Annotated in this window: 57 protein-coding genes and 2 pseudogenes (1 of these 59 only partly in view); 28 read left to right on the top strand and 31 right to left on the bottom strand. The window is 50.7% G+C overall.

Features of this window, described 5'->3' with window-relative positions; translation table 11 throughout:
• The 15 genes from ACSFXJ_RS08995 to ACSFXJ_RS09065 all read right to left on the bottom strand — a co-directional run.
• Positions 1-1158 carry the 5' portion of a terminase large subunit domain-containing protein gene (locus ACSFXJ_RS08995; RefSeq protein WP_435924823.1) on the bottom strand. 144 nt of this gene lie to the left of the window's left edge, so the window shows 1158 of its 1302 coding nt (coding positions 1-1158); it begins with the start codon at positions 1156-1158; its stop codon lies off the left edge, out of view.
• Positions 1155-1697, bottom strand: a complete 543-nt coding sequence (locus ACSFXJ_RS09000; protein WP_435924824.1) for a phage protein Gp27 family protein — start codon at positions 1695-1697, stop codon at positions 1155-1157. The genes ACSFXJ_RS08995 and ACSFXJ_RS09000 overlap by 4 nt, the downstream gene beginning before the upstream one ends.
• Positions 1697-1993, bottom strand: coding sequence for a hypothetical protein (locus ACSFXJ_RS09005; protein ID WP_435924825.1), 297 nt, complete (start codon positions 1991-1993; stop codon positions 1697-1699). Before ACSFXJ_RS09005 ends, ACSFXJ_RS09000 begins: the two co-directional genes overlap by 1 nt.
• Positions 1990-2352 carry a hypothetical protein gene (locus ACSFXJ_RS09010; protein ID WP_435924826.1) on the bottom strand — a complete coding sequence of 121 codons (363 nt, stop codon included), beginning with the start codon at positions 2350-2352 and terminating at the stop codon, positions 1990-1992. Before ACSFXJ_RS09010 ends, ACSFXJ_RS09005 begins: the two co-directional genes overlap by 4 nt.
• A 104-nt stretch (positions 2353-2456) precedes the next feature.
• A complete protein-coding gene (locus tag ACSFXJ_RS09015) occupies positions 2457-2789 on the bottom strand; it encodes a Mor transcription activator family protein (protein ID WP_435924827.1) in 333 nt (110 codons plus the stop codon).
• Positions 2790-3015: 226 nt separating this feature from the next.
• Positions 3016-3417: a regulatory protein GemA gene (locus ACSFXJ_RS09020; protein ID WP_435924828.1), complete on the bottom strand. Its 402-nt coding sequence runs from the start codon at positions 3415-3417 to the stop codon at positions 3016-3018.
• 7 nt (positions 3418-3424) lie between these two features.
• Complete coding sequence (locus ACSFXJ_RS09025; protein ID WP_435924829.1) at positions 3425-3589, bottom strand: hypothetical protein; 165 nt, start codon at positions 3587-3589, stop codon at positions 3425-3427.
• Positions 3558-4220 carry an ABC transporter permease gene (locus tag ACSFXJ_RS09030; RefSeq protein WP_435924830.1) on the bottom strand — a complete coding sequence of 221 codons (663 nt, stop codon included), beginning with the start codon at positions 4218-4220 and terminating at the stop codon, positions 3558-3560. Before ACSFXJ_RS09030 ends, ACSFXJ_RS09025 begins: the two co-directional genes overlap by 32 nt.
• On the bottom strand, positions 4217-4510 hold the full coding sequence (locus tag ACSFXJ_RS09035) for an AbrB/MazE/SpoVT family DNA-binding domain-containing protein (protein WP_435924831.1): 294 nt from the start codon (positions 4508-4510) through the stop codon (positions 4217-4219). The genes ACSFXJ_RS09030 and ACSFXJ_RS09035 overlap by 4 nt, the downstream gene beginning before the upstream one ends.
• Positions 4494-4745 carry a hypothetical protein gene (locus ACSFXJ_RS09040; protein ID WP_435924832.1) on the bottom strand — a complete coding sequence of 84 codons (252 nt, stop codon included), beginning with the start codon at positions 4743-4745 and terminating at the stop codon, positions 4494-4496. The genes ACSFXJ_RS09035 and ACSFXJ_RS09040 overlap by 17 nt, the downstream gene beginning before the upstream one ends.
• 14 nt (positions 4746-4759) lie before the next feature.
• Entirely contained in the window at positions 4760-4927 is a 168-nt protein-coding gene (locus tag ACSFXJ_RS09045) for a hypothetical protein (RefSeq protein ID WP_435924833.1), read from the bottom strand.
• 19 nt (positions 4928-4946) lie between these two features.
• Positions 4947-5900, bottom strand: a complete 954-nt coding sequence (zapE, locus tag ACSFXJ_RS09050; RefSeq protein ID WP_435924834.1) for an AFG1/ZapE family ATPase — start codon at positions 5898-5900, stop codon at positions 4947-4949.
• A complete protein-coding gene (locus ACSFXJ_RS09055) occupies positions 5900-6148 on the bottom strand; it encodes a hypothetical protein (protein WP_435924835.1) in 249 nt (82 codons plus the stop codon). The genes zapE and ACSFXJ_RS09055 overlap by 1 nt, the downstream gene beginning before the upstream one ends.
• The gene (locus ACSFXJ_RS09060; RefSeq protein WP_435924836.1) at positions 6087-6566 is read right to left on the bottom strand and encodes a hypothetical protein; all 480 of its coding nucleotides are present in this window, start codon (positions 6564-6566) and stop codon (positions 6087-6089) included. Before ACSFXJ_RS09060 ends, ACSFXJ_RS09055 begins: the two co-directional genes overlap by 62 nt.
• Positions 6567-6570: 4 nt before the next feature.
• The gene (locus ACSFXJ_RS09065; RefSeq protein ID WP_435924837.1) at positions 6571-7335 is read right to left on the bottom strand and encodes a hypothetical protein; all 765 of its coding nucleotides are present in this window, start codon (positions 7333-7335) and stop codon (positions 6571-6573) included.
• Positions 7336-7413: 78 nt separating this feature from the next.
• Here ACSFXJ_RS09065 and ACSFXJ_RS09070 point away from each other — a divergent pair, with 78 nt between their 5' ends.
• Entirely contained in the window at positions 7414-8100 is a 687-nt protein-coding gene (locus tag ACSFXJ_RS09070) for a hypothetical protein (RefSeq protein ID WP_435924838.1), read from the top strand.
• A 69-nt stretch (positions 8101-8169) separates the two neighbouring features.
• Here the strand turns inward: ACSFXJ_RS09070 and ACSFXJ_RS09075 are convergent, their stop codons facing one another.
• From ACSFXJ_RS09075 to ACSFXJ_RS09100, 6 genes are all read right to left on the bottom strand, one after another.
• A complete protein-coding gene (locus ACSFXJ_RS09075; RefSeq protein WP_435924839.1) occupies positions 8170-8652 on the bottom strand; it encodes a hypothetical protein in 483 nt (160 codons plus the stop codon).
• Between the two features lie 17 nt (positions 8653-8669).
• A complete protein-coding gene (locus tag ACSFXJ_RS09080; protein ID WP_435924840.1) occupies positions 8670-9059 on the bottom strand; it encodes a hypothetical protein in 390 nt (129 codons plus the stop codon).
• Entirely contained in the window at positions 9052-10062 is a 1011-nt protein-coding gene (locus ACSFXJ_RS09085; protein ID WP_435924841.1) for an AAA family ATPase, read from the bottom strand. The genes ACSFXJ_RS09080 and ACSFXJ_RS09085 overlap by 8 nt, the downstream gene beginning before the upstream one ends.
• Before the next feature lie 18 nt (positions 10063-10080).
• Complete coding sequence (locus tag ACSFXJ_RS09090) at positions 10081-12084, bottom strand: Mu transposase C-terminal domain-containing protein (RefSeq protein ID WP_435924842.1); 2004 nt, start codon at positions 12082-12084, stop codon at positions 10081-10083.
• A 30-nt stretch (positions 12085-12114) separates the two neighbouring features.
• Positions 12115-12402, bottom strand: a complete 288-nt coding sequence (locus ACSFXJ_RS09095) for a hypothetical protein (protein WP_435924843.1) — start codon at positions 12400-12402, stop codon at positions 12115-12117.
• Between the two features lie 97 nt (positions 12403-12499).
• The gene (locus tag ACSFXJ_RS09100; protein ID WP_435924844.1) at positions 12500-12712 is read right to left on the bottom strand and encodes an XRE family transcriptional regulator; all 213 of its coding nucleotides are present in this window, start codon (positions 12710-12712) and stop codon (positions 12500-12502) included.
• Between the two features lie 205 nt (positions 12713-12917).
• Here ACSFXJ_RS09100 and ACSFXJ_RS09105 point away from each other — a divergent pair, with 205 nt between their 5' ends.
• The 13 genes from ACSFXJ_RS09105 (at position 12918) to ACSFXJ_RS09165 (ending at position 31593) form a co-directional block, all read left to right on the top strand.
• Positions 12918-13796, top strand: a complete 879-nt coding sequence (locus tag ACSFXJ_RS09105; RefSeq protein ID WP_435924845.1) for a S24 family peptidase — start codon at positions 12918-12920, stop codon at positions 13794-13796.
• 476 nt (positions 13797-14272) lie between these two features.
• Complete coding sequence (locus tag ACSFXJ_RS09110) at positions 14273-16300, top strand: hypothetical protein (RefSeq protein ID WP_435924846.1); 2028 nt, start codon at positions 14273-14275, stop codon at positions 16298-16300.
• A gap of 150 nt (positions 16301-16450) precedes the next feature.
• Entirely contained in the window at positions 16451-17524 is a 1074-nt protein-coding gene (locus tag ACSFXJ_RS09115) for a LacI family DNA-binding transcriptional regulator (RefSeq protein ID WP_435924847.1), read from the top strand.
• A gap of 91 nt (positions 17525-17615) precedes the next feature.
• Complete coding sequence (gene lepA, locus ACSFXJ_RS09120; RefSeq protein ID WP_435924848.1) at positions 17616-19433, top strand: translation elongation factor 4; 1818 nt, start codon at positions 17616-17618, stop codon at positions 19431-19433.
• Positions 19434-19654: 221 nt separating this feature from the next.
• Positions 19655-20851, top strand: coding sequence for a radical SAM family heme chaperone HemW (gene hemW / locus ACSFXJ_RS09125; RefSeq protein WP_435925717.1), 1197 nt, complete (start codon positions 19655-19657; stop codon positions 20849-20851).
• A 117-nt stretch (positions 20852-20968) separates the two neighbouring features.
• Positions 20969-21436 (top strand): N-acetyltransferase, encoded by a 468-nt coding sequence (locus tag ACSFXJ_RS09130; protein ID WP_435924849.1) that lies wholly within the window; start codon positions 20969-20971, stop codon positions 21434-21436.
• Positions 21437-21540: 104 nt separating this feature from the next.
• Positions 21541-22572, top strand: a complete 1032-nt coding sequence (gene hrcA / locus ACSFXJ_RS09135; RefSeq protein WP_435924850.1) for a heat-inducible transcriptional repressor HrcA — start codon at positions 21541-21543, stop codon at positions 22570-22572.
• Positions 22573-22639: 67 nt separating this feature from the next.
• The gene (grpE, locus tag ACSFXJ_RS09140) at positions 22640-23224 is read left to right on the top strand and encodes a nucleotide exchange factor GrpE (RefSeq protein WP_435925718.1); all 585 of its coding nucleotides are present in this window, start codon (positions 22640-22642) and stop codon (positions 23222-23224) included.
• 74 nt (positions 23225-23298) lie between these two features.
• Positions 23299-25140: a molecular chaperone DnaK gene (gene dnaK / locus ACSFXJ_RS09145; RefSeq protein ID WP_435924851.1), complete on the top strand. Its 1842-nt coding sequence runs from the start codon at positions 23299-23301 to the stop codon at positions 25138-25140.
• Between the two features lie 156 nt (positions 25141-25296).
• The gene (dnaJ, locus tag ACSFXJ_RS09150; protein WP_435924852.1) at positions 25297-26415 is read left to right on the top strand and encodes a molecular chaperone DnaJ; all 1119 of its coding nucleotides are present in this window, start codon (positions 25297-25299) and stop codon (positions 26413-26415) included.
• Between the two features lie 417 nt (positions 26416-26832).
• Positions 26833-28302 (top strand): ABC transporter substrate-binding protein, encoded by a 1470-nt coding sequence (locus tag ACSFXJ_RS09155; RefSeq protein WP_435924853.1) that lies wholly within the window; start codon positions 26833-26835, stop codon positions 28300-28302.
• A 32-nt stretch (positions 28303-28334) separates the two neighbouring features.
• The gene (locus ACSFXJ_RS09160; protein ID WP_435924854.1) at positions 28335-29726 is read left to right on the top strand and encodes an ABC transporter substrate-binding protein; all 1392 of its coding nucleotides are present in this window, start codon (positions 28335-28337) and stop codon (positions 29724-29726) included.
• A gap of 52 nt (positions 29727-29778) precedes the next feature.
• On the top strand, positions 29779-31593 hold the full coding sequence (locus ACSFXJ_RS09165; protein ID WP_435924855.1) for an ABC transporter transmembrane domain-containing protein: 1815 nt from the start codon (positions 29779-29781) through the stop codon (positions 31591-31593).
• On the opposite strand, the gene istB is transcribed toward ACSFXJ_RS09165, so the two are convergent.
• Both istB and istA read right to left on the bottom strand, forming a co-directional pair.
• Positions 31518-32303 (bottom strand): IS21-like element helper ATPase IstB, encoded by a 786-nt coding sequence (gene istB, locus ACSFXJ_RS09170; protein WP_435921273.1) that lies wholly within the window; start codon positions 32301-32303, stop codon positions 31518-31520. The two genes, ACSFXJ_RS09165 and istB, sit on opposite strands and share 76 nt — an antisense overlap.
• Complete coding sequence (gene istA / locus ACSFXJ_RS09175) at positions 32300-33511, bottom strand: IS21 family transposase (protein WP_435921274.1); 1212 nt, start codon at positions 33509-33511, stop codon at positions 32300-32302. The genes istB and istA overlap by 4 nt, the downstream gene beginning before the upstream one ends.
• 191 nt (positions 33512-33702) lie before the next feature.
• Between istA and ACSFXJ_RS09180 the strand changes: the two are divergent.
• The 4 genes and pseudogenes from ACSFXJ_RS09180 to ACSFXJ_RS09195 all read left to right on the top strand — a co-directional run bounded on the left by ACSFXJ_RS09180 (position 33703) and on the right by ACSFXJ_RS09195 (position 37039).
• Positions 33703-34796: pseudogene (locus tag ACSFXJ_RS09180) on the top strand (IS256 family transposase).
• 214 nt (positions 34797-35010) lie between these two features.
• Positions 35011-35386: pseudogene (locus ACSFXJ_RS09185) on the top strand (YitT family protein).
• Between the two features lie 68 nt (positions 35387-35454).
• Positions 35455-35679, top strand: a complete 225-nt coding sequence (locus tag ACSFXJ_RS09190) for a DUF2179 domain-containing protein (RefSeq protein WP_435924856.1) — start codon at positions 35455-35457, stop codon at positions 35677-35679.
• Positions 35680-36097: 418 nt separating this feature from the next.
• The gene (locus tag ACSFXJ_RS09195; RefSeq protein WP_435924857.1) at positions 36098-37039 is read left to right on the top strand and encodes a family 43 glycosylhydrolase; all 942 of its coding nucleotides are present in this window, start codon (positions 36098-36100) and stop codon (positions 37037-37039) included.
• Between the two features lie 101 nt (positions 37040-37140).
• Here ACSFXJ_RS09195 and ACSFXJ_RS09200 read toward each other — a convergent pair whose 3' ends face one another.
• The 3 genes from ACSFXJ_RS09200 to ACSFXJ_RS09210 are packed head-to-tail and all read right to left on the bottom strand — an operon-like array spanning position 37141 to position 40814.
• Complete coding sequence (locus ACSFXJ_RS09200; protein WP_435924858.1) at positions 37141-38823, bottom strand: hypothetical protein; 1683 nt, start codon at positions 38821-38823, stop codon at positions 37141-37143.
• 45 nt (positions 38824-38868) lie between these two features.
• On the bottom strand, positions 38869-39738 hold the full coding sequence (locus ACSFXJ_RS09205; RefSeq protein ID WP_435924859.1) for a carbohydrate ABC transporter permease: 870 nt from the start codon (positions 39736-39738) through the stop codon (positions 38869-38871).
• Positions 39739-39752: 14 nt separating this feature from the next.
• Positions 39753-40814 carry an ABC transporter permease gene (locus tag ACSFXJ_RS09210; protein WP_435924860.1) on the bottom strand — a complete coding sequence of 354 codons (1062 nt, stop codon included), beginning with the start codon at positions 40812-40814 and terminating at the stop codon, positions 39753-39755.
• A 127-nt stretch (positions 40815-40941) separates the two neighbouring features.
• Between ACSFXJ_RS09210 and ACSFXJ_RS09215 the strand changes: the two genes are divergently transcribed.
• Together ACSFXJ_RS09215 and ACSFXJ_RS09220 are read left to right on the top strand one after the other, a co-directional pair.
• The gene (locus ACSFXJ_RS09215) at positions 40942-42630 is read left to right on the top strand and encodes a sensor histidine kinase (protein WP_435924861.1); all 1689 of its coding nucleotides are present in this window, start codon (positions 40942-40944) and stop codon (positions 42628-42630) included.
• A gap of 1 nt (position 42631) precedes the next feature.
• Positions 42632-44014 (top strand): response regulator transcription factor, encoded by a 1383-nt coding sequence (locus tag ACSFXJ_RS09220; protein ID WP_435924862.1) that lies wholly within the window; start codon positions 42632-42634, stop codon positions 44012-44014.
• Between the two features lie 715 nt (positions 44015-44729).
• Here ACSFXJ_RS09220 and ACSFXJ_RS09225 read toward each other — a convergent pair.
• Both ACSFXJ_RS09225 and ACSFXJ_RS09230 read right to left on the bottom strand, forming a co-directional pair.
• Positions 44730-45008: a DUF2653 family protein gene (locus ACSFXJ_RS09225; RefSeq protein ID WP_435924863.1), complete on the bottom strand. Its 279-nt coding sequence runs from the start codon at positions 45006-45008 to the stop codon at positions 44730-44732.
• A complete protein-coding gene (locus tag ACSFXJ_RS09230) occupies positions 45008-45451 on the bottom strand; it encodes a hypothetical protein (RefSeq protein ID WP_435924864.1) in 444 nt (147 codons plus the stop codon). The genes ACSFXJ_RS09225 and ACSFXJ_RS09230 overlap by 1 nt, the downstream gene beginning before the upstream one ends.
• 181 nt (positions 45452-45632) lie before the next feature.
• Here ACSFXJ_RS09230 and ACSFXJ_RS09235 point away from each other — a divergent pair, with 181 nt between their 5' ends.
• From ACSFXJ_RS09235 to ACSFXJ_RS09265, 7 genes are all read left to right on the top strand, one after another.
• Positions 45633-46001 (top strand): hypothetical protein, encoded by a 369-nt coding sequence (locus tag ACSFXJ_RS09235; RefSeq protein ID WP_435924865.1) that lies wholly within the window; start codon positions 45633-45635, stop codon positions 45999-46001.
• A 45-nt stretch (positions 46002-46046) separates the two neighbouring features.
• Positions 46047-46226 carry a YfhD family protein gene (locus ACSFXJ_RS09240; RefSeq protein ID WP_435924866.1) on the top strand — a complete coding sequence of 60 codons (180 nt, stop codon included), beginning with the start codon at positions 46047-46049 and terminating at the stop codon, positions 46224-46226.
• 118 nt (positions 46227-46344) lie between these two features.
• The gene (prmA, locus tag ACSFXJ_RS09245) at positions 46345-47313 is read left to right on the top strand and encodes a 50S ribosomal protein L11 methyltransferase (protein WP_435924867.1); all 969 of its coding nucleotides are present in this window, start codon (positions 46345-46347) and stop codon (positions 47311-47313) included.
• A 4-nt stretch (positions 47314-47317) separates the two neighbouring features.
• The gene (locus tag ACSFXJ_RS09250; RefSeq protein ID WP_435924868.1) at positions 47318-48007 is read left to right on the top strand and encodes a site-2 protease family protein; all 690 of its coding nucleotides are present in this window, start codon (positions 47318-47320) and stop codon (positions 48005-48007) included.
• Positions 48008-48113: 106 nt separating this feature from the next.
• A complete protein-coding gene (locus ACSFXJ_RS09255; protein WP_435924869.1) occupies positions 48114-48878 on the top strand; it encodes a 16S rRNA (uracil(1498)-N(3))-methyltransferase in 765 nt (254 codons plus the stop codon).
• A 2-nt stretch (positions 48879-48880) separates the two neighbouring features.
• Complete coding sequence (gene mtaB / locus ACSFXJ_RS09260; protein ID WP_435924870.1) at positions 48881-50221, top strand: tRNA (N(6)-L-threonylcarbamoyladenosine(37)-C(2))-methylthiotransferase MtaB; 1341 nt, start codon at positions 48881-48883, stop codon at positions 50219-50221.
• 120 nt (positions 50222-50341) lie between these two features.
• Positions 50342-50776, top strand: coding sequence for an NUDIX hydrolase (locus tag ACSFXJ_RS09265; RefSeq protein WP_435924871.1), 435 nt, complete (start codon positions 50342-50344; stop codon positions 50774-50776).
• On the opposite strand, the gene ACSFXJ_RS09270 is transcribed toward ACSFXJ_RS09265, so the two are convergent.
• The gene (locus tag ACSFXJ_RS09270) at positions 50773-51771 is read right to left on the bottom strand and encodes a Na/Pi cotransporter family protein (RefSeq protein WP_435924872.1); all 999 of its coding nucleotides are present in this window, start codon (positions 51769-51771) and stop codon (positions 50773-50775) included. The two genes, ACSFXJ_RS09265 and ACSFXJ_RS09270, sit on opposite strands and share 4 nt — an antisense overlap.
• A gap of 209 nt (positions 51772-51980) precedes the next feature.
• On the opposite strand from ACSFXJ_RS09270, the gene ACSFXJ_RS09275 reads away from it, so the two are divergent.
• Positions 51981-53354: a class I SAM-dependent rRNA methyltransferase gene (locus tag ACSFXJ_RS09275; RefSeq protein WP_435924873.1), complete on the top strand. Its 1374-nt coding sequence runs from the start codon at positions 51981-51983 to the stop codon at positions 53352-53354.
• 73 nt (positions 53355-53427) lie between these two features.
• On the opposite strand, the gene ACSFXJ_RS09280 is transcribed toward ACSFXJ_RS09275, so the two are convergent.
• Both ACSFXJ_RS09280 and ACSFXJ_RS09285 read right to left on the bottom strand, forming a co-directional pair.
• The gene (locus tag ACSFXJ_RS09280; protein ID WP_435924874.1) at positions 53428-54687 is read right to left on the bottom strand and encodes an anaerobic sulfatase maturase; all 1260 of its coding nucleotides are present in this window, start codon (positions 54685-54687) and stop codon (positions 53428-53430) included.
• Between the two features lie 23 nt (positions 54688-54710).
• Positions 54711-56906, bottom strand: a complete 2196-nt coding sequence (locus tag ACSFXJ_RS09285; protein ID WP_435924875.1) for a sulfatase-like hydrolase/transferase — start codon at positions 56904-56906, stop codon at positions 54711-54713.
• Between the last annotated feature and the right edge of the window lie 179 nt (positions 56907-57085).

A 57085-nucleotide genomic window follows, 5' to 3' on the forward strand; every position in this document is an offset into this window, starting at 1 on the left:
GGCGGCGTACCGGATGTTCCCGGCAGCCGTCGTGATCTTCTGAACCGAGTGCAGGTCGTTGCGCAGCACCCGGTCGATCGGGATGCGCACGGCCTTGTCCTCAAACGTCCGGCGCTGGGTGATCGCGAGCTCCTGCTTGACCGGGCCGGTAAACTCGACGGCCTCGGCCTTGGTGCCGAACGCTTCGACCGCCTCCTCGGCGAGCTGCATGCCGATGCCGGTAGCGTCGATACAAGCCCGGCGCATGCGCGGCATGGACAGGTAGGTGAACAGCTGCTCGCGCTGGACGCTGAACTTCTGCTTCTCCAGAACGTGGATCGCGCGCGTCCAGTACAGCGTGCCGGTGTATTCGAGCACCCACATGACGGTCAGGTCGCGCTTGCGTCCGATGTCCACGCCGAGCGTCAGATCGCCGACCGGCGTGAAGCCCTCCGGCAGGGCGAACGTCGCTTCGTCCGTCTCGCAAGGGGTGATGAGCTCGTAAGGGAGGAGCGATCCGGCCTCGTCGATGAACTCGCAGCAAAACTCTTGCAGCCAGTCATCCTCCGATTCGCAGCCCTTGCGCAGCTCGTCGATGTCGAGATTGAGCCCTTGCTCCTTCGCCATGTAGATGTCGATGAAATGCTTCGACCAGGTGCCCGTGTTGTCCATCCACAGGTCGTAAAACTTGCCCGACTTGCCGTTTGGCGTCGAGATGACGCGCAGCTTGTAGCCCCGCGTGATGGTTGGGTAGAGGGCCGTCCAGATTTTCCGGCTATCCGCATGGAAAGCAAACTCATCCAGAACGACGTTGCCGGAGAAGCCGCGCGCGGTATCCGGGTTGGCCGGAAGGCCGATGATCTTGCTGCCGTTCGGGAAGCGAACCTCCAGCTGGCGGATGTCCTGGTCGTCGATGCGGAAGGTCGTCTCCAGCTCCTCGCAGGCGACGCCGATCGCGCGGGTGTGCATGGCGACCTTCTCCATAAGCTCCTTGCTTTGCCGTTCCCCGCGTGAGAGGAGCACCCACGTCGTTCGGTGATCGAGACAGTCGAGGACGACTTCCAGCGAAACCGCGAACGAGAAGCCGGTCTGCCGGGCTTTCAGGGAGATTTTGAACCGGCTCTTGTCTTCGACCCATTTGCGCTGGTATTCGGTAAGCTGGATCGCGGGCTGCGTCATAGGATGCCGTAGACTTGCTCTTTGATGTAGGCCAGCGTCTCCGCGTCAAGCCCCTTTTGTCGCCCGGTTTCCTCGATCGCCTTGACGGCCTTCTCGGCCTTCTGCCGGAACTCCAGCTTCAGCTTCTCACGCTGCACCGAGCTGCGCTCCAGCTGGGCGAGTGCCTTCATGGTTTCGATCAAGCCCTTGTCGATCACGCCGCCCTCGTCCTGGGCGGCCATCAGTGTTTCCTGGATGAGCTGCACGGCCAGATTGGATGCCGCCTCGGTCATTTCCGTGGCCGGTCGATCCTTGTTGTCTTCGATGATCGCCTTGGCCTGCTCGCGGGCGATCCGCAGCTTCTCCAGCCGTCCGAGGAAGTCTTTGCCGTACCGATGTACTGTGACGTGACTGACTTCAACGCCTGTTTGTTCAGCCATTTGGTTAATCCAGTCCGCGATGTCGCGGTACGTTGCGCCGGTCGTCAGTTTTTTGTTGACCGCCTCGACGATTTCCGGCGGCAGCTGAAGCACTTTGCTGTGCTTGCGGCGGCTGCTCATCAGCGGATCACCAGCACACCAGGATCATCCGGGATGTTGCCGTCCAGCAGATCGATGCCCTTGGCGGTCAGGGCGGCCATCGTGCGCTGGATGCCGAGCTCGTTGCCTTCCTCGGTGCGGGCGTACCCTTTCTCTTCGAGGTAGTGCAGGTGCCTGCGGATTTGCGGCAGCGATCCGTCCAGCTGACTGTCGTTCAGCGTCAGCGAGATCAACCGGTCGCTGGCCGGACTTGGATATTGGACCTTGAGGATCGTCAGGATGAATCCCCGGATTTCTTTTGCTTCCTTGTTGTTCATTCGCCTTTCCCTCCAGCTCCCGTCAATTTGCTCACGCTCTGGAGCATTTCCCGCACGTCGCGGGTGAGCGTATCGACTTTATGCTCAAGCCCCGCGATCGCCCGCGTCTGATCGTCCTTCAGCTCCTTCAGGGCGCGGTTGAAGTCGTCCTTCAGAACGTACTTTTGCGGCAGCTCGGCCTTAAAATTGGAGATGTCCTTCTCGATCTCCTGGAGGTTTTTGTCCAGGGAGGACTGATTTTCTTTCACGCTGGCACGAATGTCTTTGAGAAAATAACCGATGATGCTGGCGAGCGTAAGGAGAAGGGAGCCCATAACCGAGATGATGGTGATGAGTGTGCCGGTCGGCAGTTGATTCAATGCGGGTTCCTCCTTCGGAAAAAATAAAAAAGCTATCAGCGTTTATGCTGATAGCTTATCGAACTCTATGAGAACTGTCGGACTAAGGCGCTTGGGGAAACCACTCACACTTCGCCATCGCCGAACAAGGATAGCTGATCCAAGTCTTCGTCGGGCGATTTACCCCGTACAATACTGCGAACCCAGTTTTCTGTCAAGTTGAATTTCTTGGCAAGCCCCCGGCAGTTGTAGCCGTTGTATTCCTTACGAATTTGCCGGTCGCGAGCGGTTTGCAATGACGTATCGTGCTTGGGAAGATAAATCTTGGCCCCGCCGAAGAGCTTGGCGATCTTGAGAGTAGGTTCGACGCCGATCTCCTTGGCGATCTGGTAGTAGGGCTCGGGGAGATCGTCGGGCTTTACGTCATTGATCCAGTTTTCCGCAGACATGATCGACATCCCTCCTTTCAATGATCATGGGCGGCAGCCGCGAGTTCCCATTCTTTGGCTTCGGTGTGCTGGGTGACGGCCTGGCAGGACGGGCACCACAGCGTTTTGATGTGGCCGGATTTCTTGAGCTTGCACCTTCGCCGCTGAATGGTCGAAATGTGGCGGCAGACGGGGCAGATGAGGTACGTCGCCGCCAGAAGGCGCGAGGCGGATCGTCGGCTCAAGCGGGCCGTCCTTACGGCGCGGCGCGCTGATAACCGCGATCGCGCATCTTCTTCAGCGCCTCGATCACCTTCATGCCTTGCTGCTTCGTCAGCCAGCCGATCCGGTCCACGCCGGTGAGCTTTTTGACGAAGCCCTGAAGGCGCTTGGGCTCGTCTGCCCAGCCGAGCTCCTTCTCCAGCTGACGGATTTTGCCGAGCATGGCATCCGTCGCCCGGTGCTCGCGCGGCTTCGGCGCTTCGCCGACGAGCTTGCACAGCCGGTCGATCACCTTGATCGCCTGTTCCTTGGTCAGGGCGGAAATGCTGCGGTCGCCGCTGATCTGCTCGACGATCGACCGCAGATTGTCCTCCTCGATGCCGTATTGCCTCTGAAGCCCGAAGATTTTGCGGCGCTGCTCGGGAGTGATCTTCATGACGGAATCACTCCTTCCCGATCAGGCGCTGGCACTCTTCGACGGTCATCTGGCGGCGGTACATGCCGCCGGTCACGGCGTTCAGATCGGCGTCGAACAGCTTGTCGAAGTCCGGGCTCATTTCCACCCGCGTCATTTCCTCAATATTCTGAACCGGCATTGCCATTCTCATCGTCCTCCTTTGTGTATTCTAGGCCCACGCTGATGCTGTCCTCGACAAAAACGGATTTTCTCACGCTCTCGATGTCCTCGTCGGTCAATTCGGCAAAGAATCGGTCAATCAGCTCGGCGTTCTTCGCCAGGCGGATCGCATCGAGTTCCTCTTCCAGATCGCCCTGGATGCCAAGCGCCTCCAGCAGTTTCTTGTCCTTCAGGTATTCGCCCTTGAGCTTCTTTTTGACGGTTTTTATGGCGTCAGGGGAGAGGCCGAGCCCGCGCAGCACGTCGTCGATTTGGATGTCCCGGCTGTAATCACCCTTGAACAGGGCGATGAGGGCCGTTTTGAACCTCGCTTCGACATCGTATTTGACCTCTTCCTTGCGGGCGACCTTCGCCCGGACGAGCTCGCCGAGCACGGTCAGCAGGCGCTCGTAGTTGTCAATCTCGAACTTTTCCTTGTAGACAGCATTGAAGCGTCCGGCGGTGCCGAAGATTTGCAGATGGGACAGGTTTTTATTGTCCATTTCCGCATAGGCTGCCGTCGTCAGCTCGGCTTTGATGGCATCGAGCCGCTTCTTGTCCTCCTTCATCTTGCGCTCCAGAAGGATCGCTTCATCGACGAGCTGGGCGAGGGATGTGCTCATGAGCTCGCCTCCTGTCCGACGAAGGCGTTCGCGAACTTCCGCTCGGACACATCCACATCCATCTGTTCGACGCAGTTGGCGCAGACGAACCGTCCCCTGTGGACGATCAGCTGCTTGTCGGAATCGCAGAACAGGCATTGCCCGTTCGTGCGCTGGAGGAGGATGGTGCCGTCTTCAGCGCACACTTCGATCTTGAATTTCTCGCCGCCGGTCAGGCCGAAGTCGCGGCGGAGAGCGGACGGCAGGGTGATAGCTCCGGTTTTGTTGATTTTCTTATTGAATGATTTCAAGGGAAAAACTCCTTTCGCTGAATGAGATTTTTTGTTCCTTGAGCAGCGTGCAGTACGCTCTCTCGGCGGCGACCAGGCGATGGATCGCGGCGTCTACGAACGCCGGTTCCGCTTGGTCGAAGTGCTGCCAAGCGATCGCCAACTCCGTCCGGGCACGCTGAAGCTCATGACTTGCAGGAAGGGCGGGAGGTTCGTCCCGGTGTCGCCTTGCTTGGCTCAACAGTTGCAGCAGCATAGCCTCGCCTCCTTTCAGGATTCAGATACTTCGGTCAACTCTCCTTCATAAAGACCGAGAAATTCAGGATCGTCGTGCCCGCAGATGGGGCACATTTTCCCGAGGTTGCTTTGTGCGACAAAGAACTTTTCTTCACACTCCCAGCACTCATAGCGTTCAAATAAGCCCATGACCGCTTTCATTTGTGGCGATCTCCTTTCATCAAAATGTCTCACGATCTTTCTTGCGACCGTCCTCGCCGTCCATGTGCGCATGCTTCATCATCTGGTTCAGGCGGCTGCGGATCGCTTCGACCTTCTCTTCCAGCCGGTGCTTGCGCATGGCCTTCTCATACACCTGGTCGGGCGCGTAGTTGCTCGTCGCGAACGTCGGCAGGTTGCCGGTGAAACGGGCGTTCACGATCTCGAACATGACATCGACCGTAAATTCGGTTCCGGCCTCCTGGCCGAACTCGTCGATGACGAGCACCGGCGTCGTGCAGTACGCCTCGATCAGGGTATCGAGCGATTCCTTTTTCGAGAGCATGCCGCGCATGTTGCGGAAAATCGCGTCGGTGCGAATAAACAGCACCGGCACGCGGCGTTCCTCCAGCCGGTTGACCATCGAGAGGACCAGATGCGTCTTCGCCGTTCCCGGCGGTCCGTATATGTAAACGCCCTTGTCGCTTGCGCCGGGCGCGAACTCTTGGGCGAATCGGTGAATGTACGCGCATAGCTGCTTGTGACGCCGCTTCTGCGCGTCCGGGAAGTTGTCAAAGGTGAAGTCTTTGTCGCTGGCTGCCTTGCCGGAGAGGCTGACGAGACGTTGCCAGCGCAGCTCCTGATGATAATCGCGGAATGGATCGCACCTGCCATGAAGGCTATTTACGTAGTCGCCTTTCGGATCGCTTGCGACCTCCAGGCGGATGATCATGCCTTCCTTGCCCGGCGACCTGCGGCAATTCGCGTATCCGGTGCAGCCTTTGCATTCCTCGGCCTGCTTGACGCGCTCCAGCAGTTGCAAGGCGGCGCGGCGAATCATCTCATCAGTCGCGCCGAGTTCGATCAGTTCCGACAGTTGCTCTCGGAAATAGCCCGGCGTATATCGTTCCATGACGGCATTCAGTCGTTCCTGCCACGCCGGATTGTCGGCGATGGCTTCCTTGATGCTCTGCATTAGCGTTCACCGCCTTGAATCGGCTTCAGATCAAAGATCAGCCGCTGCCCGGCTTCGTCGAAGCGGATGCTTTCGTACATGCGTCCGTTCTCCTTTTGGAGCTGACGGAGCAGGCTTTCCACGCTGACGATCGCGCTGGTGATCGTCTTGCAAGAAGAGGAGAACTGGACGGCGCAGCGGTTCCGGTCACGAGGTTGCGCCATGATCGTCGGCGTCGCCGCCGCCGTCTTGCTCCGAGGCTTCGCCATGCGTTTCACCGCCTTTCGCGGCCGCCTGCTGCGCGAATGCTTCGGCCAGGTCCATCCGTATCCGGGGGGTATAGCTTCGATTTTCCAGCAGCTCGGCGGCTTTTTGCGTCTCCCGGCAAACCTCCCGCAGCTCTTGCAGCAGTTTCGGACGGCTGCGGATGTAGTCAACGAGCGGTTTCAGCAGCAAGTTTTGATCTTTGCGCCGCCTGCGGTTCAAGCGGTTTTCCTTGATCTCGGCGATATAGCGCCCGGCCTGCTCGTCATCACAGGGCAGCAGCTCGATCGCGTGCAGCAGGTCGCCGGATTCTTTGTCGTACTGCTCGATTTTCCGATCGTTCTCGTCGAAGATTCGGGGGACGTCTGCAATGATGTCCCGCAGTTTTTCGGCGTATTTGATCATGTCTTTTGCGCCCGCCATCGCATCAGCTCCCTTGCGCCCGAGCGCCGCGCCGGATAATCGACTTGATCATGTGTCCGTTGCCGGTTTGTGTCTGGCCGTCTTCGAGCCGTTGTACCGTGTAACGAAAGGATGTTGCCAGCTTCACCTTGCCGACGATGACCGCCTCGACGAGTTTGCGGCCGTCGCGCTTGCTCGCCCCCCCAAGAAGAGGATTTTCAATCAGCTTCGGCACCCGCACGATATCGCCAACGTCTGCCGCCTCCCGCATGTGCTGAATATCCTTGGCTCGCTTGATCACGTCGCGTTTGAGCTGCGTCTTTTGTTTGACCGGCATGCGGGTCGCGTTGAAGGCGAATTCCGACAGGCGGACCGATCGGAGAGCGGCATCGTACTTTCCGCCATTGTCCGCGCACTCGGAAGCGATCGCCTCCACGCATCCGACGCGGTCTTTCCAGCGGAATTTATGCGTCGCGGGGATGTCCTCGTCTTCGTTTTCGTCGTCCTGATCGCGCTCCAGCTTGAACCGTCCGCCGCTGTCATGGACGAACGTCCGGTTTGTCACCGTGTCGATGACGCGCCAGTTCCGCGACATATCCGCATACCAGAACGCCGCATAGCAAGCGTGGTCGTAATTCGAGTACTGCTCCGCCTGCTCCGGCAGCTCCACGTCGCGGAAGAGATGCTCGATCGATCCCGAGCCGTTATGCTTCAGGTATGTGCCCGTCGCCATGTCTTGAATGATGAAAGTCAATGCGCTTTGCACTCCTTTCTTGTCGTTTCTCTCCACAACTTCAAGGATGGCATTTCGACATTTTCCGATTTTTGGTACACTGATGTTATGTCGCAGAGAGGGGAGTAGAGTATATTGGAAAATGAATTTCCGATGAAAAGTAAAGAAGAAGTAGACCGCCTGATCAACGATCCGGCGCACTATCACGCCAGCATGATCCACGTTTTTAATTCTCGCGAGGCGATCGAGATTGGCCGATACGACTGGCGAATGATCTGTCAGCGGTATCAAATCGAAATGTACCCGTTATTGAGCGATTACGTCGTGAATCTGCTCGCACACGTCCAAGAAGTGAATCCCGCATCGCCGCCTGATCCCATTGACATCCCGAATCGCGTGTACGTGACCTATGGGCCATACGTAGACTTGTTGCTGATTTTGCATCACTTTAACGACAAACAGGTTCAAGGGCTGCTGACTGCAATGGATCAGACTGTCCCGGAAGAAGATATTCCGTTTCGCGACCTGGAGCCATGGGCTGATTATTACGGCGCTCCCCGCGAACTGCTTTCGCGTCATTTCGAGGGACTTCCCGAAATGACGCCGCCGCTCGCCGAAATTGTTTGGCCGATCCTATGGGTATTTCAAGGAGCAGAACTCGTCGCCTATCGACCGATCAGCCCCATGCAGCTCGCTGTCCTGCTTGTGAAATACGGTCGAGAAAACAAACGGAGCTACTATCGATTCAAAAAGGATTTTATCGACCGGTATGTTCCGCGCTCTTCGCGTTCTTCAAACTCTTCAGACTTTTCCAAGGATTGATTTTGGGAAACTCCGGCGCAGCCAGGGCTGCGCCTCCTCTTTTGGGCGCAATTTGCAAGGGTTGACTCTTCACGCCTGAAACCTCCTTTCGCAGCGGATTTGCTCCAATCGGGCCTTCGCCATGCCGGGATTGATGCCGATCAGGTGCCACTTTTTCACCCAATAATACAGGGAGTTTTTGCTCATTCCCCAGCGGCGCTCCACGTCGGCGATCGTCATGCCTCCCGCGATCAGCGCTAGAAACTCGGGAAGGGGCGGTTCTGTCTTCTTTCCGACATGCCTCGCCCTGGCTCGCCGGGCCTGCTCTGCGGGATCGGAGAGCTTCGGCGGCTTGGCGGGCTTGGTCTTGGTCTTCTCGGGCTGCGCTTGCGTGCCCTTGTCCTTGATGGCGATCGGCTTTTTCAGCAGTTGCCCTTCGCTGTCCGTCGGCAGGGAAGGGGCGGCTCGCCTCCGCAATTCCTCCAGTTCCGCGCCGGTCAGCCGGTAGCTGACAACGGGGCCGCTGCCCGTTGCGCGCATTTCGTTTTCCCGCTTGGGAATCGGGTATCCCACATTCTCTCCTCCCTGAATTAGAATAAGTCGTCCAGCTGGATCGCCAGCTTCGGCCTGCCATCCGGCATGGTGGCCGGTCGCTCCGGCGGCGGGTTCGAGTAGCCGGTGTGAACCACTCGTACGATGTCGGCCACGTCGTAGCGTTCCAGCACGTAGCTCACGGCACCGGCTTCATCGACCACACCCTCCACGTACACGATGCGGATGCCGCCTTCCGGCGGTACAAACGCGACATCGTAAATGCGGAGGGGTTTTCCCCAATACAAGCGGCGGCGTTCCCGACCGCGTTCCCGCGCGGCCGCGATCCGTCTTCGCCAGGAACGCACCCAATCGGCATGCTTTGCACGGCGCGACGGCTTGATCTGCGGGGGAGGCGCGGCTTTTGGCGTGGCGATCCGTTTACGCATTGGCCGTCAGGTTGATCTGGCCGATCTCCATCACCATGTCTTCCGTGATCGACTTTCCTCTGGTGATGTCAAGCAGCGCGTCCAGAATTTCCACGCAGTTGCGCAGGCCGCCCTTGCGCGGGTTGAGGGCGATCTGAATCATCAGGCTGCGCGCCGCCTTCGTCATGTTCACCCGTTCGAGCAGCTGCTCGACTTCCTCGCGGCTCGGCCCTTGCAGGCGCTGATGGAACGGGGCGCGGTCGGCGAGGCGCTTCAGTTCCGGGCGCATGTCCGCGAAGTCCAGGAACATCTCCGCCAGGGCGAGGTTGCCGATCAGGGCGACGCCGATGTTTCCGGTCTCGTCGTAGATGTCGCGCAGCGCCTCGTATTTGTCCGCCGATTTCAACAGATCAGCCTCGTCGAAGATGAGGAAGTACGGCGTGCGCTTCAGCTGCTTCACGATCCGGCGCGTGAGCTGGTTGGCGCTTCCGGTATCCGGCAGACCGAGCGCATCGGCCAGCTCCTGAAGCAGGCTTTTGACCGTGTGCGTACTCTTGCAGCGGATATAGATCGCGCTGCCGGGATTTTGCTGCATGTACTTTTTCAGCGTTTCGGTCTTGCCGAGACCGGGATCGCCCGCAATGATGCCGAACTTGCATTTGCTGGCGGCCTTCTTCAGGACATAGCGAACGCGACTAACATCGCGGGTTTCGATAAACGGCAGTTCGTCCGCCGTCGTGATGTACGAAACGGCGGGGGAGTCGGCTTCGCCATCGTCCCACATGCCCACCTTGCGCAAATGCTCGCGGATGCGGGGCAGGTACTTTTCCTCTTCTTCGCGATTTCCGTTAATATAGGAACTGATGATGCTTCGATGAATGCCCAGCTCCTTCGCCACGTCGGCGACGGTTGCGCCTTCTTCCTTGATCAGCCGATGGAGGAGGGTCCGCTCTTTCGACCACGTTTCGCGCGGATATTTCATCCGGCTTTCCTCCTCGGTTCCCACCAGTTGCACCAGTGTCATCTTCCATTCCTCCTCGTTTTACCATCCAGCGCCTTCGCGCAGGATGTATTCGTCGATAACGCCGGTTCCTTTATTGGGCTTGCGCGATCGTTCGAGCTTGCCGGTACGCCCTTCCCGTTCTTTGACCACGCGCTCCGTTCCGACCATCGCCTGCACACCTTTTTCGAGCTTGCCGGTTCGTCCGCTCTTGCGCTGCGTACCTGCGGCTTGCCGCTCGGCGGTAACCTGTTCCAGCGAGATGTGCGCGTCCCGAATGAGCTGCATGACGACTTTGCGGCGATTCGCGCGGCGCTTGTGCAAGTCCCGGACATCTTCCAGGGAAGCGTCGAAAGCCAGCAGCTCCTTGTTGGTGGCGGTGAACAGGTACTTTTTCGTTTTCGGGTGGTACACCAGCAACTCTCCAATCCGGTTCGGATCGTATTTGATGATGACCTTCTGGCCGGCGAATGCAGGCAGTTCCGGGTGCATGAACAAGCGTGTCTGGCTGCGCGTGCCGAACCGCTTGATGCCGCTCGGCGTGACCGTCGCGCTTTCCACGTTCATCAGGCAGATGTCCAGCGCGCGCGGGTCCGGCCAGCCTTCCCGAATCTTCGGCGTGGAAAAATGCTTGTGCAGCGGCTCCGTATGTATCTGGCTGTGCCTGGTCGTGTGGTATTCATACAGGTACTGCTCGACTCTTTCGGACAACTCGTCCAGATCGATCAGATTGCCTTGCTCATGCTCCTTTTTTTCGTCGAATCCTTCCGGGCGCTCGTCGGGGTTCGCGCCGCACCAGCCAGGTTGGTCGCTCGTGAATTGCTCGGTGAAGGTGCGGAACCAACGCTCAACGTGGGCCTTGGCTTGCGGATGATACGGCGTAGCAAACTGCACCTTGATGTCGTACTGGGCGCAAATGCTGCGCGTCTCCCGCGAGACCTCCCATTCCTCATGCTTCTTCCCGGCGCGGACCTGCGCTTTGTAATCCTCGCCGTTGTCGATGTAGAGCATGGCGGGAATACCGCCGATTTCCAGCACATCCTCGACATCTTCTCCGTCGTCATTTTTGGTGACGATCTTCTTGGGCAACATGGCGTGCCGCAGCGCGAGGGCGATGGTCTGGCCGTTGGCTCGGTTTGAAATGCACCAGCCGACGACCACGCGGCTGCATACGTCGAACCAGACGGTGATCCATGGACGAATGGGGCGTCCGCCATACGAGATAAACATGTCCATCTGGTGATGATCGCCCATCCATACCTGGTTAACATACTTTGGCTCTTCGCGAGTCGCTTTCTCCGCGAATTTCTCCATGTACTTCTCCGGCCCCTCACGAGCCAGGCAGCACAGGTCCGGTTCGTACGTTTCCATGTCCTTCAGATAGCGGTACACGCTCGCCCTGGACGGCTCTTCGTAACCGTTTGTCTCACAAAATTCCTTCATTTTCTTCAGGACTTTGGACGGTTTCGGTTTCTTGCGATCCAGATACGTGCCCCGGATGAACCGCTCGACTTTAAACGGAATTGACGTGCGCTGCGGCCCCTGTGTGAGCAGCCGCGACTTTCTCATGAGCCCTACCACCCCGAATTCCTCGTATTTTTGAATGTCCCGATAGATGGAACCGACGCTGCGACCGTGAACCTCGGCCAGATGCTTGACCCAGGCCGTCTTGTCCATCCCGCGCGGCGGCTGGGACGCTCGTTCGATGATCTCGATCCGGCGCTCCGCATCGGCCAGCATGGCCTGAAACCGCTCCTTACCGACCGCGTTCTCCAGTTCAGCCAACGTGTAGGTGATGCCGTCGGATAAATCCGGTTCCTTCTCGCTAAGCTGCTCTTCGGCAGTTGCTGCCACTTCATTGCTTGTCCAGTATTTGCGTTGCGCCTCGATCGGGAGGGAGGATATGGGAATATAGTAGATTTTTCCGTTACGGCCGCCGCTGGTGAGCTCCGCCTTCAATTTACCTTCATTGATCTGCTTGCGGACGGCTCTCTCGGTGATACCCAGTATGGATGCGGCTTCCGTAACCGAAAGCTGTGCTTGCATATGTTCCCTCCTCTCGTTCGGTGTTCCGGTTTACTTCTCGTTCAAACGCTCGCTATATGACGTGCTATGTTCATTGAACTGCTTCTCCAGCTCCTTATAGAGCTTGGATAATGCCGTGCGCTTCGCTTCCAGCGCAGTAATTTGTACCGACAGTTCTCCGATCTCGATTGCGATCGGCTCGGCCATGTCGGCCAATCGCTTCATTGCATCCATGTCGATCTGCGTGAGCGCTTGCCGCTTTGCCTCTTCGGCACCAGGGATATGCTCGTACCATAGGGTGACTGCATGCGCCCACGGTTTGAACACGGGTTTCTCCATTTGACCAACTCCCTTTTACAATTCGATAGTTTTCAGCTAAAGATAGAGAAGAGGCTTTCTCTACCTTCATATAGGAAAGAATAGTTCGGGGCGAGAATTACTCCGCTTTTTGTTCGAGGTATTTGATGCCGAGGATTTTCTCAATTTTTTCACGGTAACGGGTTGCTTTACGTGCGCCGGTGATCAGATCGCCGAGGCGATTTTCCGGGATGTCGTACTTTTGGCAAAATTCGCGCTGATCCATTTGCATCTCGGCCAACCGCTGCTTGATCATCCAGCCGAACGCTGTGATCGGCCTCTTGCGTGCCATCCTATCGGCTCCTTTCATTCGACAATCTTAGTGATAGCCAAGAAATTCACTTTACTGATATAATTCTGTTGGGAGTCTACCGCCCACAACTTCATATTACAGATTCAAGTCTGTAAAGTCAATAGTTTTTGATGATTTAAGTCTGTAAGTATAAGACTTTGTTCAGTGATATTAAGATTATAGTCAGTAGGGAGCTGTTTATACTATGAACACGATCGGTGAAAGGATTAAATTCCTTAGAGAATCGAAGAATCTTTCCATGAACAAACTGGAGGATATGATCGGAGCGCCTAGAGGGAGCGTTAACAAGTGGGAGAAGGGGAGCATCCCTGGCGGAAACTATCTGATAGCTCTGTCTGATTTTTTTGACGTTTCCACCGACTGGATTCTTAAAGGCGAAACTCGACGCGAACCGGCACCCGAAAACAAACAAGAGGAGTCGGCTCTTTTTTTTGACAAGAAACGGGAAGTAGTTTCCCATTTTGACAATTTGATAGACTCGCTGGGCGAGCAGGATCGCGCGTTCATTGATAGATACATAAGGCTGGCCATGCTGGAGAGGCAACATGAGAACAATGAAGAGGCGCGGGCATCGAAAAGCGAACCGGCTGCGGCTCCGATCCAATCGAAGTCGAAGGAAGTGCCGGTTGTGAAAGAAGCAGCTGCCGATTACGAATCGCCGAGCGCGATCCCGATCCTCGGGCGAGCTGCCGCCGGTGTGCCGATCGAGCTGGTGCGATTCATCGAAGGCTATCTCCGCGTACCGGAAAAGTATAAGAATTGTTTCGCGGTGAGAGTAGATGGGGAATCAATGGTCAATGCGGGGATCGAGAACGGCGGCTACGTCGTCGTGCGCCAGCAGCCGCGCGTCGATAACAACGACATCGCTCTGGTGAAAGTGGACGACGGCGTGACGATCAAGCGGTTCAAGATGTATAATGACCTGGCTTACCTCATTTCAGAAAACGACAGCATGCGGGATATGGTGTACGATCCGAAGGAAAAGGATATGCAAATTTTGGGCCTGATCGTCGATATAATCAGCCCGAAAGAAGCTGAAAAATTGGTCATCGACGAGCTGTAAATCTGGTTCCGCAGTAAACGAGCTGTGCGGCGACCGAAAATGCCGAAAAATCCAGTCGTGGCGCGGGTTTCCGGCAAAGTTCCGCAGTCGATTCAAGTTCCGCAGTCAAGTTCCGCAGTCATTCGTTGACTTTTTCTCGATTTTGGTCATTTATGAAGCTGATAATAACGCCGTTAATGCAGTAGTAACGCGGGTTGTAACACTTTCGACCAGCTACGAGCGTCAATGCGTTTGTTCTCTCGATCTAACCACAAAAAAGAGGACGATCCGGCGGATTTTCGTCTCACTCCGTCAGGTCGTCCTCTCCCCATACTGTACACACTCACACACTCACATTCCCTTGATTTTATTGGGTTTGTTTCACGTTGGTACGGTGGATTACGGGTTGTTAACTGATTTTTTATTTTTCTACGATTCAGTGAGACGTTACACTCGGGCTGGTCCAAAATAACGGAGCATGGCCCGATACGGTCAAAATGAATTTGACGCACGGTGTGCTGGACGGAGACGGGAAGCTTGAGCTTCAAGTTTCCGAAGGCCTTTCCGCCGGGGATTCCTGGCAGGAGCTGAAGCTCCAATTGACGGACAAAGCTTTATCGGACGTCGACCTTTCCCGGATCGGGCGTTTGAAACTGTCGGCGCTGATTCCGGCGTCGCTCGCCGGCCAAGGAGCGGCAATCCAAGCCATCGCCATGTATCCCGAGGATTGGAACCATAAATACGGGATGGATGCCACCAAAAAAACGTTGACCGATTTGGAACAGGTGAATGTGGGCGGCAAAACCTACTATAAATATGATGCCGTTATAGAGCTGGACGATGCCCAGGCGGCTGCAGGCGCCACGGGCCTGGCGGTTTCCCTGGTGGGAAGCTATCTTTCGCAGAACGGCAGCGAATCGATCTATGTGGACGACCTCGGATTGTTCAGCGCCTACACCGCGCCGATTCTTGATACTGCCCTTGTGGATGATTTCGAATCCTACGGGGGTTCGGACGACGCGGTGACCGCGAAATATCCGAAGGCGGGCGGAGACGATGTGAGCATAAGCTTGAGCGCGGATTATAAACTTTCCGGCGACTACGGCATGAAGCTCCAATATGCCATCGATACCGCGGGGTATACCGGGGTGGGCAAAAGCCTCGGCACCGTGGACTGGTCGGATACGAACGCGCTTCATGTATGGATCGGAACCGGCGACACCGGCGCTTATGCGAAGGATGGCCAGCCGCTCAAATTGGTGATTCAAATCAATATGAACGGTACCGCATATGAGGCTTATCCGCAGTTGGAAGCTTCCCAATCCTACGATCTGACGATTCCGTTCAGCGAATTCGTCGTCGCGCCTTGGAGCTCGGGAGGCCCCGTATCCAAGGAAAGCCTGAAAAAAGTGACGAGCTTCAATCTTTACGTGAATGCCATGGATCAAGGAAAACATAGCGGTGTCCTTTACTTTGACGACATCCGGGCAGTGAAGGATCCCGGCATTCCGGAAGTTCCGGATCACGGCGGGGAGCAACCGGGAACGCCTCCCGGCGTATTGTACAAATTCGAATCTGCGGCGGATATTGCCGGATGGAGATTAGAAAACAGTACGACGCAAGCGAAGGACCCGGAATTTGATTCGGGCGAAGGAGCGCTCAGCGTTGAGTTTCCTTTGACGAATACGGGGATAGAAGCTTTCGAACTCGTAACCTCCCCTTCCAATCTGGATTTGCAAGGTTTGGACAGTATCACGGCACGGATCAAATTAAGTAGCGGTTCGGCAAAAGCCCGGCTGTTCATGAAGAGCGGTTCGGGGTGGGCATGGTCGGATAGCGGATCACCTCTTACAGTCGACGCGACCGGCGAAACGACTCTGGCTATTTCCTTGACGGATGCGGCGAAAACGACAGGCGTTGATCTGAAGGATATCAAGGCGATCGGCATTAAAATCGAGGAAATCGGGAATGACGGCGGGACCGCGAAGCTGCTCTTAAAGGACGTGACCTTGAACGGCGCCGAACCCGCATTCCGCTTCGGCTTTGATCAGGATGCGGAAGGGTGGACGAAGGAAGGCGGGAATGTGACCGTTACCCAAGGGGTGTATTCGGAAAACGGGCAGACCTGGACCGTTTTGAAGAACGACCTATCCTGGCAAAATGACGACGAATATATAGCTGTCAGCAAAGTAGGGGCTATCGACTTCAGTGCTTTTGACGGCATCGAGGCGAAAGTGAAGATCGTTTCCGATATTCCGAACGTTCAGGCGAAGCTGTTTATCAAACTGCGGAACTACGCCATCTGGGTTGACTCGGGTGCGATGAACGCGGACGGTGCGGGATTTGCGACCTTAAGCATTGATTTTTCAAGCATGAGTCCTTATATCGGCGATCCTAACGAACCTCCGTTCTCGGCGGAGGACCTGAAGAAGGGGAACGCCGTAGGTATCCAAGTCGTAACCCCGGCCGGCACAACGGGGAACGCGACCGTTTATATCGATGAAATCAAGGCCTTTAAAAACTAAGTTGCCGTGAAGCAAAACAGGAGTATTTCCTTCATTATTAATTATGAGGGATTGCTCCTGTTTTTTTGGTTGGCAACAATGTTATAATGTGGGGAATTAAGCATCACGGTTCATAAGCGAGCCAATCGGAAGGTTTGGAGAGGAATTTTCATGAGCCAAAAAATAACCATGCAGCATGTGGCGGATGCGGCGGGTGTATCAAAATATGTCGTTTCGAAATCGCTCTCGGGCAAAGGAGGCGTCAATCCGGCAACCCGGGAACGGGTGCTTCAGGTCGCTGCCAAACTGGGCTACCGGTTTCAGGCGCGTCCCGCGAATGCGGGTCAAGGCGTCCCGGAAGGGAGCGGCGAGACAGAAAAATCGACGGTCGTGGTATTGCTGCCGAACATTCGTTATCAGCTCCGCGATTCCGTTTATTGGGGACGTATCGTTGACGGGATTACACAAGAGCTTGAATTGAATGAAGCGAGGGCTGTCGTGATTACCGATCAGACGGCAGACAGCTTTCTGTCACTCGTTCATCAGGACAATATCCATGGATTTATCGGAGTCGGACAAGTCAGCACGCAAGTGCTTCAGGAGGCCGGCAAGCTTGAAGTCCCGATCGTGTTGATCGATCATCGGGAGCCTCTGGTCAAATCCAGCGAATTGTTCGCCAACAACCGGGAATGCGTGTACCATTTGACGAATCATCTGCTGTCCTTGGGACACAGATTCATTTATTTTGTAGGAAACACGGATTATTCCCTCAGCTTTCTTAGCCGTTGGAACGGGTATAAGGATGCGATGGAGGAAGCGGAGCTTACGGTTTCCAGACAGCATCCGCTGAGCCGTCTTGAAGGAGAAACCCGCGTGGAGCATACGGAGCAGATCAGGGCCATTCTTGAAGCGTGGAAAGGGCGAGCCGATTTTCCGACCGCCCTGGTATGCGCCAATGACGCGATTGCAACCTGTGCGATCAATGCGTTAAAAGCGTTGAATATTTCGATTCCTCAAGAGGTATCGATTACGGGGTTCGATAATATCGAGGACGCGTTTTTTAGCGAACCCGGACTGACGACGGTCAATGTGGAAAAAGAACTGATGGGCAGAAGGGCCGTTCAGGTGCTGTTCAACCATATGAATCATGCCGATTTCCCGAGAGAAACGCTTTATATGTCCGGATCGATCGTATATCGGGATTCGATTGCACAAGTGCCCCATCGGGCGGCATTGACGGAATAACCGGACTTTTGCGCAACGCGGATTGATGTGGTTCTCCGCAACTGATATAATAAATTGATTGTACTTTCAAGGATTTTTGGTGGGGGTAAGGATGACAGACATTCGCGCAAGACAGGAAAAAATAAGGAATTTCAGCATTATCGCACATATAGATCACGGGAAATCGACTTTGGCCGACCGGATCCTCGAATTCACGGGTGCGCTGACCGCACGTGAAATGCAGGATCAAGTGTTGGACAAAATGGATCTTGAACGCGAGCGCGGCATTACGATCAAGCTGCAGGCCGTACGTTTGACGTATCGTGCCGATGACGGGGAAGAGTATCTGCTTAATCTGATCGACACGCCGGGACACGTCGACTTCACTTATGAAGTTTCCCGAAGCCTTGCGGCTTGCGAGGGAGCCTTACTGGTCGTCGACGCCGCCCAAGGGATTGAAGCCCAGACTTTGGCCAACGTGTATCTCGCGCTGGACAACAACCTGGAAATTTTGCCTGTCATCAACAAAATCGATCTTCCGAGCGCCGATCCCGAACGCGTCAAGCAGGAAATCGAAGACGTGATCGGGCTGGACGCCAGCGAAGCGGTTCATGCTTCCGCTAAAGCGGGAATCGGGATCAAGGAAATTCTGGAGCAGGTCGTCCAAAAGGTGCCGGCTCCGACCGGTGACCCTGACCAACCGCTGAAGGCGCTTATTTTCGACTCGCACTATGATCCGTATAAAGGCGTCATCGTCTACGTCCGTGTGGTTGACGGGCAAATCAAATCCGGATCGAAAATCAAAATGATGGCGACGGACAAAACGTTTGAAGTCATCGAAGTCGGCGCGTTCAAACCGAACATGACGATCGTGGACGAGCTCAACGTCGGGGATGTCGGATTTATCGTCGCGGGCATCAAACACGTGGGCGACACCCGTGTCGGGGATACGGTAACGGACGCAAAGCGCCCGACCGCCGAGCCGCTTCCGGGCTACCGCAAGATCAACCCGATGGTATTCTGCGGGCTGTATCCGATCGAAACCTCGGATTACAACGATCTTCGCGAGGCGCTCGAGAAGCTGCAGCTGAACGATGCTTCCCTGACCTTCGAACCGGAAACGTCGAGCGCGCTCGGCTTCGGTTTCCGTTGCGGATTCCTCGGGCTGCTGCATATGGACGTGATCCAGGAACGGATCGAGCGCGAATTCAACATTCCGCTCATTACGACAGCGCCGAGCGTTATTTACCACGTGACGCTGACGAACGGGGAAACCATTTCGATCGACAACCCGTCCAATTATCCGGAAGTGGGCAAGATCGAATACGTGGAGGAGCCTTTCGTCAAAGCGGCCATCATCGTTCCGAACGATTATGTCGGTACGGTCATGGAACTGTGCCAAAGCAAACGCGGCGAATTCGTCAACATGGAATACCTCGATACGACCCGCGTTACGATTACGTATCAAATTCCGTTGTCGGAGATCGTCTACGATTTCTTCGATCAGCTGAAGTCGAGCACGAAGGGGTACGCCTCATTCGATTACGAATTATCCGGATACCGTCAATCCAATCTCGTCAAAATGGATATTTTGCTGAACGGAGAGCAGGTTGACGCCCTATCCTTCATTGTGCACAAGGAACGTGCATACCATCGCGGCAAGGTCATTTGCGAGAAGCTGCGCGAGCTCATCCCGCGGCAAATGTTCGAAGTTCCGATTCAAGCGTCGGTCGGCACGAAGATCGTTGCGCGCGAAACCGTTAAGGCGATGCGCAAAAACGTGTTGGCCAAATGCTACGGCGGCGATATTTCGCGGAAGCGGAAGCTGCTGGAAAAGCAAAAGGAAGGCAAGAAGCGCATGAAACAGGTCGGCAGCGTGGAAGTGCCGCAGGAAGCTTTTATGGCGGTATTGAAGATCGACGACAAATAAACCGGCCCGAAAGCCGGCATAACGTGAAGGTAAACGGAAAAGGAAAGCCTTTGAGGCTTTCCTTTACTTGTACTTGCGATGTGAATCGTCTTGATTGGAGTCTGCACCGGTATCATTCCGATATTTTCATCGGAGAAAATCCAATCAAGCCGGAAATGAGCACACTTAATATAGAAGGAGGCATTGCCATGAATACGAATGAAGGTCAGCAAAGCCAGGGAATGCCGGAGAACAACGGCCAAAAGCCAATCATCCAGGAGCAGAACACCGCCCCGAAGGCGATTTATATACACATTCCTTTTTGCACCAACAAATGCTTTTATTGCGACTTCAATTCCTATGTACTGAAAGATCAGCCCGTCATGGATTATTTGCGGGCCTTGGACCGCGAAATGGAGATGACCGTTCAGGAAACTCCCCCGGGAGAAATCAAAACCATTTTTGTCGGCGGAGGAACGCCGACCGTGTTGAATCCGAAGGAAATGGAGTTTTTCCTGAGTTCGGTTCGAAAAAACTTTCCGAATTGGGCGGAGGATATCGAATTCACGATGGAAGCAAACCCGGGAACGACGGATGCGGAAAAGCTGGCGGTCATGAAAGCGGGCGGCGTAAACCGCGTCAGCTTCGGCGTCCAGGCCTTCCAGAACGAGCTTCTTACGGGCATCGGCAGAATTCACGATACGGACGACGTATACCGGAGCTTGGAGAACGCCCACCGGGCAGGGCTTGACAACTTGTCGATCGATCTGATGTTCGGTTTGCCGAACCAGACGGTGGAGATGCTGGAGTACAGCGTCGGCAAAGCGCTTGAACTCGGACTCCCCCATTATTCGATTTACAGCCTGAAGGTGGAGGAAAATACGTTATTCCATACGTTGTATCAAAAAAATCAACTTCCGCTTCCCGGCGAGGAAGACGAACTGAACATGTATCTGCTGCTGATGGACCGGATGAAAGCCGCCGGGTACAAGCAGTACGAGATCAGCAATTTCGCCAAGCCCGGATTTGAAAGCCGGCATAATATGACATACTGGCGGAACGAAGACTACTACGGCTTTGGCGCGGGTGCCCACGGTTACGTCGGACGGCAGCGCCATATCAACATCAAAGGCGTCAATCCTTATGTGGAAGCGGCCGGTCAGAAGCTTCCGAGACTGGAACAATTCACCGTCGAAAAGGAAGAAGCGATGGAGGATTTCGTCATGGTCGGACTTCGGATGCTGGATGGGATCCGCGATGCCGATTTCGTTTCGCAGTTTGGCGTATCCCTTTCGGAAACGTTCGGGCGGCAGCTGAATAAGATGCTCTCGGCAGGTTTATTGGAAATGCATGAAGACCGTCGGGGCTACCGGCTCAGCGAGAGAGGGGTATTATTCGGCAACGAAGTATTCGGCGAATTCATCGGCGCTCTTACGTAACACGAATAGTGTCAAAATAGTTATATACGGCACTCTCTTTCTCTCTTGCAGTTTTATACGGCATCGTGTATATTTATTCATATTAACCTGAACGTTTGCTTTTGAGGGGGAAAGGGAATGCAAGCCGTAGCCGTATGCAGACAGGCAACACTTGAAGATGTAGAACCGCTGTTTTTACTTATTGATAATTACGCCCGCCAAGGGATTATGCTGCCGCGGTCGCGCGCTGTGCTGGAGAGACAAATCTCCGACTTCGTCGTTGCCGAAATGGACGGACAAATTGTAGGCTGCGGATCGCTGTGCAAACTCGGCGAGGAGCTCGTGGAAATACGCTCGCTTGGCATCGCGGACGGCTATAAAGGACGGGGACTCGGATCCATGCTCGTGGAAAGCCTTGTGGAACAAGCGAGAAAACAGTCTCTCCCTAAGGTCATGGCTCTTACCTACGAAGTATCCTTTTTTCTGAAAAACGGTTTTTCCATCGTCGATAAAGAGATATTTCCGGAAAAGGTTTGGACCGATTGCGTCAACTGCGCCAAGCAGCATTGCTGTGACGAAATCGCCGTGCTCAAAGTACTGGACTGACTTGACAATTGTCATGTCGGTCTGGTATTTTTGTATTATGGTTTAGCACTCAACAGACTAGAGTGCTAACGAGCCGACCAAGATGAATATTAGGAGGGATTTCCATGTTGACGGAACGCCAAAGAATGATTCTGACGGCTATTGTAGATGACTATATTCGATCGGCGGAACCGGTGGGATCCCGAAGCATCTCCAAACGCGGAGACGTCGGGTACAGCCCGGCGACGATCCGCAACGAGATGGCCGATCTGGAGGAGCTCGGTTTTTTGGAGCAGCCGCACACATCGGCTGGCCGGATCCCTTCCCATAAGGGTTACCGGTACTACGTGGACCATTTGGCTCCATTGAATTTGTTGACCCCGGATGAGTTCAAGCAGTTGAAGGCCTTTTTTGCGGATAAGCTGAACGCAATCGAACAGGTGATTCAGCATGCGGGAACGATCCTTTCCCATATGACGAACTATACTTCGATCCTGCTGGGGCCGGAAGTTTTTCATACTTCGCTTCGGCATTTCCAGCTGCTTCCGCTGAATGAGAATACGGCGGTAGCGATCATCGTGACGAGCACGGGCCAGGTCGAAAACAAGACGGTTACGATTCCGGCCGGAGTTTCGGTTTCGGATATGGAGAAAGTCGTAAACTTGCTTAACCGCAAGCTGACGGGCATTCCTATTTATAAGTTGAAATCGGCCCTGTACAATGAAATCGGCCAGGAAATGCAGCGTCATGTCGAACATTTCGAAGAAATGTTGAGCGTGGTGGACGAAGCGCTCGAAAGCGGTCAGGAAGGACAACGCTTGTTCCTTAGCGGGGCGACGAACATGTTGATCCAGCCGGAGTTCCGGGATGTCGACAAAGTCAAAAGCATTCTCGACCTGTTTGAAGAAACGCCGACCTTGATGAAAATGATGGCTTCGGCTTCGAACGGGAGCGGTATCCAGGTTCGCATCGGGGGCGAGAATGATCATGAGGCGTTTGCCAATTGCAGTTTGATCACGGCAACCTACGCTATCGAAGGCGAAGCGGTGGGGACGATCGGGATTTTGGGACCGACCCGCATGGATTATGCCAGAGTGATCGGGATTTTGGATATCTTATCGAAAGATTTGACCAAGTTTTTGTCCCGGCTGCATTGACGATATAACAAATTGAATCATAACAACACATTTGCACACTTTGCGCTATTTATTTTAAGGAGGTGACATCTTGAAAGAAAAGGATATTCAAGACAACATCGAAACGGGTGTTGAGGAAGAATTGACAGAGAAAGCCGAAGAAACCGCGGAAGAAATTCCGGCGCAGGAGGCGGGAGATGTGCAGGAGCCATCCGCCGAAGCGCAGGCTGAACTCGACAAACTGCGGGCTGAAGCGGAAGAACACAAGCAACGCTTGCTCCGTACGCAGGCCGATTATGATAATTTCCGTCGCCGGACGGTGAAGGAGAAGGAAGAACTGGGCAAGTACGCTTCCGCCAAGCTCATTACCGAGCTGCTGCCGGTGATCGACAACTTTGAACGCGCGCTCGGACTCGTAAACGACAGCGAGGAGGTCGCTTCCTACGCCAAAGGCGTGGAGATGATTTTCCGTCAGCTCGAAGGGATCCTCAAGGCGGAAGGCTTGTCCGCCATGGAATCCGTCGGAACGCCGTTCAACCCTGAATTCCATCAGGCGATCATGCAGGTGGAAAGCGATGAATATGAGGAAGGCACCGTGGTTGAAGAAGTGCAAAAGGGGTACATCTTGAAGGATAAGGTGCTTCGCCCTGCCATGGTTAAAGTCAGCGGCTGACCGCCCGGCTTAGCTTGATATAGGCCCGAAACAGAACATAGAAGACAGCAACAAAATAAGGAGGAAACTTTTCCATGAGTAAAGTTATCGGTATTGACCTTGGAACGACCAACTCTTGCGTTGCCGTAATGGAAGGCGGCGAAGCCGTAGTCATTCCAAACCCGGAAGGCGCGCGTACAACCCCTTCGGTTGTAGGCTTCAAGAAAGACGGAGAACGGATCGTCGGTGAAACCGCGAAACGCCAAGCGATCACCAATCCGGACCGTACGATCATTTCGATCAAAAGACATATGGGTTCGAACCATAAGGAAACCATTGACGGCAAAGAATACACGCCGCAAGAGATTTCCGCTATCATTTTGCAAAAATTGAAATCCGACGCCGAAGCTTATTTGGGACAGCCGGTTACTCAAGCGGTTATCACTGTACCTGCATACTTCAATGACAGCCAGCGCCAAGCTACGAAAGACGCCGGTAAAATCGCCGGCCTCGAAGTGCTGCGGATCGTCAACGAGCCGACGGCGGCAGCTCTTGCTTACGGTCTGGAAAAGGCCGAGGACCAAACGATTCTCGTATATGACCTCGGTGGCGGTACGTTCGACGTATCGATCCTGGAATTGGGCGACGGCTTCTTCGAAGTTAAAGCGACCAGCGGGGACAACAATCTCGGCGGCGACGATTTCGACCAAGTGATCATCGACTACCTGGTTGCCGAATTCAAAAAGGATCAAGGCATCGACCTGAGCAAAGACAAAGCGGCTGTACAGCGTTTGAAAGATGCGGCTGAAAAAGCGAAGAAAGAATTGTCCGGCGTTTTGACGACGACGATTTCGCTTCCGTTCATTACCGTAGTCGACGGCGTACCTCAGCACCTGGAGCTGAACCTGACCCGCGCGAAATTCGAAGAATTGTCCGCCGATCTGGTGGAGCGCACGCTCGGTCCTGCTCGCCGCGCGCTGAGCGATGCCGGCATGACGCCTGCGGATATCGACAAAATCGTTCTCGTCGGCGGTTCGACCCGGATTCCGGCCGTTCAAGAAGCGGTGAAGAAGCTGACCGGCAAAGAGCCTCATAAAGGCGTTAACCCGGACGAAGTCGTAGCCCTCGGCGCAGCCGTACAAGCCGGCGTTCTGACCGGTGACGTCAAGGACGTCGTCCTGCTCGACGTGACTCCGCTGTCCCTGGGTATTGAAACCGCAGGCGGCGTATTCACGAAGATGATCGAGCGGAACACGACGATTCCTACAAGCAAATCGCAAGTGTTCTCGACCTACGCGGATAACCAACCGAGCGTTGAAATCCACGTCCTGCAAGGGGAACGCGAAATGGCGGCAGGCAACAAAACCTTGGGCCGCTTCATGCTGGGAGACATCCCGCTCGCTCCTCGCGGCGTACCGCAAATCGAAGTTACCTTTGATATCGACGCCAATGGGATTGTTAACGTATCGGCTACCGATAAAGGCACGGGCAAGAGCCAAAAAATCACCATCACTTCTTCCAGCGGCTTGAGCGACGAGGAAGTGGAACGCATGATGAAGGATGCCGAGCTTCATGCCGAAGAAGACAAGAAGCGCAAAGAGCTTATCGAAGCGAAAAATAACGGCGACCAACTGATCTATAGCGTTGACAAAACGATTAAGGAGCTCGGCGACAAAGTCGATGCAGGCGAAGTCGAAAAGGCGAACGCAGCTAAAGATGAGCTGAAAAAAGCGCTCGAAAGCGACGACCTGGATACGATTAAGGCCGCTTCCGAAAAATTGACCGAGATCGTGCAGCAACTGTCCGTGAAGCTTTACGAGCAAGCGGCACAGGCGCAGCAGCAAGCCGGCGGCGCGGAAGGCGCTTCGGCTGCGGGCGGCAAGGACAATGTCGTAGACGCCGAATATGAAGTTGTCGACGAGGACAAGAAAAACTAAGAGCAGATCCTATAATCACAGGACCGCTGATTCATGAATAGACTTAGGTGAGCTGGGAAGGTCAAAGTGCGGCTGTTTCGCGCTTTGACTTTCCTTTTGCCGGATAAAGGGGACGATCCTCCGGCACGCCAGACAAGTCATAACGGGGGTGGAAGAATGGCAGAAAAACGGGATTACTACGAGGTGCTCGGGGTTGGCAAGAGCGCTTCGGACGAGGAGATCAAAAAAGCCTACCGCAAGCTGGCGCGTCAATATCACCCTGACGTCAATAAAGCATCCGATGCGGAGGCCAAGTTCAAGGAAGTGAAAGAAGCTTACGACGTGCTGAGCGATTCGGGCAAGCGTTCCCGTTACGACCAGTACGGGCATGTCGACCCGAACCAAGGGATGGGCGGCGGCTTCTCGGGCGCCGATTTCGGCGGGTTCGGCGATATTTTCGATATGTTTTTCGGCGGCGGCGGCCGGCGTGATCCGAACGCGCCGCAACGCGGTAACGATTTGCAGTATACGATGACGATCGAGTTCAAGGAAGCGGTGTTCGGCAAGGAAACGGACATTACGATTCCAAGAACCGAAAATTGCGATACCTGTTTCGGTACCGGGGCTAAGCCCGGGACGAAGCCGGAAACCTGCTCGGTCTGCCACGGCTCAGGTCAGCAGGAGGTCGTGCAGAACACGCCGTTCGGTCGGATGGTCAATCGCCGGGCGTGCAGCAACTGCGGAGGCAAAGGGCAAATCATCAAGGAGAAATGTTCGACATGCTCCGGCAGCGGCAAGGTGAAGAAGCAGCGGAAAATCCATGTCCGCATTCCTGCGGGCGTGGACGACGGCGCCCAGCTCCGGATGTCCGGAGAAGGAGAAGGCGGATTACGCGGGGGACCTGCGGGCGACCTGTATATCGTGATTCGCGTTAAGCCGCATGATTTCTTCGAACGGGAAGGCGACGACATCTACTGCGAGGTGCCTCTGACATTCGCTCAGGCGGCCCTTGGCGATGAAATCGAAATTCCGACCCTGACGGAGAAAGTGAAGCTGAAAATTCCGGCCGGGACCCAAACCGGGACGTATTTCCGCTTAAAGGGAAAAGGCGTGCCGAAGCTGCGGGGCATCGGACAAGGCGACCAGCACATCAAGGTCGTTGTCGTAACGCCAAGCAAGCTTAGCGATGAGCAGAAGGACCTGCTGCGCCAGTTTGCGGCGCTTGACGGAGAGCATACCCATGAGCATGAGCAATCGTTCTTCGACCGGATGAAGCGCGCGTTTCGCGGGGACTGATTCTGAAACAATTAGAAGCCCACTATAAGCGATTATAGATGGGCTTCTTTTGTCATTTCATTTAGAAATGAACGTTGTACGTAATTGCACCAATTTGGGTGTCATATGAATTATAAATTATCCTTCCGGCTCAATGAAGTCCTTTTTAAGAATATATTTTATGGAGTAAATTACTTGATCTTTATTTAGAAGTCTACTACTATAGAAAACGGGTAAGGGAATATATGGAAAGAAATGTGAAAATTATCACGTAATTGAACGATGGACGTGAATATATAATAATCGCATACTGACTTTCCCGTAAAGTGGAAGTTGTGATTGATAGAAATTCATTATGGTTCCATTCAGTTTTCGCACATTCGCATTTGAACATACTTCAGAGCTTTATGGGAAAGTTGAATCTTTGGGGGGATCCGTTTGAGCAAGTTCAAGTTAACATTTATGCTGCTTATAAGCTTACTCTTGATTGGATTGGCAGGTTGTAAAAGCTTGCCGGAGCCTAACGTTTCAAAGTTGAAGGTGATGAATCGCGACAATGAAAAAAGATACTTTAATGATAAATACGGTGATATGTTCCATGCCCAGAACGGTTCGATTAAGATTGAACTTATTAGACCCAAAAGTATGAAACTGGAAAAAACTGCTTCGAACTATGTGGAAGCTCTCCAACAGTCAATCGAACAAGAACAACTGGATGTTCTTCAGCTAAGTATTTATGATTTTAATCTGTTATCAGAAGCAGGGTTCTTGTTAGATCTTGAACCGCTAGTGGCGCGGGATCACTATAATATCGAAACGATTTATCCTTCAATTACCAGCTTTCTCAGGGAGCAAGGCGGTGGGAAGTTGTATGGTTTTGCGCCTACATTTCAGCGACAAGTGATCTTTTACAATATGGACATGTTCGAACAATATGGAATTGAGCCGCCACACGACGGGATGACTTGGCAAGAACTTATTGACTTAGCAGGGCGATTTCCTACCGATGGAGATGAGCAATCCAGGATATACGGCGGATTCACGAGCTTTGGGTTAAACAAAGAAAACCCTCTAGATGAGCTAGGTGTGAGGATCGGTTTATCTATGGGATTAAAGGCAGTTAACCTTGATACAATGCAAATTACAATGAAAACAGAAGGCTGGAAGAAAGCGTACGAACAAGCTAAAGAAGCATTATCTACAAATGCCGTCTACGTTAGAGGATATAACACGGATGAAGACTTCAATGAACAGCAACCTTTTGCTAAGGGGCGGCAAGCAATGTTGATTGCTGATGAACCTAGCTGGGCATATAGTGTACTTGACTATATAAAAAGTGGTAAGGTTAAACCCTTTAGAGTAGGCATGGTGGTTGGTCCAGCGGACCTATCTAACCGAGAAATAACAAGAGATCTGAATTTGAATAATGATTATGTATATGCGATTCGTGCTAACTCCTCCAATGTGGATGCTGCATGGGAATTGTTGAAGTTTATGCAGGGCGAAGAGGTTGCAGGCAAATTGGCGAGCAGGCCTGACAATGGAATACCTTCACGCATGGGTCAAACAAGCGATTTTTATGGAATTAACCTAGATGGATTCTATCACTTAACTTCCGTGCCACCGAGTAATTACTATGACGATCCTAATGATAATATTATTACGGATGAATTCAAAGAAAAATATGGGGAGATTATGTTTCGTGAATTGGCTCAAGTAGAGAAATCTCAAAAATCTCTTGATGTAGCGCTACAGTCGATTCAACGAGATGCGCAAGTCGCCCTTGATGAAGCGAACCTTGCCAGGAAAGTTAATGGAAAAAATGAGGGGGGAGAGCCGGACGGAAGTGTGGCAAAGGAAAAGATGACCATCAATTGGGATGATTTCAAGACAGTACCTTTTAAATGACGATGCTGCATGTTGAGCAGAGACAGGAGTCGATGATGAACAAGGCATGGTTCCAAGTAGCTACGATACTTGTTATTAGTTGTCTGGCAGTAGTAGGTTGTACAAGTGTGCCCAAGGGTCCAAGGGAGAATCAAGAAACGACCACGCTTAAAGTTATCTATCATGATTCGGAATTATTCTACAAGCAATATGGAGATTGGTTCACCACGCTTAATAATCATATCCAATTTGAAGTAATCAGTGATGCAGACATTTACATGGATATGAGTGATAAGACGAAGGAAGAGGTGTATGCACAGTTTATCCGTGAAAAACAGCCGGATATCTTGATTCTGGATGCTCATCAGTTTAAAAATCAAATAAACAATGGAATACTGACTGAACTTGATTCGCTTAGTACTAGAGATAACTATAATCTGGATGGGTTTGTTCCCGGTTTAGTTGATCAGTTTCGTGAGTTAGGCGGTGGTAGCTTATATGGGCTTACTCCGTCATTCTCAAGCAAGGCGATATTTTATAACAAGGACTTGTTCAAGAAAAATAACATTGATTTACCATCTGATGGAATGAGTTGGTACGACATCATTGATCTTGCTCGTCGTTTTTCTACTGAAGGGGATAAACAGACACGAGTTTACGGATATAGCGGTGGAGATGTGTATGAAGCCCCCATGGATCTAGTTATACTGATTGATAAGATGAGCCAGGCTGAAGGATTGTCGATCGTGAATACAGATAAAATGCAGGTGACCATAGATACAGATGCATGGAAGAAAGTGATTCAGACCGCTATTAAGGCAGAGAAATCGGGAGCTATCTTTAATTCTATGGATGAATTATTCACTAGTGGAACGAATGAGGAGTTTTATGATAGCCAACCATTTCTCATGGGGCGTTCTGCTATGCATATTGGATCTGTAACATCGCTAGCACTTATGAATAATTTCAAGAATAATGTGAACGATTACGTACCCTTTGAACTCGGTATTGCCGCTGGACCTGCCGATCCCCTTGATCCTACATCAACTTATGTAACCCCAGGTGATATACTCGCTATTAACATAGCATCAGTCAATCAAGATGCAGCATGGGAATTTATTAAGTATGTGTGCGGTGAAGATTATGCTCGAGCTAGCTCCGAATCTAATGAATTGCTGTTAGGTCAGCAACTATTATTAAGTCGAGAAGGATATATGACTGACTATGAAGGAACCAGTTTAGAGCCGTTCTATTCGTTGAAATTAAAATTTCCAAGACGTAGTAATGATTGGTACAAGTTACCTGATCAGTTCTTCAACGATTTTGCTACGATCTTAAGTCGAGAATTAGAGCCTGTAAAAAAAGGACAAAATTCTCTGGATGAAGCAGTAGCAACAGTAGAGTCCGAAGCGCAAACGCTGCTTGATCAATCTTTAAAGAAATGATAGCCCAATAAAAATGAGTTGAATACAGTGTAAGATGGAGGGAAGTAGCACAATGAAAGATTATAAAAATGATTTTGTGCTATTTTTCAATACTATAAAAAAGTTGAAAATACCTAAAAGATCAATTTTGTTAATATTATCTATCATGATAATGTCCAATATATTATCATTGGCATTCCCTCTATTCTTTGGAAACATCATTAATGGTATAGTAAGTCAATCATTTTATGTAATAAAAATGAATTTACTTTACATGTTCTTATGTTTTGTAGTTTCTACTGTACTAGAATACAGAAATCAAAAATTGATTATAAAGCTTAGTTATTCAGTCGAACTATATATCAAAGAAGACTTGTTTAACTCAATTTTAGATATGCCTTATTCCAGGGTTTATAAAATTGACAAAGGGAGATTAGTCAATAACATTGAAAGTGATTCGACAGTTTTTTCATCAATTCTTTTTGATAATATGAACTTAGTAGTGCAGACCCTTAGTATGCTGATTTCTTTATTGTTTATGGTATATATAAGTCCAATACTAACACTTGTAACCATAGTAACATTCCCTATTACATTCATGATATACATATATTCTGGGAGACTGATCAAATCAAAAGAAATTGAGTATACAAAAATGCATGATTCTTTTATGTCTTTTTTATATGAGTCCATATCAGGATTGAAATCAATAAAAATTTTCAAGGTTGAAAATAAGTGGAATGAGATGTTTAGCAAGAATGTAATGGATATTAATGAAAAAAATATAGAGAAGTTTAATGTTCAACTAGTTACCCAGGTTATCATTAGCTCGGTAACGTTTTTGATAAATAATTTGAATATAATTTTAGCAATATTTTTGATATTTAACGGAAGGCTTAGTTTGGGAATGATGACAGCATTTAATGAATATTCAGACAGATTTAAAGGTGTCCTATTACTATTGTCAAGTCTTAACTCTAAAATACAACAGGTATCTGTTTCGTTACGCAGGGTGGGTGAAATAGTTGAATCTGGAAGTATTGAAAAAAGTGAGAATGTTAATGACAAAGAAAGACACGACAAGATTGAAAAAATTGAAATTAAAAATCTAAGTTACATTACACAAAGCAGCATAGAAGTTTTCAAAGATATGAATATTAATTTCTATAAAAATAATATATATCTTATAAAAGGTGCAAGTGGTTCGGGAAAAACATCTTTATTAAATATATTATCGAAATTAATTGACGATTATACTGGCGAAATATTAATTAATGGTATGGAATTAAAATGTTATAGTGAAGAAAATCTGAGAAATAAAGTTAGCTATGTCACACAAGACCACTACATATTTTCTATTTCAATACGAGAAAATATATCCTTATACAGAGATGTACCATTGGAGGATATAGAAAATATATGCAAACGACTGAATTTACATGAATTAATTATAAGTTTGCCAAATCAATACGAAACTGTGTTTAATGACGAGGGCCTAAACTTCTCTGGAGGGCAAATACAGCGAGTATGTTTTGCGAGAGCCATTGTAAGTAATCCCGATGTATATTTATTTGATGAAATTACTTCAGCTATTGATCAAAAAAATATTGAAGACGTATTAAGGATAATTGAAGAGATTTCGGCAAATGCTATTGTTTTATTGGCTACTCATGAAAATTTTAAATTTAATGTTCCAATAATTGAATGTAGTGTAGTGAACAAGAGAATAGAACCTAACGGATTACATTTGCTTCAGAATTGTCAACATCGGTTTAAAATTCCCCAAAAGTATCGGTCTAAAATTCCCCAGTTTCATCGGTCGGCTTCATCGTCCTCTGTAGGTTCAGGGCGGAAGAAGCCGGCCTTTTTCTTCTCCTTAATACGGTAGCTCTCTCCCTTGATGTTAACGGTACTGGAGTGATGGAGGAGGCGGTCGAGGATGGCCGTCGCCAGCACCGTATCGCCGAATATATCACCCCAAGCGCCAAACGTCTTGTTAGACGTAAGCAGGATAGAACCGCGCTCATAACGCTCAGAGACGATCTGGAAGAAGAAGTGGGCAGCGGTCTCGTCCATCTTTCGGTACCCGATCTCATCGATGATGAGCAGGTCGGGCTTGGTGAACATCCTCATTTTCTGTTTGATCGTGTTGGTCAAGTGAGCCGTCTGTAGTGTCTGCACTAGGTCATGTGCTGTGATGAAGTAGACGGAATGTCGCTTCTTTATGGCCTCAAGGCCCAACGCTACAGCGAGGTGCGTCTTACCTACACCAGGCGGTCCGAGGAAAATGAGATTCTCTTGATGCGCCACGAAGCGAAGCGTTGAGAGGTCGCGGATCCTGCGCTCATCGACCGATGGCTGGAAGGCAAAATCGAACTGGTCCAGCGTTTTATGGAACGGTAGATGAGCGAGGCGCGTCCTTGTTTGGATGTACCGGTCGTGCTTGGCAATCATTTCTTCAGCCAATAGCTTGTCCAGGAACTCCAGATACGGTATATTCGCTTTAGACGCTTCTTCGGCGTGCTGATGGATGATTTCCGGTATGCGAACCCACCCAAAGTGGCGGATCGCCGCCTCCAGTCTCTCTTGCAGAATCATTGGAGCACCGCCTCTTCCATGAGCGAGTCATAGACCGATAGCGAGCGCTCTGACACTTCTGGTGCGATTTGGCTGACATAACGAGGCGTGGGCTCTCCAACCGGACGACTCGATGTGCTGCGAATGCCCTCGAAGTGTTTTTTATTGCTTATAATTTGGTGTCGTCCCATGGATTTGGTATGCTCGGCGATGAGCTGTCTGCCGCAGTAGAAGCGCAGCGTGCCGTTCCTCTCATCCTGCACCTCCACGATAGAGCCCACGTAAGCAAACGGGACAGTATATCGGTTCGCCTCATACGAAACGTAGCAGTCGCTGGATACTCTTCTCTGATGCCGCTCGGCGTAAGCAAAGGCGACGTCATTTACAGGACTGAGACACTCTTCTTTCCATAGCTCGCGTGGCACCCTGAACGTCGTGCCGTGCAGACGATTATTCGCGACCGTATCGAGCCATTGCTTGGCCTGCGCGTTGAGATCTTGCAATCCCGTGAAGGTGCGTATGCGCGGCCAAAAGTTCTTTCGCACGTAGCCGACACCGTTTTCTACTTTACCTTTGGTTCTTGGCCTATAGGGTTTGCAACGGCGAAGCGTGAAGCCATAGTGCTTTGCAAACCGGGCAAACTGCTCATTCCAGATCGCCTCGCCGCTTTCGTCCTGTCCGGTTACGACTGTTTTCATATTGTCGTAGAGACAGCTTTGGGTAATTCCGCCGAAGTACTCGAAAGCTCTCGTATGACAGCCCATGAGCGTGTCCAGACGCTCGTCCTCGGTGAACTCTAGATACATTGCTCGGGAGTAGCCAAGCACCATGACAAATGCGTAGAGACGCTTCAATCGGCCGTCGTGGTCTACTCTGAAGTGACCCCAATCTACCTGCGACTGCTCGCCAGGCTTCGTCTCAAACCGCTCGGTCGCCTTAGACTGAACCGCTGGTCGAAGCGGTTGCATGAAGACGCGAAGAATGGTACTGCTGCCCGTATAGCCCTTCTCTCGGATCTCGTCTAAGATGACGCTCGCATTGAGACAGCCTTCTTCCATACGGTTCCGTATGTATTCCTTGTAAGCGTCCAGCTTGCCGGCTGCCGGATTTCGTCTCACGTAACGGATGTGCTCCTCTACCTGCAAATACTTTCTAACCGTCTTACGGTCACGTCCCAGCTCATCTGCGATCTGGGTGACGCTCATGCCCCTTGCCTTCATATCCTTCATCTTGAAACACTCCCCGTTCTTGACCAATCTCGACTCTCTCCCTTCGGAGAGTATGTCGGCAATAGGTGGGGAATTTTCAACCGATGATATTGGGTATATTACAACCGATTTTCACAGAATGTTTAAAACTAACTGAGTCTGTAAAATAAATTGTGTAAACTCCTAAACCCAGTAATAGGTTGGGAGAACACATGGGACTTTGGTCAAAAGAACAACTGAGGACTTTCATTAAAGAGAACAAGCTGGTCACCGCCCAAGATGCACAGAATGCCTTGAAAAAGCTGTTTGCGGAGACGCTTCAAGAGATGCTGGAAGCCGAGATAGATACGCATCTGGGCTATGAGAAGCATGAGGTCAGGGCTAAGATGACATCAAACAGCCGTAACAGTATAAGCATAAATACGGTCGTCAGTGAATATGGCGAGCAGGAGATAGCCGATCTAAGGGATCGGATGAGCGAGTTTGAGCCCATTGTCGTGCAGAAGCATCAGAAGAACATGACGGGCATCGAAGACCAGATCATCGCCCTCTATGCCAAAGGCGTCAGTACCCGTGAGATTCAAGATCACCTTCAGAATCTGTATGGAATTGAAGTTTAGCCTACACTCATTTCGAATGTCACAAATAATATCGTCCCGCTCATTAAAGAGTGGCAGAATCGGCCGCTTCAAGGCGTGTACGCGGTGGTCTTCATGGACGCGATTCATTTCAAAGTGAAACAGGACGGAGCCATTGTGAACAAGGCAGCCTACATGGTGATTGGTATCGATTTGGACGGGAACAAAGATGTGCTGGGGATGTGGATTGGCAAGAATGAAACCTCCAAGTTCTGGCTCAGAGTGATGAATGATCTGAGAAACCGCGGCGTCCAGGATATCCTCATTATCTGTATAGATAACCTGAATGGCTTCTCCGAAGCGATTGCCGCTTGTTATCCGAAGACCGAGATCCAGAAGTGTATCATTCACCAAATCCGAAACTCCACCCGCTACGTGTCGTACAAGGATCTCAAGAAAGTCACCGCCGATCTAAAGCCTATTTACAAAGCAGCGACGGAGCAAGAGGCACTCTTCGAGCTGGACCGTTTCGAAGAGGTCTGGGCGTCAAGTATCCACTCATTATCCGGTCCTGGCGAAATAACTGGAAAGAGCATTCTACCTTCTTCAAGTACCCGCCTGAAATTCGAAAACTGATCTACACGACTAATATGATAGAAAGCTACCACCGGCAGCTTAGGAAAGTGACGAAGGGAAAGAGCATTTTCCTATCGACGAAGCCTGCTTAAAATGCTTTACCTACGACGATGGATGTTACCCGCAAATGGACGGGGCGAGTGCAGAACTAGGGCCAGAAGTTGCATCAACTCTCCGTCTTCTTTCCGGAACGGGTCGGCAACCACTTACGTTAAGTCGCCAAATCCCCCTCGGGGGATTTCCTTGTCGTGAGTTTACACATAAATCTTGACAGACCCTCTTGTAGCGGCGTATGGCCTGGAGGCCGTGAATATCCCGTTTGTTTGGCTGGGTTACAAGCAAATCGGTAAAAGCTTCGCCTTCTATTCCATTCTCGGGATTGCCTCGTTAGCGGTCGGCACGGTTCTTATGAATCATGTACCGACCATTATTGAGGGGGATACACTGTTAGTTACTGTTGTCGGCGGGATTATTATCGGTTTCGGTATGGGTTGCATTGAGAAATGGCGGGGCGTTAGATGGGATCGATATGCTAGCCGTATTGCTGTTACGGAAGCTGCCTTTCGGGACAAGTGACTTGATTCTATTCTTGAATGCTTTTGTCTTCATTGTTGTTTCGACCGTATTTGGATTACATGGACCATACTTCCGGCACTCGCTTATTTTATCGCATCCACAGTGATACATATTGTTGAAGAAGGCTTGAGCTGATCCAAGACCTTCAAAATCATTATCACCCAGCCCGAGAAAATGGTGGAAACGATTCGCGACCGGTTAGGGCGCGGTGCAACCTATACGGATGCTTACGGCGATTACTCCAATGAACATTACAAAGAAATCACTTGCGTCATTAACCGTCTGGAAGACAGTAAGATCAAACAAATTATTCATGAACTTGACCCGAATGCGTTTGTGGTCGTATATGATGTAGCCGAGGTTAAAGGAGGCAGTTTCAGAAAGAAAAATATTCACTAAAGACGAAGTAACGCGCTGGTGGAGAAGATAACGATCTCTCGCTGGGGCGTTATTTTTTTTATACATATTGATGTTACAAATATACAAGAAGGCCGTCACGGTTTGACTGGAGATTGGAGAAAAAATTGGAGGATCTGAGCTCCATCGGGACGGCGTGCAACTTCAGAATGGAGAAGAGCTGGATCCACCGGAACCTCAAGCTCCGGATGAACGGGAACAGGAAGTCATTAAACTTCATTTATTTACATGCTTATTCATATTCGGGCATCGACTTGCAAATCCTCACCCGATATAATCTTTGTGGAATTAGCCTAGAGTCAATGCTGCTTTGCAGCTGTGGGTTGCGGCATGAAGGTTTATGGCATTAGGATAGTTGCCACCCTAAAATCTTATTCATGATAAAAGAGGAGTTGCGGAAATGATTGCAAGCTTAACAAACGGAGAAGTCTGGAAAGATCTTAACGGTCAGCCTATCCATGCTCACGGGGGGCATATGCTGTATCATGATGGTTACTATTATTGGTACGGAGAGGATCGCAGAGAGAATTGCTATATCAGTTGTTATCGTTCGAAGGATTTATTTAATTGGGAGTTTCGGAATCATATCATTACTACCGATACACCGGTTGCTTCAATTCGAGTTCGCACCAATCTTCAATTAATGAATAAAGACGGCGGCAAAGTGAATTTGGAGCGTCCCAAAGTATTATTCAATACGGCAACTCAAAAGTTCGTTCTTTGGATTCATTACGAAAACGGGAATGACTACTGCGCCGCTGCGTGTGCTATTGCTACCTCTGATTCTCCCGATACAGGGTTTGTCTTTCATGGAAGTTTCAATCCTTACGGATATATGTCGCGGGACTGCACGCTGTTTCAGGATGATGACGGCACTGCTTATTTTATTTCTGCTGCCAGAGACAATGCGGATCTGCATGTGTACCGTTTGCAAGCGGATTATTTGAATGTAGAATGTCTTGTTCATAAATTGTGGCAAGGGGAATATAGGGAAGCTCCGACGGTGTTCAAGAGAAAAGGAAAGTACTACATGTTGTCTTCATTCTGCACAGGTTGGGATCCTAATCAGGGGAAATTCGCAATGGCAGATTCTATGGAAGGGTCTTGGGGGCTGCTTCGTAATTTCGGTGATGAGACAACATATCGTACTCAGCCTGCATTTGTGCTTAAACGTTCGGAAGAGGAGTATTTGTACTTTTCAGATCGCTGGGACGGGAAGGATTATTTCAAATCCGGCTATGTCGTACTACCCATACAATTTAATGGAAATATTCCGATGTTGGATGATTATTCCGGCATGAAGTTAGATAAAGTTACGGATTCGATCTCTTTTGTACGTTAGAATAGAAAAATTTATACAGACATTCTATAGAAAGACGAAGTGGCTCGCAATGCAAAAAAGACCAGGTAAGAGTGATCTTACCTGGTCTTAGTATTACCTGACTACTTTAGCCCCATTTCCGACATGACATCAGTTTCGTTGGCCTTGTTGTACCAGTCATTCACTTCTTCGGTAATTTGGGTTCCTCCCTTTTCGTGCCATTGCTTCACAAAATCGTCATAGGCTTCGAGAGGCTCATTACCGTAGATGATTTTGGTGAATGTCTCTTTTTCCATGGTATTGAGTTGTTCCCAAGAAGTCTGCATGGTCTTGGTTGGAGCACCGTTGAAAGCGTTCGGCAGCAGTGCATCCTGGTTCTCATAAGAAACTGCATATCCCTTTTGGGTTGTTTCGTCGGCAGCGGCTGCCAGGATCTGCGGTCCGGTTTCTGGTGCAGTTCCGTTAAATACTTCATAGTAGGATTTGCCCGGACCATCCACACTTGGAGTATTTTTTGTAAATGTCATTTTACCGAGACTGAGCCAGTCATTCAGCGGTTTATTGAACTTAGCGGGTTCTGTGACAACTTCACCGTTTACGATGTCATAATCATAGCCTTGAGCATAGCCGTATTTAAAGTCGCCTGTACCGAATGCTGCATCATACAGTTTGTCATAGTAAAGAAAGAAGGCTTCCATATTATTGAAGTCCTTGTTGAACATAAAGACGCCGTCGTTAAGTTGTGCGGACTGATACGTTTTGTCTTCTTTTACGCCTTTAATGGTCGGATAGACGCCGATCTTGGCGCCTTGCACATTCTTCTCAACGTCCTTTACACTGCCATAAAGCCATGGGCGGCCGATGACGATCCCTGCTTTGCCTTCCGTGAAATCTGCAAGGGCATCCCAAGCTTCCAGGGTAGCCAATTCCTTGTTCAAATAGCCTTTGGAGTACCAATCGCGCAGTTTGGATAGCGCCTCCTTGTTGCCATCCGCCACCGAGCCGTATGTCAGCTTTCCGTTCTCCTCATTCCAGAACCCTGGAAGGTTCTTGCCGGTATAGGCACTGAAAATCATTACCGGGTCACTTACCCAACCGGTATTATAGATTCCTTTGCCGGAAAAAGTAAAGCCGTAGCTATCCTTCTTGCCATTGCCGTCAGGATCGTTGTCCGTGAATGCGGCGATAACCTGTTCAAATTCATCGATGGTGGTTGGCGCTTTAAGATCTAGCTTATCCAGCCAATCCTGCCGGATTAGCATCACTTCGCCTTCGGTCAGATTAGGAGTAATGGCCATGCCGTATACCTTTCCGTCTTGAATCACCGGGTTGAAGGTCGTCGGAAACTGCTTGTAAATTTCTTTAAGCCGATCCGGCATGTAGTTCTTGATGTCCTCCGTAATCTCCTTCACTTGCCCGGACTGAATGAGATCATTTGCCAGTGATGTATCGTATACCGGAATAATGTCCGGGAGCTTCTCGGAGCCGGTGAGTGCGAGCCGGAGCTTTGTATTGTATTGGGACGCATCGCCTCCGAGGAGTGTTGTTTCAATTTTAATACCTAAATTTTCAACACCCCAACGGGTCATTACATTGTCATTCAGACTCTCTCCATTGATATACTTGCCTGCGTTCTCGTCTTGTTGCTTACCGGTGGTAATGGTGAGCACCGGATCATACTTCCCGTCCTTCAGGGTAGCGTCCACTGTTTTTTTTGCACCGTTATCTTTCGAAACACAACCAGATAGCATGCTAACCATCAATAAGACAGATGTCGCAATTATAGTGATTTTCTTCATCTTCATCGCTCTGACTCCTTTTTATATTGAACTTGGTTGTATTACTTTTACTTATTCTTTAACGGCGCCAAGTACAATCCCTTTTACAAAATACCGCTGCAGGAAGGGATAGACAAGAATAATCGGAAGGGTGCTGATAAAAATTTGTGCTGCCTTGATGCTCTGTGTGGCCATAGACTCCGCTTCCGATTTGCTGAGGGCTATGTTCTGTCCAGAGTTACCGACTACTACGGTCTGCAGGAAGGATGCGAGCGGGTAGTTGCTTGTATTGGACATATACAGTAGTCCGTCAAACCAGGAATTCCAATGTCCAACCATGATAAACAGACCTATAGTAGCCAATCCCGGGAGAGACAGCGGAAGATACAGCTTCGTGAAAATTTTGAAGAAAGAAGCTCCGTCGATAAAGGCGGCTTCTTCAATCGCTTTCGGAATTGTCTTGAAGAAGTTCATGATCAGAATCATGTTGTAAGCACCGAAAGCACCGGGAAGCACCAGCGCCCAGATCGTATCCTTCATGCCCAGACTGCTCACCAGAATGTAGGAAGGGATCAATCCACCCGAGAATAACATGGTGAATACAAAGATCCACATCAGGGCATTTCGTCCCCGGAAGTCTTTGGACAACGCGTATCCGGCAGTTGTGATTACAAACATACCTACCAGCGTTCCAAGTACGGTCCTTACGATCGAGATCATCATGGAACCGACAAAGTTTGAGTTTCGGAATGTTTTCTCGTAAGCATCAGTTGTAAATTCAATAGGCCAGAAGGAGACCAGATTACCGTTGACGGCTGCTTTGCTGCTAAACGATTGGGCGAGCAAATGCAGCAGGGGGAGAAAACAGGACAGTGCAACCAATATAAGCAGGATGTGGTTGAAGAATGAGAAAATCTGATATCCTTTGGACTTGTGATACACGCCCATTCTCCTTTCTAGAAAATTTTATAATTAGCAACTTTGTAGGCGATCCGATATGAAATAACGATCAGGATTAGACTGATTCCGGATTTGAACAATCCGACCGCGGTACCAAAACCGTACTGCCCGTTTAGTAAGGAAGAGCGGTATACATAGGTGTCGATAATGTCGCCGGTGCTGTAGACCAGCGGATTGTACAGGTTGAAGATCTGATCGAAGCCCGCGTCCAGAATGCTTCCGAGGCTGAGTGTCGCCACGACGATAATCATTGGCAACATCCCGGGCAGGGTTACATGCCGGATTTGCTGTCTGCGCGTCGCTCCATCAATCTCGGCCGCCTCATAATAAGAGGGATCAATGCCGGTAATCGATGCCAGATAGACGATCATTCCAAAACCGAAGTTCTTCCAAAGATCGCTGATAATGATGGTTGGCCGAAATAAGGAAGCATCCCCGAGAAAGAAGATTGGCTTCGCACCAAAAACACTGACGAGAAAATGATTAATTGCACCGTCAAGACCCAGTATGTCTATCAAAATGCCTGCCACCGTTACCCAAGATAGGAAGTGTGGGAGATAGACGAGTGTCTGAATGCTCTTTTTTAGCCCTACATTTCGAATCTCGCTGAGGAGAATCGCCATGATAATCGGGACGATGATACCGATTACAATCTTGCATACAGCGATGATGAGCGTGTTAATGATTGCCTGCGTCGCTTCTTTGTATTGGAATATCCTTGCGAAGTTGTCCAGTCCAGTCCAATGAGAACCTGTAATTCCCAGCCATGGCTTGTAGTCTTGAAATGCTATGACCAGCCCGACCATCGGCCCATAGGCAAAGATCAATACGAATATCAGAGCCGGAAGACATAATACATACAACGGCCAATTTTGTTTTATTTCTTTCTTGAGCGGCTTCTTTCGGCTTTTTTTGGGTTTCGTCTGATCTACTTGGATGTTTAATGGCTGTGAGATGGTCTTTACCCCCTTTATTTTATTTAGCTTGCGTAATTCATTTTTAAGATTAACAAAAGCGCTTTCATTTTGACATGCCAAAAAATTAAGATCGATAACCATATCCTTAACGAAGTTGACAGAACGACTTTTTCAAGAGAGCGGTTCTCTTTTTCTTTAATTTACGATGAGATATGATAATAAGAGGGGAGCTGGTACGGAGGAGGGTCTTAATCTGAAAAAGATAAATATGAAGCGTTTTATTTATTTCTTTGTCTTTTTTCTTACTCTTACTTTGGTCCTTTTCTATGTGATGGAAGCGTTAAGTGTAAAAACTTTGGAACAACAGCTAGTTCAATCTGCAAAAAATCAGGTGACCTATACGGAGAGCATGCTGGAGGGGGTGTTATCCGAAGCCCGATTGTATGCAATTCAGTACACGACCGACAACTCGGTTCGTTACTATGAGGGACAAAAGAAAGTTGTAAGCGCTTATGACTCCCAAATGAAAAAGAATGAGATCAAAGAAATGATCGACAATACGCTAATATCCAGCCAATCCGTAGAATCGGTAGGTATCTACTGGAGATCGGATGAAACGATGGTTTCTACAGCGCCCAGTCAAAACATTAGTGAACTATTTCAGCAAGTAACCCGCAGCGGATGGGTGACCGTAAATAACAATTTGTACTATTTTTCTGTTTACCCTTATGTTAAGCCGCCAGACAATCCAAGTGATATCCATTATATTGTTGGCGTTAAGCTTAAAACTGACTATTTGGCGGGACTGCTTGATAAGGCGTTAAACAATGAAAATACGGATGCCTTTTTTTTGCTTAATATGAAACGGATCATTGGGAACCAGACTGTTGATTCGGATATCGTGCAGGCGGCCAAAGGGATGATTATACCTGATTCAGACCAGGTAATGGAGTATCATTATAAGGCGGCCGACAGGAATTATGTGATCTTATCCAAATATGTCGAGTCGATCGATGCCTATTTGGTGACCTATACTAGAATGAATGATTTTTTAAATCCACTTAACCGAAACCATCAGGTATTTTTTATCAGTATTCTAGTTATCCTGATTATCGGTGTCTTTGTAATCACTATGTTCTATAGAAATTTCTATCGGAATGTATATTTGTTACACAAGCGTTTCCATCAAGTGGAGCAGGGAGATTACAACATTCGGATTAAGGTGGCTCCTGGCAATGAGTTCGATAACCTGTTTAAAGGTTTCAACCATATGGTAGAACAAATTCAGGCGTTGTTTGTTTCCCTCGATACGGAGACGGAGCTTCGCCAAAGCGCGGAACTGAAACAGCTTCAGGCCCAGATTAATCCTCATTTTCTGTATAACAGTTTGTTCTTTATTATGTCGATGGCGAAATCGTCTCCTGACGCAGTGATGCGGATGAGTAAGCACTTGGCTGAATATTACCGTTATATGACGAAATCTGACTCGCGCACGGTTACGATAGGTTCCGAACTGGAACTGGCGAATCATTATTTGACGATTATGGCATTGTGTAAACAGATCGAGTACCGAATTGAGTTGCCGCCAGAAATTGCAGGTCAGCGTATTATGCCCCTGATGATCCAACCCATTGTTGAAAACGCCATACAGCACGGTATAGAAGAACATCAAGGAGCTCATCGTGTGTTTATCAAAGCAGAGGAACTGAACGGAGGGGTTCAGGTTATAGTTTCTGACGACGGAAAAGGACTTTCCCCTGCAGAACTTATAAGGATCAGAGAAAATGTCGGAAGCGAGCAGACTCCGGAGGGACCCAAAGGAATCGGACTGTGGAATATCAACAGACGTCTCCAAAATTCATATGGCGAGAACAGCGGATTGTATTTCTATATAAATGAATGGGGGGGACTCTCCGTAAACCTGCATATTGATTTTCAACTGGAAGAAGGGGAATAGTATGATCGTGTTGATCGTGGATGACGGCCAATACATAGTGGAATACTTGAAGCATTTATTGGATTGGAGCAAATTTGGAGTAGAGCAGGTCATGACTACAACCAACTCCATTAAAGCGAAGGAAATACTGCTGCAATCTGCCATAGATATCCTGATCACCGATATCCGCATGCCGGAAGTGTCTGGAATCGATCTTCTGGAGTTTGTCGGAACCATGAAGATGAAAACAAAGGTGATTTTTTTGTCGGGCTATTCGGAATTTGAGTACGCTCAAAAGGCGATTCGCCTAGGATTATTCGATTATTTGCTTAAGCCGGTAGATAAAGAAGATATGGAGAAAGTCATGCGAGATGTTATTAAGTCGATTGAAGATAGTAGGATCGAAGCCGGAACTTTGTGGAATAGCGCCGACGGTCTCAATTATTTGATTTCCGCTATCAGTGGAAACGAATCGCTGATTCAGATTTGTACACCACTCCAAAGCAGCTTTGAACACAGAAAGATGCGCTTCTTCAAATGCACCTTGGCAGATGAGTTAAATGAAATTAATCTTCAGGACACCCTTAGAAATCTTGATGCCTTTGTATGGATATTCCCGCCTTCTGCGTTCGGTATGATCTCTGAATCCGGGGCTGAAAAGCTGAAGGCTGCGCTATCTTCCATTGACTTGTCTGAATCGTTTTATCTTAAAAACAAACAAGTTGTTCGGCAGATTTTTTATCAATTCTTGTATTGCGAAGAGGTGACGCCCGCGGATTTTCATTTCCTGCAAAATGCGGAGGAATTTTCGAAACTGGAGTTAGGGGAATGGGAATGCGCACGCAAAAGAATTCAAAATCGATACCCTCAATGGACAAGTAGAAAGCATAAAATTATTTATCTTTTAGAGGTAGCCAATTATCTCTACTTTACTACTGATAAGGTGTACAGTGAACAATTTCTAGACTGGCTCATTAATCGGCTGGGGAAGCCGATCGAAGTCTATGAATCGATCATTTTTGCAATTTCGCGATTATGTCAGGAAAAAGAAATGATGCCTGTTGAGAATATTGTAGAAACTATTAGAACTTATATTAGCGGCCATCTCGATGAAGCGCTCAGCTTGGAGGAATTAGGTCAAATTGTCCACCTTCATCCTGTTTACCTCTCCAAGTTTTACAAACAAAATACGGGGGAGAATCTTTCAGGATATATTACAATGAAGCGTCTGGAACGAGCCGCAAGATTACTCATTGAATCGAACTTGCATGTAGTAGATATCGCTCGTATGGTGGGGTATCGAAAAGCACAATATTTTATTAAACTCTTTAAGGATTTATATGGGGTTACTCCTCAGATTTATCGCCAAAACCATACAAAACAAAGGCTCAATTTCATGAAATAACGTTGCTCAGATGCGTTACCGATAAGCTGCCATAAAAAAGGGGTATCCCATCGGTCATCTACTTATGACTTTTGGGACACCCCATGCGAAGCTTAATCGTTCGAACCCAATCTTGCTTCCAGTTCCTGTCTAACCTTGCTTTCATTTTTCTCGTATTTTACATACTTCAGCATAATGATCGCACCGACCGCGAAGAAGGCCGGCAACCAGGTGAAGTAAAATTTTGATGGCTGCTAACGATTGAGGGGTCTGTACCGCATTGGCCTCATAACCCGTACTATCCAAAATCATGGAAGGGATAAAGTTGCCTAAGCCCGAGCCCAATTTGATACAGAATGAAATTCCGATTTTGCAACGATCTTAAGTCGAGAATTAGAGCTTGTAAAAAAGGGACAAAATTCTCTGGATGAAGCAGTAGCAACAGTAGAGTCCGAAGCGCAAACGCTGCTTAATCAATCAGACAATACGATACTCTGATGAATGAGGAGGGTTTAAACTTCTCTGGAGGACAAATTCCGGGTATGCTTTGTGAGAGCATTGTAAGTAATCCTGATGTATATTTATTTGATGAAATTACTTCAGCTAATTGGCTACTTATTAATATTCCAACAATTCAACTTTCGAAAATCAAAAATCTTTGCTTGATAAGAATACAGAAAAGCAGCAGTCCAAAGGATGATCCCTAACGGACTGCTGCTTTTTCTGTATTATTATCCTAAGTGCGAATTCGGGCTATAATTTCATCTTCCAGTTCCAGCTCAATATCGTCGGGAAAAGCCCGAAGGCCATGCTCTTTATACACATACTGCATAATGGCTTCCACAATATTCGCCTTAACGATAAATCTGCTTCTTCCGCCCGCCCAGATTTCTCCGGTATACCCGGTGTCTTCATCCCAGCTTAACTCGACTTGGACGTCGGTAGGACGAAGTCCGGTTCTTTCCGCGGTATGAAGACAAATCGCATTGATAATTTCATCCATGCCGAGGACCATTAATATCGGCCTCCGCGGTAATGATCATCGTGCTGCGGCCTGCGTTTGAAGCGACGGAAGAGCCAAACCCCCACGGCGATGATCGCGTATATCACAAGCAGGTTTACGGCAAGACCGAGCAGGTTGCCAAGGAAGCCCATGTTTCCGAACAATCCGCCGAAGAGCAAACCGGCAAAGCCGCCGATCATCAATCCTTTCATAAAGCTGCCGCCGCTGAAGAAGCCGCGGTTTGCGTTGGTACCCGTCGTCGCTCCCGTTTTGTTTGTCGTAGTTCCGTCGGATTTCCGTACGTTATCCGACGTTGCCGGTTTCTTCGGTTCCGGGTTAAACGTGCGGGGACCGGATTTAAAGCCGCCGCCTCGCTTGGCATCGGCCAAGTCGGGGGAAGTGAAGGCGAAAATCAACATGAAAGCCATCACGATTGCTGTCATTTTTTTTAGCATTTTGAAGTAGATACCCTCCTGTGAAAATTAGTATGATCCAATGCTATAAAGGTAATACGGCCCAAGGGCTAAAGCGTTTCAAATTTTAACGAACTTTTGGAATAAGGGCCCGGGAAATTTTGCATCCTAAGTTAAAGAGCCGATGAGGCTCATTTTGCAACAGAAAGGCAGGGGTAGCGGATTGGGTGAAAAAAATATTTTGGCTTATTTCAAAAGCCCCGAAGAAGCCGAAGGCGTTGCCAGAAAACTGAATGCGCTCCGGGTTCAGGACGTCTCGATCGACAGGTTCAGCCGGTATGCGGGTGAGGGGTATGATCCGATGAACCCGGTCACAGGCAAGATAAGCAGCCTGTCGGCGATTACGCAGGACGCGGCGATTACCAATCCGTCGGCCGGCATTTTGAGCGCGGCGGATCCGGCGGCCAGCGGAATGAGTCACGGGGGTCAAGGCGGACCTACAGGCCGCGATATTTTATTGACCGCTGTCGTGGACGAAAGCATCCATCATCAGGCTATGCGGATCATCGAAGAAGCCGGCGGACTTCTATAAAGGGCAGTCCGAAAAACAAATAAAGCAAGCTAAAGGAGAACAGACATGAGCGAACATAACCCGGATCGCGTGACGAAAAGACGGAAAGCGGACGCTTCGCGTTTACCGGTCGGTCACAATGAAGATGTTGAATTTTCGGAAGAGCTTGCCGACCAGGAGGATTGGGAGGCGCTTGAACGAAGCGAGCGAGCCGATGCCCGCCAGCAGGGACAATACCGGCTATAACAGGAAATACGGCCGCAAAAAGATAAAGCCGTCGGAGAATTTCTCCGGCGGCTTTGTCACTCTTTTCAATCTATAGTAAAATAGACTTCATGCATGAATTCAAGGAGGAAAACTTACGATGATCTGGAAAGAGTTGACTATACATACGACGGAGGAAGCGGTGGAGATGATCTCCAACTTCCTGCATGAAGCCGGGGCGGGCGGAGTCACCATAGAAGAACACGTCGATAACGACAAGCCGCGCGACACTTCCCTGGGCCAATGGTTTGAAATTCCGCCGAACGATATTCCCGAAGGGGAAGCGAAGATCAGCGGCTATTTTCCCGAGGGCGTGGACATGGACGAGGTCATTGCCCAAGTGAAGGAACGGACCGAAGAACTCCGGGAATATGACATCGATCCGGGAAATCCAATCATTTCGGTCAGAGACGTCAGCGAAGACGACTGGGCAAACAACTGGAAGCAATACTTCAAACCGATTCGGGTATCGAAGCGCTTGACGATCAAACCGACGTGGGAAGAGTATGTTCCAGCATCTCCGGAAGAGAAAATTATCGAGCTTGACCCGGGCATGGCGTTCGGGACGGGGACTCACCCGACGACCTCGTTATGCCTGAGAACCTTGGAAGGAGTCATCCAAGAAGGCGATGAAGTAATCGACGTGGGGACGGGATCCGGAATTTTGGCGATCGGTGCCGTAAGGCTCGGCGCTTCCCGGGTACTGGCGCTGGATCTCGATCCGGTCGCCGTTTCGAGCGCGCTGGAGAATACCCGGCTGAACGGGCTCGAAGACCGGATTCAGGTTGTGGAAAGCGATCTTTTGTCCGTTTTGAAAAAGGGCTCGTCCGCCGAGGTCGATGTTCAGCTTCCGGTCAGGGTCGTGGTTGCCAATATTTTGGCGGAGATCATTTTGCTTTTCGTTGAGGATGTGTTTGAAGCGTTGCAGCCGGGCGGGTACTACATCGCATCCGGGATTTACAAGAACAAGGAACAGTCCGTCGAGGAAGCTTTAACCGCCGCCGGATTCGAGATTGAACAAACGGTCCGCGAAGAGGACTGGGTCGCTTTCGTGGCGAGAAAGAGGTAAACTTATGGATTTTTTAGATAGAATTTTGTGGATACCCTTAAACCAGCTTCCCTTTTATTTGATCACATTGGTCATTGCGTTTACGGTTCATGAATTTTCGCACGCTTATTTTGCCAATAAATTCGGCGATCCCACGGCCAAGCTACTTGGCCGGGTGACGCTGAATCCGGCGGTACATTTCGATTTATTCGGGATCATCTTGCTTTTAATCGCCGGTTTCGGCTGGGCACGGCCGGTGCCGGTCAACCGGGACAATTTCAGCAAGCCACGCCTGATGGGCGTGATCGTCTCAGTCGCCGGTCCGCTCAGCAATTTGCTGCTTGCGATCGTCGGATCACTTATTTTTGCGGTGTTGCTCAAATATGGAATGGCATCACCACCCGGTTATGAGGCAGGAAAATGGGCAGAGGCATTATATATCTTTTTTAGCCTGTTTATTTTAATGAACTTTTTTCTCTGCTTCTTTAACCTGATTCCGCTTCCCCCGTTGGACGGATATCGGATTTTGGAAGATGTTGTGCCAAGGCGCGTTCAAGGCAAGCTTGCGCAGTTTGAGCAATGGTCGATCCTTCTCTTTTTGATCATTCTGATCGTCCCGGCGTTCCAGTCTTATACAATCTCACCGCTTTATAATGCGGCATATTCTTTCCGTGAACATTTTCTCATCTTTTTCCGGCAACTGCTTGGCGCTTAAATACATGAGGAACCGTAAGTATTTCCCGGGAAACTGGTACTGGAAAGCATAAAACAAAAGTTGTATGATGTACTTTGGTGATTTTTCGAGGCAAGGACTGATATCAATGCAGAGGTACTTTATTGATCCCGGACAATTCGGGGAAGGCACGGTTGTCATTACCGGAGAGGATGCCCGCCATATCGGCAAAGTCATGCGCTCCCGGGTGGGGGATAAGCTGATCGTCAGCGACGGCAATTCCCGTGATGCTTTAGTGCAAATAACGGCAATCGAGCCGCAGCAAGTAGCCGCCGAGATCGTGGAGCCGGTCGAAGCGGCCGGCGAGCCGCGATTAAAGGTAACGGTAGCGCAAAGCTTGCCGAAGGGCGACAAGATGGAAACCGTCATCCAGAAATGCACGGAGATCGGTGCCGCTTCATTTTTGCCTTTTATATCGGAAAGAACGGTAGTTCAGTATGACGGAAAAAAAGAAGAAAAGCGCGCGGCTCGCTGGCGGAAAATCGCCAAAGAAGCGGCCGAACAAGCGCATCGCAGCCGGATTCCCGCAGTGGTAGCGCCAGTTTCCTGGCATGAGCTGCTTACGGGCTTGCCGGCTTATGATCTGGCATTGCTATGTTATGAACAGGAGCATGGTTCCCAGCTTCGCGATGCGATAAAGCCTTTTATGGGCAAGCTGATGCCTGATCAAACGGCTTCGATTTTGATCATCGTAGGACCTGAAGGCGGATTCGCCGAACAGGAGGTCCGCGATGCGGAGGCGGCGGGTGCCGTTTCGATCGGTTTGGGAAGGCGAATACTGCGGACGGAGACGGCCGCCATGGCCGCCCTGACATGCATCATGTATGAATCTGGAGAAATGGGGGGAATGTGAGGATGCCATCCGTTGCATTTTACACGCTCGGCTGCAAAGTGAACTTTTACGACACGGAAGCGATCTGGCAGCTTTTTAAAAATGAAGGATATGAACAGGTCGATTTCGAACAGACGGCCGATGTTTATTTAATCAATACTTGTACGGTTACGAATACGGGCGATAAAAAGAGCCGCCAAATTATTCGTCGTGCCGTCCGGCGCAATCCGGACGCGATTGTCGCCGTAACGGGCTGCTATGCTCAAACCTCGCCGGCGGAAATTTTGGACATCCCGGGAGTAGATTTGGTTATCGGTACGCAAGACCGGGACAAAATCATTCCGTATGTGAAGGAAATTCAGGCGCAGCGCCAGCCGATTAATGCGGTGCGCAATATTATGAAAACCCGCGAATTCGAGGAACTGGACGTTCCGAGCTTCGCCGACCATACCCGGGCTTTCCTGAAAATCCAGGAAGGCTGCAACAATTTCTGCACGTTCTGCATTATTCCATGGTCCCGCGGGCTGTCCCGCAGCCGGGATCCGCAGAGCGTGGTGGCCCAGGCGCGGCAATTGGTTGCCGCAGGCTACAACGAAATCGTGCTGACAGGCATTCATACCGGCGGTTATGGCGATGATCTGGACAATTACCGGCTTTCCGATCTGCTCTGGGAGCTGGACAAAGTGGAAGGTCTCGGCCGGATCCGGATCAGTTCGATCGAAGCCAGTCAGATTGACGACCGGATGCTTGAAGTGCTGAAAGGCTCTTCGAAGATGTGCCGCCATTTCCATATTCCGCTCCAGGCAGGCAGCAATGAAGTGTTAAAGCGGATGAGACGGAAATACACGATTGAGGAATTCGAGGAAAAGATCAAGAAAATCCGCGAATTTATGCCGGATGTGGCGATTACGACGGACCTGATCGTCGGCTTCCCTGGAGAGACGGACGAACTGTTCCGCGAGGGATTCGAAGCGATTAAACGGATCGGCTTCTCGGAAATGCACGTATTCCCTTATTCCAAGCGTACGGGAACGCCTGCGGCCCGGATGGAGGATCAGATCGATGAAGAGATCAAGCATGCTAGAGTTCACGAGCTGATCGAATTGTCCGAACAGATGCAACTTGCCTATGCCCAAAAATTCGTCGGACAAGTGCTGGACGTCATTCCGGAACGCGATGAAAAAGGGACGTGGGGCGGCGGTTATGTGGCCGGCTTCAGCGATAACTATTTGCAAATCCGGTTTGAAGGTTCGCCCGATCTTGCCGGAAAATTGTGCCGCGTCAAGCTGACGAAGGCCGACGTCAATACGAACGAAGGACAATTGGTCCGCGTTATGGACGGATCGGCCCAGGCCTTGGCATAACCGGTTCGAGCCTGACGACAGTTACAATCCAATATGTCTATAAAATTGACAGGGATTTCGCCCCGGCGGGGCTGAAATCCTTGTTGTTGAATTGGGGTAATACGCAGTAAGGAGGCGAGGATGATGCCGGACAAAGATATCTCTGCAGGAGGCGTCGTGTACCGTAGGGAAGCCGGGAAACTGCAGATTCAATTGATTACGGACCGGTACGGCAGATATTCTTTTGCCAAAGGAAAAAGCGAGTCCGGAGAGACGACGGAGCAAACGGCGCTCCGGGAGATTCGCGAGGAAACCGGCATTTTCGGAAAAATTGAAACTCTGATCGATATTATCGCTTATACGTATAATCACCCCGTCCGCGGGCCCGTCGACAAGGAAGTCTATTATTATCTTGTGGAGAGCAAGGGCGGCCGGCTCAGACCTCAATTGGAAGAAATCCGTGGAGTGGCCTGGTACGAACCGAAGGACGCTTGGGAAAAACAACTGAAATCGGGCTATGACAATAATGATTTTATTTTGGAAAAAGCGCTGAAACTGCTGAATCTCGACGTTTAGGCAGTGTGGCCGGCCGGCGTCGGCGGGCGATCCATCTTCGACCACAACGGCAAATAGCATACCGGCAACGCGAGCAGCGAACAGACCACGTTGAATATCGTTTGCGAGTGCGCGATTTGGGCGGCCGAATCGGTGGATAACCAGGATGAAGCCGTTTCGAGGAGAGGCGTCAATGGAAGAAAAAGCGCGGCTCCCAGCACGTTCAGCACGATATGCGACCAGGCAACGAATTTGCCGGAGCGGGTTCCGCCGATTGATGCGATCAGTGCGGTGACGCAGGTTCCGACATTGGAGCCGATCACCATGGCGATCCCGAACAGGACCGGCAGTACGCCCGATGCGGCAAGGCCCATAGCCATCGCGATGGTGGCCGCGCTGCTGTGCAGGAGGGCGGCGAGCAGCGCTCCGATGGCGGCGCCCCATATAAGGCTGTCTCCGGCGTGCGTGAGCAGCCGGTCGATGATCCCGTAGCTTTCTAGCGCGGGTCCGATCTTTTGCATCCAGCGGATGGCGATCATGATCATGCTGAATCCCCCTGCGGCCAGTGCGCCGAATTGCAGCGGGACAAGCACCCCGGACCATTTGGATGCCAGCCATCCGGGAAGCATTTCCAAAGCCGAAACGGATATGGCCCACACAAGCAAGGATACGATGAGCAGAGGAATGCCGATACTGGAAATGTTGAGAGCGATCAGTTCGGTCGTCAGGCATGTGCCGATGTTGCCGCCGAGGATGATGCCGAGCGTTCGGGCATACGTCAGAAGCCCGGCGTTGACCAGCCCGATCGTCATGACCGTAACGGCGGTGCTGCTTTGAAGCGCGGCGGAAATGAACGTGCTGGACAGCAGGCCGGTCCAAGGAGTACGTGTCGTGACGCGGAGCACCCGGATCAGCCTTGGCCCGGCCCAGGCGTGAAGGGCGGCTTCCATCAGCTTCATGCCGAACAGAAAGAGGGCCAGTCCGAACGTAACGGGAAATATGATGGCTTGAAACATCGTTCCAGATCCTCCTCCTTTGCGAGCTTGTACAGCATACATATATGCGCAAGGACAGGAGTCCATACCAAAAGGTAAGGGCAGTAAATTTTGCCCGAAGCCGCTCAATGAAGTTATGCTCACAAAACTAAGCGGACGCTTCCGAAGCAAGTTTTGTTCGAAGCCGCTCAATGAAGTTATGCTCACAAAACTTTTAGGAGTTGAACATATTGCCATCAGTCATATTAACGCGCAGCCGCAAAAAGCGGTTGGAACACGGTCATCCGTGGGTTTACAAAAGCGAGATCGAAAGCGTGGAAGGCGATCCGGCGCCAGGAAGCGTGGTGGAGGTTCTCGACCATCGGCGAAGATTCCTGGCTGCGGGTTATTACAACCCCGCATCTCAAATTACGGTTCGTGCGGTATCCTTTGTGCCGTTGGAACGGATGGACACCGCTTTTTTTGAACGGCGTTTCCGGGAATGCCTGAACCATCGGGAGCGTTTTGTCGATGGAGATGCATATCGTCTCGTGTATGGAGAGGCCGATTTCCTGCCTGGCCTGATCGTCGACCGCTTTGGCGATATTCTGGTCGTGCAGCTATTGACGCTCGGTATGGATCTGTGCCGTAACGAAATCGTCGAGGCCCTGGTCAACGTCATTCAGCCGCAAGGCATTTATGAGCGAAGCGATGTCTCGATTCGGGAAATGGAAGGGCTGGAGCAGGTCAAGGGACCGCTGTACGGCAATCCTGAGCGCCACGTGACCGTGATGGAGAACGGGCTGAAGATCAAAGTCGACATTTGGCAAGGACAGAAGACCGGATACTTCTTCGATCAGCGAGAAAACCGGGCTTCCATCAAGCCGCTCATGACCGGATGGGGAGCGAAAAGCGGTATCGCCTTGCAAGATATTACGGATGAGGAGGGAGCCGTACGCAAGGTTCCCGTCAACCGTAACGGCAAGGAAGTCACTTTTCCTTATTGGGACGGCGCGACGGTGCTGGAGTGCTTCTCCCATACGGGCAGCTTTACGCTGCATGCTTGCAAGTACGGCGCTAAAAAGGTGACCTGCCTGGACATATCCGAGCATGCGATCGAAAGCGCCAAAACCAATGTGGAGCTGAACGGATTTACCGACCGCGTGGAATTCGTGGTAGCTGACGCGTTCGATTATTTGCGGACCCAGGTGAAAGGAATGTCCGAACGGAGCAGCCGGTCGGCGTCAGAGGGGAAAAAAACCGATACATCGGTACCGATGACCGCAGGCGGAGGGCGGACCTGGGATGTCGTCATTCTCGATCCGCCGGCTTTTGCCAAAACGCGCAGTGCCGTCAAGGGTGCCTGCAGGGGCTACAAGGACATCAATCTGCACGGGATGAAGCTCGTCAACGAGGGAGGCTATTTGGTCACGGCCAGCTGCTCTTATCATATGCGCCCGGAGCTTTTTCTCGAGACGATCCAAGAAGCTGCCGCCGACGCCGGAAAAATCCTCCGTCTCGTCGAATGGCGGGCCGCCGGCAAGGATCATCCGCAAATTCTCGGCGTGGACGAAGGACATTATTTGAAGTTTGCGATTTTTGAGGTGCGGAGCAAAAATATATAATGGCGTTCCAATCAAAAGCCAGTGCAGGAGGTTTTCCCGCACTGGCTTTATTGCGATTTGCATCCGATCCCCGTCACGATCCCCGAATGACGAGCGGGCCTTTTATGACTTCCATAACTTTGGCCGCAGGCAGCCCGTTCTCGAGTAGTTTTACCATCGCTTTCATATAAGGGTGGATATGTCGAAAATACCGCTTGTAGCCGGCGCATAAATAATTCAGTCCCGTCTCCCCGTCCGGCGTCGTCAGGAAACGATGCTTAGGACATTCGCCATGGCAGGCGAACCGGACCTCGCAGGTTCGGCACATGGAGGGCAGGGTTGCGGATTTGTTCTTGCCGAAAGATTGCTGCCGCTCGGATTGGACAAGCTGATCCGGCTCGTCGTGCAAAATATGGCCCAGCTTGTAGTTCGGATAAACATAATGGTCGCAGGAAAAGATTTCGCCGCTGGACTCCACGGCAAGCGCTTGGCCGCAGTTTTCGGAAAAAATGCATACCGTTGAAGGAAGGCCCAGCCACGAAGTTAGCGCCCACTCGAAATTCATGACGTGGATGCTGCCAACATCTTCCCGCACCCACTCATCAAAGATTCGGATGAGGAAATCACCGTACGCCCCGGGTTCCACAGTCCACTCGGTCACGAGCTTCTGAGGTTCGGTGGAGCCGGGATCCGGCGGCGAGGCGTGTCGCAGCCCCCATTGGAGCGCAAGCTGGTCAGGTTTACGCTCTACAATCGGAATAAATTGAATGAACCGTATTCCCTGTTCCTTCAAAAAACGGTACACGGTCAGTGGCTTTGCAGCCGATTCACGCGTCACGCAAACGAGTACATTGAATTCGACACCGTGCTCCCGCAACAAATTCAGTCCGCGCATCACCTTACGGAAAGTCGGCTTCTTCCCGCGGTCCACCCGATAGCGGTCATGAACCTCCTCAGGTCCATCGAGGCTGAGTCCGACCAGAAAGCGATTCTCGGCCAGGAACGAGCACCAATCCTCATCCAGTAGAGTACCGTTGGTTTGCAGCGAGTTGTTGATTTTTTTCCCGCCTGCGTATTTCGCCTGGTAATGTATAACCCTCCGATAGAAATCCAGGCCTGCCAGCGTCGGTTCGCCGCCTTGCCAAACGAAGGAAATCTCCGGAATGTCCTGGCGTTCGATATATTTTCGTATGAACGTCTCCAGCACCTCATCCGTCATGTAAAAGGAATGCCCCTTCGGATAGAGCGCTTCTTTTTCCGTATAGAAACAGTATGAGCAGTCGAGATTGCAGAGTGGTCCGGTCGGTTTTGCCAGCAGGTGAAAAGCGCGCGGTTTCGGGGTGGTTGTTTGCATCAGATCGCCTCATTCGTAATCGTTTAGTTTGCGATTGCCGCCGTCTTCTCGCCGTGCAAATCGAAGACGACCTTCTCGATGGTGCCGGTGAACGGGAATTCCTCCGCCTCCCCGTATTGGTCGCTGACGGGCAGCAGCGTGTCGCGTCCGATATCCAGACCTTCCGAGGCGAAGACTTCCGTCAGCGGCAGTACGGATCCGCCGCTCTCCCGGCCGTTGACATACAACGTGCCTATTCCTCCGCTGTCCTGGGTTTTGACAAAGCTGAAGCGGACTGTCACTTTGCCGGATGGAAGCGTGCTGTTCGAAGTGATCCGGTGTACGTTGCCGCCGTAGTTGTACTGATAGACGAGGCGGTTGTCCTTAATATACAAGCTGAAGCCGCTGTCGTCGTGGCCGAAGGCGACCAGAACGCCTTCCGCCTTGCCGTCGTTTCTGTCGATCGGAACGGTGATATCGTAGCTCGTGTTCTCGATTTGCGGAGCGGCAGATCCCCCAACATGCTTCAATCCCGGATAGTACGTAAATTGATCGCGGTTGGCGACCGTTTCGGTATTTTTCGAAACGCGCGAGCGGTCGACAAACGGCAACGCGCCATACTTCGTCGCCTCTTCCTCCCACAGCTTTTTAAGTGCGGCAAGCTTATCGGGATGACGTTCGGCAAGGTTCGTTTGTTCGCCGATGTCCAGATCGAGATGATACAGCTCCCAAACGTCGTTCTCGTACGATTGACCTTGCTTGTGAGCAGCAACCGCCTTCCAGTCGTTCTGCCAAATGGAACGATGTCCGTTCATCAAATAATATTGCGCCGCTTTCTTCGTCGGTGCTTCGGAGTCTTCGAAGGAGTAGGCGAAACTTATGCCGTGGATCGGCATTTGTTCAATTCCGTTCAATTTCTCCGGCGGCTCGATTGCCGTCGACTCGTACACGGTGGGCGTAATGTCGGTGACATGATGATATTGCGTCCGAATGGTCCCTTTGGCTTGAATGCCGTCCGGCCAATGGACGATGAGCGGTACCCGAACGCCGCCTTCGTAGGTCGTCCCTTTATATTGCTTCAGCGGCGTATTGCCGACTTGCGCCCAACCTTTCGGATATTCCGTATACGTACCGGGAGCGCCGATCTGATCATAGCTGGCCAGGCGATCCTTAATCCCCCCGGCCAAACCGTCGCCGAAGTTGGAATTCGTCTGGCCGATGCTTCCCGTTTCGCCTCCGGAGGAGCTGGCCCCGTTGTCGGAGATGAGGAAAATCAACGTATTGTCAAGTTCCCCGATGTTCTCCAAATTGTTGATCAGCCGGCCGATTTGCTCGTCTGTATGCGTCAGAAATCCCGCATAAGTCTCCTGCAGCCGGGTGTATACCTTTTTCTCGCCGGCACTAAGCTGTGACCATGCTTTAATATCGGGATCTCGCTGCGGCAGTTTCGTATCTTGGGGAACGATGCCGAGCTTCTTCTGCCGAGCCAGACGGTCCTCGCGAATTTGATCCCAGCCTTTGTCATAAACGCCTTTATACTGTTCCACATACGATTCGGGCACTTGATGAGGGGCATGCTGCGCGCCAAACCCGACATATAGGAAAAAGGGCTTTTCCGGCTGAATGGAGACGTGATCGTTCACATATTGAATGGAATGGTCGATGAGATCCTCGGACAAATGATAGTCGTCTTGCTTAGGCGGTTCGACGATATGATTGTCTTGAATCAGGAGTGGGGCGTATTGATCGGTATAGCCATCGAGAAAACCGTAATATTTGTGAAACCCTTTGGCGAGCGGCCAATAATCGAACGGGCCGGCCGGCGTTGCCTGATGCGTGGGAGCCTGATGCCATTTGCCGACACCGTAAGTGTTGTAGCCGTTTTGCTTCAACACCTCGGAGACGGTGCCCGCTTCATGCTTCACCCGGCTCCGGGTATTCGGCACGTCCGGCCCGAGGTCGCTGTTGGCGACGCTCCCCATGCCGACGGAATGGTGATTGCGCCCCGTAAACAAGCTGGCCCTCGTTGGCGAGCAAAGCGGAGTGGCATGAAAGTTCGTGTAGGTCAGTCCGTTCTTAGCCAATTGATCGATATGAGGGGTCTTGATTTCCGAGCCGAAGCTGCCCAAATCCGAGTATCCCATATCGTCGAGCACGATATAGACGATGTTGGGCTTCTCCGTTAGCGTTGTCCCTTTGGGCAATCCGGCGGCAGCTGCGGTTTTGGATGTAAGATCCAAACGATGCGCACTGGGGTCTGAAGCCGATCCGGCGGCGTAAGAAGGTGCACCGTACGGGGAGATACCTAGGGTTAAAGCGAGCGAGGTGCAGATGGCGGCGGTTGGTTTCCAAAACGGAAACCGCCCTTGCGAATGCTTTCTTAACTTGACTTCTCCTCCTATCTTCTCTTAGGCCTCAA

The organism is Paenibacillus salivarius, assembly GCF_051307165.1.
Taxonomy (GTDB): Bacteria; Bacillota; Bacilli; order Paenibacillales; family Paenibacillaceae; genus Fontibacillus.

What these genes read in the sequence shown, in the direction of transcription:
- ACSFXJ_RS09115 (WP_435924847.1), top strand. Translation starts at nt 16,451, where the DNA reads ATGAGCCAAAAAATAACCATGCAGCATGTGGCGGATGCGGCGGGTGTA.
- prmA (WP_435924867.1), top strand. Translation starts at nt 46,345, where the DNA reads ATGATCTGGAAAGAGTTGACTATACATACGACGGAGGAAGCGGTGGAG.
- ACSFXJ_RS09240 (WP_435924866.1), top strand. Translation starts at nt 46,047, where the DNA reads ATGAGCGAACATAACCCGGATCGCGTGACGAAAAGACGGAAAGCGGAC.
- ACSFXJ_RS09200 (WP_435924858.1), bottom strand. Translation starts at nt 38,823, where the DNA reads ATGAAGATGAAGAAAATCACTATAATTGCGACATCTGTCTTATTGATG.
- ACSFXJ_RS09100 (WP_435924844.1), bottom strand. Translation starts at nt 12,712, where the DNA reads ATGGCACGCAAGAGGCCGATCACAGCGTTCGGCTGGATGATCAAGCAG.
- zapE (WP_435924834.1), bottom strand. Translation starts at nt 5,900, where the DNA reads ATGCAGAGCATCAAGGAAGCCATCGCCGACAATCCGGCGTGGCAGGAA.
- ACSFXJ_RS09250 (WP_435924868.1), top strand. Translation starts at nt 47,318, where the DNA reads ATGGATTTTTTAGATAGAATTTTGTGGATACCCTTAAACCAGCTTCCC.
- hemW (WP_435925717.1), top strand. Translation starts at nt 19,655, where the DNA reads ATGCCGGAGAACAACGGCCAAAAGCCAATCATCCAGGAGCAGAACACC.
- ACSFXJ_RS09230 (WP_435924864.1), bottom strand. Translation starts at nt 45,451, where the DNA reads ATGCTAAAAAAAATGACAGCAATCGTGATGGCTTTCATGTTGATTTTC.
- ACSFXJ_RS09040 (WP_435924832.1), bottom strand. Translation starts at nt 4,745, where the DNA reads ATGCTGCTGCAACTGTTGAGCCAAGCAAGGCGACACCGGGACGAACCT.
- ACSFXJ_RS09280 (WP_435924874.1), bottom strand. Translation starts at nt 54,687, where the DNA reads ATGCAAACAACCACCCCGAAACCGCGCGCTTTTCACCTGCTGGCAAAA.
- ACSFXJ_RS09190 (WP_435924856.1), top strand. Translation starts at nt 35,455, where the DNA reads ATGGTGGAAACGATTCGCGACCGGTTAGGGCGCGGTGCAACCTATACG.
- istA (WP_435921274.1), bottom strand. Translation starts at nt 33,511, where the DNA reads ATGAAGGATATGAAGGCAAGGGGCATGAGCGTCACCCAGATCGCAGAT.
- ACSFXJ_RS09255 (WP_435924869.1), top strand. Translation starts at nt 48,114, where the DNA reads ATGCAGAGGTACTTTATTGATCCCGGACAATTCGGGGAAGGCACGGTT.
- ACSFXJ_RS09020 (WP_435924828.1), bottom strand. Translation starts at nt 3,417, where the DNA reads ATGAAGATCACTCCCGAGCAGCGCCGCAAAATCTTCGGGCTTCAGAGG.
- ACSFXJ_RS09015 (WP_435924827.1), bottom strand. Translation starts at nt 2,789, where the DNA reads ATGTCGATCATGTCTGCGGAAAACTGGATCAATGACGTAAAGCCCGAC.
- lepA (WP_435924848.1), top strand. Translation starts at nt 17,616, where the DNA reads ATGACAGACATTCGCGCAAGACAGGAAAAAATAAGGAATTTCAGCATT.
- ACSFXJ_RS09030 (WP_435924830.1), bottom strand. Translation starts at nt 4,220, where the DNA reads ATGAGCACATCCCTCGCCCAGCTCGTCGATGAAGCGATCCTTCTGGAG.
- ACSFXJ_RS09225 (WP_435924863.1), bottom strand. Translation starts at nt 45,008, where the DNA reads ATGGTCCTCGGCATGGATGAAATTATCAATGCGATTTGTCTTCATACC.
- ACSFXJ_RS09220 (WP_435924862.1), top strand. Translation starts at nt 42,632, where the DNA reads ATGATCGTGTTGATCGTGGATGACGGCCAATACATAGTGGAATACTTG.
- ACSFXJ_RS09025 (WP_435924829.1), bottom strand. Translation starts at nt 3,589, where the DNA reads ATGAGAATGGCAATGCCGGTTCAGAATATTGAGGAAATGACGCGGGTG.
- ACSFXJ_RS09055 (WP_435924835.1), bottom strand. Translation starts at nt 6,148, where the DNA reads ATGGCGAAGCCTCGGAGCAAGACGGCGGCGGCGACGCCGACGATCATG.
- ACSFXJ_RS09165 (WP_435924855.1), top strand. Translation starts at nt 29,779, where the DNA reads ATGAAAGATTATAAAAATGATTTTGTGCTATTTTTCAATACTATAAAA.
- ACSFXJ_RS09210 (WP_435924860.1), bottom strand. Translation starts at nt 40,814, where the DNA reads ATGGTTATCGATCTTAATTTTTTGGCATGTCAAAATGAAAGCGCTTTT.
- ACSFXJ_RS09090 (WP_435924842.1), bottom strand. Translation starts at nt 12,084, where the DNA reads ATGCAAGCACAGCTTTCGGTTACGGAAGCCGCATCCATACTGGGTATC.
- ACSFXJ_RS09270 (WP_435924872.1), bottom strand. Translation starts at nt 51,771, where the DNA reads ATGTTTCAAGCCATCATATTTCCCGTTACGTTCGGACTGGCCCTCTTT.
- ACSFXJ_RS09085 (WP_435924841.1), bottom strand. Translation starts at nt 10,062, where the DNA reads ATGACACTGGTGCAACTGGTGGGAACCGAGGAGGAAAGCCGGATGAAA.
- ACSFXJ_RS09215 (WP_435924861.1), top strand. Translation starts at nt 40,942, where the DNA reads ATGAAGCGTTTTATTTATTTCTTTGTCTTTTTTCTTACTCTTACTTTG.
- ACSFXJ_RS09095 (WP_435924843.1), bottom strand. Translation starts at nt 12,402, where the DNA reads ATGGAGAAACCCGTGTTCAAACCGTGGGCGCATGCAGTCACCCTATGG.
- ACSFXJ_RS09110 (WP_435924846.1), top strand. Translation starts at nt 14,273, where the DNA reads ATGAATTTGACGCACGGTGTGCTGGACGGAGACGGGAAGCTTGAGCTT.
- ACSFXJ_RS09000 (WP_435924824.1), bottom strand. Translation starts at nt 1,697, where the DNA reads ATGAGCAGCCGCCGCAAGCACAGCAAAGTGCTTCAGCTGCCGCCGGAA.
- hrcA (WP_435924850.1), top strand. Translation starts at nt 21,541, where the DNA reads ATGTTGACGGAACGCCAAAGAATGATTCTGACGGCTATTGTAGATGAC.
- dnaJ (WP_435924852.1), top strand. Translation starts at nt 25,297, where the DNA reads ATGGCAGAAAAACGGGATTACTACGAGGTGCTCGGGGTTGGCAAGAGC.
- ACSFXJ_RS09045 (WP_435924833.1), bottom strand. Translation starts at nt 4,927, where the DNA reads ATGAAAGCGGTCATGGGCTTATTTGAACGCTATGAGTGCTGGGAGTGT.
- ACSFXJ_RS09005 (WP_435924825.1), bottom strand. Translation starts at nt 1,993, where the DNA reads ATGAACAACAAGGAAGCAAAAGAAATCCGGGGATTCATCCTGACGATC.
- mtaB (WP_435924870.1), top strand. Translation starts at nt 48,881, where the DNA reads ATGCCATCCGTTGCATTTTACACGCTCGGCTGCAAAGTGAACTTTTAC.
- istB (WP_435921273.1), bottom strand. Translation starts at nt 32,303, where the DNA reads ATGATTCTGCAAGAGAGACTGGAGGCGGCGATCCGCCACTTTGGGTGG.
- ACSFXJ_RS09130 (WP_435924849.1), top strand. Translation starts at nt 20,969, where the DNA reads ATGCAAGCCGTAGCCGTATGCAGACAGGCAACACTTGAAGATGTAGAA.
- ACSFXJ_RS09080 (WP_435924840.1), bottom strand. Translation starts at nt 9,059, where the DNA reads ATGCGTAAACGGATCGCCACGCCAAAAGCCGCGCCTCCCCCGCAGATC.
- ACSFXJ_RS09060 (WP_435924836.1), bottom strand. Translation starts at nt 6,566, where the DNA reads ATGGCGGGCGCAAAAGACATGATCAAATACGCCGAAAAACTGCGGGAC.
- ACSFXJ_RS09265 (WP_435924871.1), top strand. Translation starts at nt 50,342, where the DNA reads ATGATGCCGGACAAAGATATCTCTGCAGGAGGCGTCGTGTACCGTAGG.
- dnaK (WP_435924851.1), top strand. Translation starts at nt 23,299, where the DNA reads ATGAGTAAAGTTATCGGTATTGACCTTGGAACGACCAACTCTTGCGTT.
- ACSFXJ_RS09105 (WP_435924845.1), top strand. Translation starts at nt 12,918, where the DNA reads ATGAACACGATCGGTGAAAGGATTAAATTCCTTAGAGAATCGAAGAAT.
- ACSFXJ_RS09160 (WP_435924854.1), top strand. Translation starts at nt 28,335, where the DNA reads ATGATGAACAAGGCATGGTTCCAAGTAGCTACGATACTTGTTATTAGT.
- ACSFXJ_RS09195 (WP_435924857.1), top strand. Translation starts at nt 36,098, where the DNA reads ATGATTGCAAGCTTAACAAACGGAGAAGTCTGGAAAGATCTTAACGGT.